The organism is Alkalinema pantanalense CENA528 (assembly GCF_050753345.1).
GTDB lineage: Bacteria > Cyanobacteriota > Cyanobacteriia > Leptolyngbyales > Leptolyngbyaceae > Alkalinema > Alkalinema pantanalense.
Genome location: NZ_JBLZFX010000011.1, coordinates 1 through 57,335 on the forward strand (window position 1 = coordinate 1; position 57,335 = coordinate 57,335).

The following is a 57,335-nucleotide window of genomic DNA, read 5'->3' on the forward strand; positions in this document are numbered from 1 at the left end:
TTTTCGGGGCGCTATCGCAATCGCAGGAAGCGGTTTGGACTCCGGCTCAATTTGATTGCGGGTCTACTCAATTTTGAACTGGCACAAGCCACTTGATTCATGCAGGAGGTCTATTCTGCATTGCCTAAACCATGGGACGCAAATGGGATGGTTAATTGACCCCGAAGAGCAAACCATTTTTGTCTATCTACCGCAACAACAACTCACCGTCTTTGATGAACCCACACAAATTTTGCCCTGTCCTGGTTTTGCGAAGGATCTCAGCTTAACGGTGGAAACCCTTTGGGGTTGGTTATCTGAGTGAATCCCTCCCAGGTTATCGATCTCGGGAATCCTGGAATCTAGGATGGGAGTCCAGTGGCATCATTCTGGAAAGTTCCGCGATCGCACATCTTCTGAAAAAGCTTGCACCGCTTGGCCGATCGTTTCCCGCAAATTGACATAGGACTTGGCAAAGGGTGGCTTCCAATCTCCCATACCCAACACATCCGTCGTCACCAACACTTGCCCATCACAGCGATTTCCAGCACCAATGCCGATCGTTGGAATGGATAATTTTTCGGTAATCGTTTGAGCCAGATCAGCAGGAATATGTTCCAAGATGATCGAAAACGCTCCCGCCTGCTCTAGGGCGATCGCCTCCTCCAGAATTCTTGCCCCTTCTGCATCGGTCTTGCCCTGCTGCTTAAAGCCCAACTGCCGCACCGATTGCGGTGTGAGGCCCACATGACCCATCACCGGAATCCCCGCCCGCACCAAGCGAGCCACCGTATCCGCCATTTCCGGGTAGCCGCCTTCCAGCTTGACGGCATGAACGCCCGTTTCCTTGAGCGCCCGCCCCGCCGATCGCATCGCCTGCTGCCAGCCTTCCTGGTAGCTCATGAATGGCAAATCCATGACCAAAAACGAATGCTTCACCCCCCGTCGCACCGCTTTGGCATGGTGCAGCATTTCCTCCAACGTCACAGGCAGCGTTGTTTCATACCCCAAAGCCACCATCGCCAAGGAATCACCAATGAGAATTAAATCCACTTCAGCTTGATCTAAAATCTGTGCGATCGCGTAATCCCAAGCAGTTAACGCCGTAATCGGTCGTCCTTGCTGTTTCCATTGGGCCAAGTGCTGAAGCGTAACGGGCATGGGACAAGTTCCAAAGTGGAGTGCAAAAAGTCTTTGACCAAGATAGCAAAGGTTCACGATCATCTGTTGCGTAGCAGTTATCCAGAGCACTCTTTAGCGCGCCCGTCACTCATCCGTCACACTCCAACCCTCCAGAAGCAGAGATCAGCAAGTCTAGTCTGACAAAACTGGAAAACCACCTTAGAAAAACGAAGGGAACCTCCGAAGAGATTCCCTCAGCTAGGAATGACCGATATGCCGTGATGACAAGACTACGGACTCCGAGACAACCAGAACCCTCTTCCTAGCTAGCTCTTAAGGGCCGTACCCAACCTCTCAGGAAGTAGTACAGCGACGTGAGGGACTCGCCAACCACCTTAGTACTGATATTGAGCGCATCCATACTCGGCAAAAAGTCCGACACCATTAGATTTCGCTCAATCAGGTCGCGACCTTTCGCTCGTTGTGCCAGGGAGCCTTTGGGCGGAATGGTGTAGAAATCCGTAGGACGAGCAATGACTGCAACATTCTGCCCCGTCTGATTGAGTTCATTGGAGAACGTCAAAGCAGTACGACTCATTTCGATCGCGGACGTGACCACCATGACTTGATTGCCGTAGTTAATCCGCCGACTTTCCAGAAGCTTACGGGTATTTTGCGCACTTTCAATCACGGAAGTACTGTCATTATCCTGAATAATCGCGCTACCAGGAATGCCAAACTGACTTTGCAGCAATCGGCTAATATCACTGGCTTCCGAGATGTTGTCAGCGTTGTCGCCTTCTTTCTTCGATCGACCCGGACGTGGCCCTGCACTGACAATGATTAAGGGCGAGTTGAACCGCTCCGCTTGATAGAGTTGCGCAGCGTAAAGAATACGATCGCCTTGCTCCGTCAATTGAACTGGCTGATTGGTCAACAGGCTAAATCGACCTTCTGAAATTTGTTCAGGAGGGCCGAAAATTGCATTTTTCTCCGGAGTCACCGATCCAGCCGGAGGGGCTTCTGTGCGGGGACGCAACTTCAACCGAGTCGTATTTTGTCCCATCAACACAATCACTCGCTGGGCTCCAGCGGGTAATGCTGACGGATCGGGCTGCGAAATTTGAATGGCTTCTAACTCTGTACGTTGAGCAACAAAGTTAGCAAATACGGGCAAGCTAAACAAAATTAATGCTGCCACTGCAATCCGCAGTAACCACTTAGAAGTTGCATTAACGCCTTTATTTTCTGCGTCTCGCCAAACGATCGCCAGAAAAATCAAGATTAATCCCAATGGGTTAAACAGCAGGGAAATAATCTGCCAGATATCGCCTAACAGCCCCTGCTCCGGCGCACCTTTAAAAAAAGTGAGCGCCGCAACCACCACCAGTAGCACCAGCACCAATCCACCCAAAAAAGCTTTGGGTAGCGCTTTGAGGAGAACAAAGCGAGCTGCGAGCGCCACCAAAATCCACAGAAGAACTTGAGTTAAGAGTAGAAATACATCAGTCACCAATAGAAGCATTGAGTCATTCCCTTAGTTGCTGTGATAATCCTCGCGCTGTGTGGGTCTTGCCAAATTGTGCATAAACTACGCCCTAGCAAAGCCGACTATCGCAACTGGTAGAGCCTCTCAAGCAGAAGCAGACCTGACCCCCAACATTGGACGATCGTCCCCCCTAATCCTGGAAGCACCGCAGCGTAGCAGTCCATATCAGTAGCAGTTCATGTCATGAAGCTTGATAGCCCTAAAGCATTAGAGCTAGGCATGGGCTTCTGTGACGAATCAGAAAAGTTGGATTGTGTGAGAATTCACATCTCAAAAAATATGAGAGTTCGCACTTCAAAACAGTCTGAGTTAGCGAGTATGCTACAGCAAGAATTACGAAACGCACGTTTTTTTTAGGGTTCGCCCATCCATCTTTCGCAATAACACCCCAATTTTTTGGTGCCAAAATTCATCTTTTGAGCTAGCCTACTTAGGTTCTATGCAATTCGAACGAGGGTAAAAGCCAGGGGAAAAACCGGACAGCGCTGAACATACGCTTAACGTTTGTTTAAAAAGTTTTGTGCGATGAGGGATTGTGGGTGAGGAGTGCAAAAGTGGTATGCACCCCGTGCGAGGCAAGGTCTGTTCAAAAAGTTCACAGTTCAATCAACAGTTCAATCACTAGTCAATTTGCAGTCAATTCATCAGGAGACGTGCCAGATGGAGTCGGTGGTAGCGATCGCGTTTTTTGCGGTTTTATTGTTCTGGATTTTTCAAGATTTGAAGAAGTAAGTCAGAGATTCTTAAGTCAGAGATTCTACAGATTCGTTGAGCATCCATCCAAATTTAGAGTGAATCCAGATTTAACCGTCCTAGGCTAGAAGATCAATCTAGTTGGTTTTTCTTGCGGAAAGCCCAAAGATGTTATCTGTTTTGTGGGGAGTAACGTAGCGTGGATATCGTGAAACAACCAGCAAAAATTTTAGTCACTGGTGGGGCAGGATACATTGGATCCCATGCAGTGTTAGCCCTACAGCAATCGGGCTATGAGGTCGTGGTTTTAGATAACTTAGTGTACGGCCACGCTGATCTCGTCAAAGACGTTCTCAAAGTAGAACTCGTAATGGGCGATACCAACGATCGGGCCTTGCTGGATCAATTGTTTCAGACCCATACCTTTGCTGCCGTCATGCACTTTGCCGCCTATGCCTATGTAGGCGAGTCCGTTAGCCAGCCCGATAAGTACTATCGCAACAATGTCTTAGGCACGCTGACCTTACTGGAGGCAATGATCGCCGCGAACGTTAAAAAATTTGTTTTTTCCTCCACCTGCGCCACCTATGGTGTGCCTAGCGAGGTTCCCATTCCTGAGGATCATCCCCAATCTCCCATCAACCCCTACGGAGCTACCAAGCTGATGGTGGAAAGGATGCTAACGGATTTCGATCGCGCCTATGATTTACGATCGGTCGCCTTCCGGTATTTCAACGCAGCTGGAGCCGATCCCCAAGGCCGCCTGGGAGAAGATCACCAACCAGAAACCCACCTGATCCCGCTTGTTCTCATGACGGCTTTAGGTCGCCAACCCTCCGTTTCGATCTTTGGCACGGACTATCCCACCCCTGACGGTACCTGCATTCGGGACTATATTCACGTCACGGATCTTGCCCAAGCCCATGTCTTGGGATTGGAATATCTCCTCAAAGGCGGGGCCAGCGATCGGTTTAACCTAGGGAACGGCAATGGGTTTTCTGTGCGGGAAGTCATTGAAACGGCTCGGGCTGTGACTGGACAACCGATTCCTGCCGAAGAACACGATCGTCGTCCTGGAGATCCCCCAGCCCTTGTCGGCAGTAGCGATCGGGCCAGGGAGACTCTAGGCTGGGCACCCCAATATGCAGACTTGCAACAAATCTTGACCCATGCCTGGACTTGGCACCAGACTCGCCATGGGGCAGCCAACCTAACCCCAGAAAAAACTACACTCTAAAAAAACTACACTCTAAAAAAAATCTACACTCTAAGCTGATGGGGAACCGATGAGGGACGATTTAGGGAACCGATAAGGGGCGAATAGGGACTGACTGTACAAGCCCTGTAGAAAACGTGAGAATAAAACCTCAGAATGCAAGTCCTACGCTTCAATGAATACGTGTCCAAAAAGACGCGATCGCAAAGACGTGCCCGTCAAGACAGCCCCTAACTGCCCAATTAACAACCCAATATTCAGTTCAGCGGAACAATGGAAGTAGCAAAAGAATTGGATCCCATGACCTCCGATCGTCCTCATACTCAAGCCCATTCCCCATCACTAGCTCGCTTAGAAGCAATCGTATTGGAAATTGGCGAGGCCGTTTTAGCGACAACGGAAACAGTAGACTGTCTGGCGACCCGTTTAGATGAAATTGCCCAGCAAGTTCAGCAACAGGGATATCAAATCTTTGCCCTCAGTGAAGAAGTTGAAAACCTGACGACGACCCACCAAACCACATTGGAACGCTTGGGCAATCTGACGGAAACCCTTGAACAAATCACCACGTCCTTCCAGAAAGATTAATGGGTAGGACTTGAATGGAGCTTGATTCGTAGGGACAACCTTGGATAGCTAATTTCTCAGCATCCTCAAGATCCGGCAAGACTCGAAGTCCGCGTCAGCCTCGCGATCGAGCAACTGGAATGCGTCATACCGCGAATCCATCCCCTCGATCGAAGGGAATACGTTGCTTGGATCAATTGCCCCATTGGATGAGATCACTGACTGACTGCAGGGAACCATCCTATGATCACTGCACTCAGCATCAGTAAATCCACCGATCTTTTGACACTTCGCCATTGGTTGCTTGGAACCTCACCTGCATCCCTGCATTTGCATAACTGCATCGTGAACCACCATATATCAACCTAACTGGGATTACCAAAAAATCGGAAAAAAGAGATTACCCGAAGGGGTAAGTGTGTGAAATTCACGAAGTGCGGCACACTCTAAAGTTAAGCGGGAAAGTTAGGCGGGAATGTAAGGACAGTGAACCATGACTCTAGCAGACAAGTTAGCTCAGGAATGGCGATCGCAGTTACAGGCAGACCTACCGGGCCACGCAAGTGCCCATGAAGCCATTGTGGCTTGGCTGCTGGGAGAAAACCAAGATCAGTTCGATACCTTTACACATGTCCAATTAGACATTGCTCGCCAAGCAATGGACTATCGGTATCGGATTCTGCGGGATCGCTATCTCAATGCCAGCCCAGAGCGGGCCTATCGCAACTTGATCCAACGCCTTAGTGGTTTATTTTTATTGCGAAATAAAATAAAAACCTGGATTTCTCTATCTCGAGATCGGCAGCGAACAGTAGTGGATGTGTTGCAGGAAGTGATCCAAGAGCTCATGCAACAGGACTCCTATCTGCAACAGCAAACTGCGTGGATCAGCCAGTGCACCACCGATCCCCGGCTACGCAATGCCTTGGTTTTAGCTGCAACTGAGGAATATTGCCTACGCCCCATTCGTAACCAGCCCTTGTTGATGTATCGCTTCGTTAACTACCTGCGCCGATCGCAGCGGGGAGGCATGACCCAGGTGCCTACGGCTGATTTTATCCGCCTGGTATCAGAAGAAGTGAACCCAGATGACGCTGATGGATCCGTTAGCCTGCTAGATGGTCAAGCCATCTCAGACTATCAAGATGCCCAAGCCCAAGCTGAACAGCGGGAAGTTCGGGACGCAGTGGTGGGCAATCTGGCGGCCTATTTAGATGAAAAAGTGGGCCCGGAAGCCTCTGCATGGCTGAAGTTGTACTTACAGGGAAAAACCCAGGAAACGATCGCAGAAGCCTTGAATATGCCCATCAAGCAGGTCTACCGTCTGCGGGAAAAAGTCAGCTACCATGCGACTAAAGTTTTTGCAGCGAAAAAGAAGCCAGAATTGGTTGCAGAATGGCTGGGCAGCTAGATTGTCGGTGATCGGCTCCAAAAATCTTCCTGCGAGATCTCCAGGGAGAGTGTTCTCATCCGGGGCTTGACCCTGTAAACTGTCCCATAGATTCGTGGGCAATCTTAGAATTTCTTGCCATTTCCCAGAGATTTTCTAGCCTGCGCAATCGCACCCTTAGTTTCAGCCAATAGTTTCAGCAGCATCCCTGAAGTTCAGGCGACCTTAATGAAACAGGCAAGCAATCTAAGAGGTTGGTGTATCGGCTTAGGGAGAGAAAGCAGTGGACAAGTTTGCAGCAGAAACACTCAAAGCGATCGCAGAAAAGCTCATCCAAGCCCGAGAAACTCAGGGAATTTCTTTGAATGAGGTGTCTGCTAAAACCTACATTCCGCTGCGGATTTTAAAGGCATTGGAGGCCGCAGAAACCTACAAGCTACCGGAACCCATTTTTGTTCAAGGCTTTATTAAGCGGTATGCCGACTTAGTGGGACTGGATGGCACCGCCATTTCCCACGAATTCCCGCTGGCTCAGACGACGAGTAGCATTCCCAACCCGGTGATCACCCAGGCTCAATCTGTCCCAGTCCGACCATCTGAGCCCTTGATGAAGCCTCCCATTCAGGCTCCTGTCCCGAGCACTTCTCGTAGGGAATCGGGTAGACCCAGCACTTCAAGTTTTGTCACCCCAAATTCTTCAACACCAGCCACCGATCGAGCCAATGTTGCTGCCCCGATCACTGAACCGATCGCCAGCCGAAGCACCGCTCTTCAGGATCTTCCCAGTTCTTGGACGCGATCGCCCGATCGCCCAACGGAACAGACCCATTGGCGACTCCCGATATTGGGCGGCATTCTAGGGGTGGTTCTGCTAGGGAGCATTGTGGTCCTTCTCAGTCACAATCTCACACCTAAGGCCACCACCGAACCCAGCACACCCACGAATGCAACGACGAATTCACCGTCCCCAGCCTCTGAGTCTCAACCGATCACAGCAAAATCCACGTCATCAGCTCCCCCAGCAGCCCCTAGCTCTTCCCCACCAGCACCTCAACCGGGGGCTATCACCGTGAGTCTAAATGTGACCGATGAGAGTTGGGTAGAAGTGGAAGTCGATGGCAAAGTCGAAACTTCCGCCACATTGCCCAAGGGAACCCAAAAAACTTGGTCAGGACAGAAGCAAATTATTGTTTACTCAGGCAATGCCAAGGGCGTTTCCGTTTCCCGAAATCAAGGTGCAGCCAAAGCCTTGGGAACTACAGCTGATCCGAAGGGAATAAAATTCACAGCAGCCGGTGAAAGCCCCCTCTAGCGCAAGCCGAACTCTCGCTTGGCACTCCCCATCACATAGACATTGTTTTTGGCAATCAAGATAAATTGCAATCAAGATAAATTCAGTGTCCATGGAGTTCTCCAGTGGGGAAGTTCTCCGTTACAGGTTCTCGATTAGGCAAGCTATCCCAGTAGGTACAATCCTTAGGGTCAATTCCGTTCAGTACTATCAGCGAGTTCTGACATCGGAAATTTCCTAGGCAGACTGACCTGTACAGGCCACTATTCGGCATGGGGAACTCGGCTTGTATTTCCTTTAGAATTTCTCCAGAACTCTTCCTTGGGTCGGCTCTTTTAGACAGCCCCTCATCCCTTACAATAGTTTGGATTTCTGCACCTCAAGATTAATTGCCATGCCGCGTCGTAATGACCTCAAGAAGATCCTGTTGATTGGCTCGGGCCCGATCGTGATTGGACAGGCTTGCGAGTTTGACTATTCGGGGACGCAGGCATGTAAAGCGCTGCGTGATGAAGGATATGAGGTCATTCTCATCAACTCCAATCCGGCCACAATTATGACGGATCCGGATACCGCTGATCGTACCTACATTGAACCCTTGACGCCCGAACTAGTCGAGCAAGTGATTGCCAAGGAGCGTCCCGAGGCTCTTCTGCCCACCATGGGGGGACAGACTGCCTTAAACCTTGCAGTCACCTTGGCCAAAACGGGTGTTCTGGATCGCTACAACGTTGAACTCATTGGCGCAAAGCTACCCGCGATCGAAATGGCAGAGGATCGCAAACTCTTCAAAGAGGCCATGGAGCGGATCGGCGTTGGCGTCTGCCCCTCTGGCTTGGCAGAAACGATGGAAGAAGCCAAGCGCATCGCCCAGGAAATTGGTAGCTACCCATTGATTATTCGTCCGGCCTTTACTATGGGAGGCACCGGCGGCGGCATCGCCTACAACCAAGAGGAATATGAAGCGATCGCCCAATCCGGGTTAGACGCTAGCCCCGTTTCACAGATTCTGGTTGAAAAATCACTACTGGGCTGGAAGGAATACGAACTGGAAGTCATGCGGGATCTCGCAGATAACGTGGTAATTATCTGTTCGATCGAAAACTTTGACCCCATGGGCGTCCACACTGGCGACTCCATCACCGTTGCTCCGGCGCAAACGCTAACGGATAAGGAATACCAACGGTTACGGGATGCCTCGATTAAAATCATTCGCGAAATTGGCGTTGAAACCGGCGGCTCCAACATTCAATTCTCCGTCAATCCCGACACGGGCGAAGTGATTGTGATTGAGATGAATCCGCGCGTGTCGCGATCGTCGGCCTTGGCCTCGAAGGCGACGGGCTTCCCGATCGCAAAAATGGCGGCGAAGTTAGCCGTGGGCTACACCTTAGATGAAATTCCCAACGACATCACGAAAAAGACGCCCGCCAGCTTTGAACCGACGATCGACTACGTCGTCACCAAAATTCCCCGCTTTGCCTTTGAAAAATTCCCCGGTTCCCAACCCACGCTGACCACGCAGATGAAGTCCGTGGGAGAAGCAATGGCGATCGGGCGGACGTTCCAGGAGTCGTTCCAAAAGGCCCTGCGATCGCTGGAAACGGGTCGAGCGGGCTGGGGCTGCGATCGGGAAGAAACGTTACCCGCGATCGAACAGATCCGAGGCAGCCTACGGACACCCAACCCAGAGCGTGTCTTCAGCCTGCGCCACGCAATGCTGATTGGGATGACCGTTGAGGAAATCCATGAACTGACGGCGATCGATCTCTGGTTCCTGGATAAGTTGCAGGATTTGCTAGAAACGGAGAAATTCCTCAAATCGACTGCTTTAAGCAGCCTCGATAAGGATACCCTGTATGCCATCAAGCGGAAGGGTTTTAGCGATCGGCAAATTGCCTTTGCCACCGGAACCCACGAAGATGAAGTCCGCAGTTATCGCAAATCCCTCGGGGTGATTCCGGTCTACAAAACTGTTGACACCTGCGCGGCGGAATTTGAAGCCCTGACCCCCTACTACTACTCCGCCTACGAAACGGAAACGGAGGTGCGGCCTTCGGATAAGCCCAAAATTATGATTCTGGGTGGGGGACCAAACCGCATTGGGCAGGGGATTGAGTTTGACTATTGCTGTTGCCATGCCTCCTTTGCCTTGCAGGATGACGGCTATGAAACGATTATGGTCAACTCCAACCCGGAAACGGTTTCCACGGACTACGACACCAGCGATCGCCTGTATTTTGAGCCGTTGACCAAGGAAGATGTGCTCAATATTTTGGAGGCAGAAAATCCCAAGGGTGTGATTATCCAATTTGGCGGACAAACGCCGCTGAAGTTGGCAGTCCCGTTGCAACAGTATTTAGCCAGCGATTCTGCAACCGTTGAAACCAAGATTCTAGGCACGTCACCGGATTCGATCGACACTGCCGAAGATCGGGAGCGGTTTGAAAGAATTCTGCGGGAGTTGGACATTAAGCAACCCGCCAACGGCCTCGCCCGCAGTTACGAAGAGGCGAGGGAAGTGGCCAATCGGATTAGCTATCCGGTGGTGGTGCGGCCTAGTTACGTGCTGGGCGGTCGAGCCATGGAGATTGTCTATTCCGATGCGGAGTTGGAACGCTACATGGTCTACGCCGTGCAGGTGGAGCCGGATCACCCGATTTTGATCGATAAGTTTTTGGAAAATGCGATCGAGGTGGATGTGGACGCGATCGCCGACGCCACGGGGCAGGTAGTCATTGGCGGCGTCATGGAGCACATTGAACAGGCGGGGATTCACTCGGGAGATTCCGCCTGTTCCATTCCCACGGTTTCCTTACCCGATAACGTGCTGACGCAAATTCGCACTTGGACAATCCAACTGGCTAAGGCCCTCAAAGTGGTGGGCTTAATGAATATTCAGTTTGCGGTGCAAGGCGACCAGGTTTATATCCTAGAAGCCAACCCCCGCGCCTCGCGGACAGTTCCGTTTGTGTCTAAAGCGATCGGCAAACCGTTAGCTAAGTTAGCAGCACGGATCATGTCTGGGAAAACGCTAGCAGAATTGGATCTTACATCGGAAATTATTCCAACCCATATTTCGGTGAAGGAAGCAGTCTTGCCCTTTGAAAAATTTGCGGGAACGGATACGATCCTAGGCCCGGAAATGCGATCGACGGGCGAGGTCATGGGCATTGATAGCAACTTTGGAACAGCCTATGCCAAGGCGGAATTGGGCGCGAGTCAACGGCTACCCCGCGAAGGCATGGTCTTTGTTTCGACCAATAATCGGGACAAAGGGCTGGTGGTGTCAGTGGTGCAGGAGTTTATTGATCTGGGCTTCAAGATCGTGGCTACCAGCGGCACACGCCAAGTGCTGAAGGAGCACGGGTTAGAGGTGGAGTTGGTTTATAAACTCCATGAGGGACGGCCCCATGTACTGGATTGGATTAAGAATGGTCAAATTCAATTGATTATCAACACGCCCTCGGGAGAAGAGGCGCAATCCGATGGACGCACGATTCGGCGGGCGGCGCTGATGTATAAAATCCCGATCGTGACGACGATCGCCGGAGCTAAGGCCACGGCAGCAGCCATTCGATCGATGCAATCCCAGAGCTTGGCCGTCAAAGCGTTGCAGGATTATTTTTAAGGGCTAGAGCGGTTTAATCTTGAACCGGGCAAGTTACAAGTCAATTACAAGTTAGCAAAGAGGCTGGGGCCAGCATCACACGATCGCGCCCCAGTCTTTTTGCTTGATAGAGGGCTTGGTCAGCCCGGTCAAACAATTGCACCAAGGTTTCCTGGCGTTGCAGCACTGCCACCCCAAAGGAGGCGGTAACGTGACCTACCTCCGGGATGGGGTGATTAGCGATGACGGTTCTCAGCCGGTCTGCGAGATGCATCAACTCCGTTTCAGTTTCTCCAGGCACGATGACTAAAAATTCTTCGCCGCCCCAACGACTGAGGATATCCTGTTTGCGCAAATGGCTTTGGCAAGATTGGGCGATCGCTTGCAGCACCTGATCGCCGACTAAATGACCATAGCGATCGTTGACTTGTTTAAAGTGATCGACATCGCAGAGAATGATACCGATCGAGGACTCCGGCTGTTCAAATAAGTTTTGAAGGAATTTTTCACCCGCCCTACGGTTAAAGATTCCAGTAAGTCCATCCTTTTCAGCAACCTCCTTAAAATGCAACCGTTCAAGATAAAGTTTAAAAACAGCATCCTGAAGCTGAGAGTAAAAAAGGAGCAACATAAAGTTAATTGCCATGGAAGGCAATAGCGTAATTGCTAGATCAATGCCACGGGGAGTCAATAACTCTGACAGATGGAACCCAAAATAAATTCCTATCGGTGCAGCGATCGCGATCCAAAGAACAATGGCTAACTGTATGGCTCGCTGAGGCCGAAGAAAGATGACAATCCCCGCAATCAGCAGAAACAGTCCCGACGAAATGGGCGGAAAGGTATCCACCAAGCGTCGATCGGGATGTATCCAGGCATCCATGAGAAAGAAGTATTCCGGTAGCAGAAAAATTAAGCAACTCCAGCCCAACGTGAGTTTGATGACGAGGGGGAGTTGCTGAGGCACTTTCAGCAGGTACAGCAAAAGGCTGATGCAAAAGACAACGGTGGCGGGTGGAATGACCCTCGACAGGAAGTGTGGCTGGGGTTCAAAGGCGTGGAGAACTGTTGCCAGCAGTCCTGCAAGGGCCATAACCATTAGGATGAAAATGGAGGCTTTGCGCTTGAGGGCATCTGTGGAATCGTCTGCTTGAAAGATCATAAGAGTCATCCTAAAACTGAATTCAAGATAGACAAATTATCCAGTTTTTGACCCCAAATGATTCAGACAATCTCAAATCAAATGATTAAACGAGGAGTACACTTTAATGAAAAGAGAATTAAAAGTGCAAAGTTCTCTGTGATTCAATTCAGTGAGGTTTTTTCTCATTTAGTCTTTTTTCAATTACCATAACTTGTTTATTGCTTAGTCTTTATTGATCTTCAAAGTGACTTCATAGTCATTGGGTGAAATGACTTTCCCACTGTGTCGATCGGGGCTGAGTTTGGACAACCGAATGGTATAGCCACGGTATTTCACAACTTGTTCTCTTTCTACCGTATTCAAAATTGCAGTTGTTATCTTGCGTTTGCGCTGGAGTTTTAACTTCACTTCTGCATTGCCTGCCCAATAACAATTAACTTCGATCGGACAGCGACTATCTGTTAACACTGAGTCAAACGTTAGCTTAATTGGACTCTGCGAAAGCACGACTTCCTGCCCTGGCTTGAGGAGCAATTCTGAATCGATCGGAACTGCATTGACCCGCAAGGCCACAAACATCCAACTCAAGCAAAAAATTATCACGAGTGCAATCGTCTTTTTCATAGAGGCTTTTTTGTACGTAGGCAACCTTAGCTTATGCATAACTGTAAGAGCTTATGCACACCTAATAAGTTAGAACCTGCAAGTTAGAACCTGAATACACGTTAAAACTCCAGAACCGCATTAGGTAATGAGAGCGATCGTAATTTTCTACATCATCTTAATATAATTTTTTATTATAATATAGTTATTAAATATAATCAAAATTAATGTTTAAATGTATTATTCTGTACTTTTCGCTACAGTTTTTTAGCTGCTATAGTAGGTTTAGAAGAAAACAGTTAGGAGAAAATAAGATGTCTACCCAAGAACGTGCTCGGGCTTTGATGGTTAACCAACGGCAAAATCTGCGTAACCGGAAACAGTGCATGACTAGCCGCTATGCCTCCGGTCTAGGGCTGTCTACGGATACCGTAGGTTCCTTGAATCAAGTAGAAGGCGATATCTATCGCGCAGTTTACAATCGAGGCCAAGTGGGGTTGAACTAAGCAACTTTGGCAATATGCCTAACTTTAGAAATTAGCAAACGATGAGTTAGAGTTGGGGCGAATTTAGAGTTGATCACAAATACAGTCCTTTGCTTGGCCGATCGATACAGCAGCCCATAGCAGAACAGGTTTCAGGTGTTGTATCTGTTCCTTGTCGTTAGGCAATCCACTGTAATGCGTGACTAAATTCGGCTTTAGCCATTCAAGTTTCGTCGCTCAAATAATTTGACGATCGTGTTTTTCCACAGTAGGAAAGACACGATCGTCTTTTCTTGAGATTAAGTTGGTGAACTACTAAGACAGTGTGTTTTCCAACACACTGATACTAACCAAGACACTTAATCAACACACCGCATATCAGCCAACACACTGCATATCAGCCAACACACTGTCCACCGAATCATCACTTGGCAGCAGAAAAAATTGTAATGCCATTACGATCGGGATCCACAAAGCTGGCTACAACACCACCCCAATTTTTGGTTTCGGGAATACGGACAAATTCCACTCCTTTACGCACTAGCGATTCATAAAGGGCATACACATCATCCACTTCAAAGGAAACTCCCGTGAAACGTCCGGCTAACTTCCAATCTTGCTGAGCATCCACATCTACAATTTCCACCACCAATTGCACGGCTCCCGCCTCAAACAAAAGAAAGCCCTTGTCCCGGCCATCTTCCTTAGGCACCCAACCCAGCAGATCACAATAAAAAATCTTGGCATTCTCAATGTCCGACACGAAGACGCGCACGGCATTTAGTGACCAGTTTTGTGCCATGATTCTTCCACCCCAGCACTAGCAATGTGCTTTCACTCTAGCTTGGCTGTTCAGAAAATTTGTGACGCCCTTAACTAATTGTCAATATTGTTTAATTTTGCGTTGTTAATGGTGCTCGATCGCGTTACACCCCGACTAATACATTCCTGCACTCGTCGCCACACCTGTTCAACCAGATCCGGCGCATCCGCATCAAACCATTCCACCTCAGGACAAGCACGAAACCAGGTGCGCTGGCGTTTAGCAAACTGACGGGTATGCAAAACCGTAAGCTCCTCTGCTTCGGACAGGGAAATGCTGCCCTGAAGATATTGCCGCACCTCTTGGTAGCCCAGCGTATTCAACAACGGCAACCTATCTCCATACTTCTCTACTAACTGTTTCACCTCTTCCACAAATCCCTGGGCAACCATCTGTTGGGTACGATAGCGGATCCGATCGTCAATCTGAGCGGATTCCAAGCCAATCTGCAAAATAGGATAGGCCGGGGGATGCTCGCCCTGTTGTGCCGTAATCGGTCGGCCTGTGGCGTAATACACTTCCAAGGCTCGCAGGGTGCGCACTGTATCATTGGCGTGGATTTTTGTTGCCGCGATCGGATCCACCTGCTGCAAGAGCGTATAGCACCAGGACTGGCCCAAGTTAACCAACTGAGCTCGCAGGTCGGGCTGGGGTGCCACACGGGGAATCTGCATCCCGCGCGTAATCGACTTAATGTATAACCCAGTGCCTCCGACCAGCAGCGGCCAGGTCGTTGGGTGAGATCGGCCCCAATCGATCAAGACCTGATTCACTTGAGCTTGAAAATCTGCCACGGTCAACGTTTCCGTGGGATCGCAAACATCGATCAAAGCATGGGGCACCTGTTTTCGATCTTCGATGTTCGGTTTAGCAGTTCCAATGCTAAACTCTCGATACACTTGCCGCGAATCCGCACTAATAATTAGGGAATTCAGCCTTTGCGCGATCGCGATCGCCAGTCCTGACTTACCAGAGGCCGTTGCGCCGCAGATAACGAGCAGGCCGGGTACTATCAGGTTCGACATCTTTAAATCTGGTACAATTGAATTACTAATGGTGCCCTGAAGTAGATGCTGCGATCGGAATTGCCCAACTTGAGGTTCAGGGGCATCTATGGATGGTAATTGAGCTGAATCGATCCCTGTCATAAACCTGTCGTGAAATGGCTCTAAAATCGCCTGGAAGCCTTTTGTGTTAAAATTTAGGTGATATTTGCTATATTGAATCGGCTGCAACTGATTGTTCTGGATCGCGGATATGCCGTAGCTAGAATCCCAGAAGGCACTGCTGTTTATCCCGGTGAATTCTAGTCAGCAGCATCCAGTTCAAACCAGTTAACCCACGTTAAACCTGCCCAGACGGAGAACGTCACCCATGACTAACAACTATGGCGCTCAACAGATCCAAGTCCTAGAGGGGCTGGAGCCTGTGCGGAAACGCCCAGGGATGTATATCGGGAGTACCGGCCCTCGGGGGTTGCATCACCTAGTTTACGAGGTTGTGGACAACTCCGTAGACGAAGCTTTGGCAGGGTATTGCAAAAATATTGATGTGGTTATCCATGCCGATGGCTCGGTGGAGGTCACGGATGATGGCCGGGGGATTCCCACAGATCTGCACCCTAAAACAGGAAAATCAGCCCTGGAAACCGTTCTGACCATCCTGCACGCAGGCGGCAAGTTTGGCGATGGTGGCTACAAGGTGTCTGGCGGTTTGCACGGGGTGGGGATTTCCGTGGTCAATGCACTGTCGGAATGGGTAGAAGTGACCGTTTGGCGCAATCAGAAAGTCCATACCCAACGCTACGAACGGGGAATCCCAACAACAGAATTGATCGCCAAGGACGGTGCAGGCAATAAAACGGGGACATCTGTGCGCTTCATGCCTGATGTGTCAATTTTCACTGAAACGATCGACTTCGACTACAACACGCTGTCCGGTCGGTTGCGAGAGTTGGCCTATCTGAACGGTGGAGTCAAAATTGTCTTTACCGATGAACGGGAAAAGGCACTCAAGCATGGACAGCCCCACAGCGAAACCTATTTCTATGAAGGAGGGATTCGCGAGTATGTCAACTACATGAACCGCGAAAAGCAATCCCTCCACGAAGAAATTATCTACATCAACGCTGAGCGCAACAATGTGCAGGTGGAAGTGGCGATGCAGTGGTGCGTCGATGCTTATAGCGACAATATTTTGGGGTTTGCCAATAACATCCGCACGATCGATGGCGGCACCCACTTGGAAGGCTTAAAGGCGGTGCTGACCCGGACGCTAAACAATGTGGCTCGTAAGCGGGGCAAGCTCAAGGAAAATAATCCGAACTTGGCTGGGGAAAATATTCGGGAAGGGCTGACAGCGGTCATTTCCGTCAAGGTGCCGGATCCGGAATTTGAAGGCCAAACCAAGACGAAATTGGGCAACACGGAAGTGCGGGGAATTGTGGACTCCCTAGTCAATGAGGTGCTGACGGAGTATCTGGAATTTCGGCCCCAGGTGGCGGATTCGATTCTGGAAAAGGCGATCCAAGCCTTTAACGCAGCGGAAGCCGCACGGCGGGCAAGGGAATTGGTGCGGCGCAAGTCGGTGCTGGAGTCTTCTACTTTGCCGGGTAAGTTAGCGGATTGTGCTTCGCGGGACCCTTCGGAATCGGAAATCTACATTGTGGAAGGCGATTCAGCAGGCGGATCGGCGAAGCAAGGTCGCGATCGACGGTTCCAGGCAATTCTGCCCCTGCGGGGTAAAATTCTCAATATTGAGAAGACCGATGATGCCAAGATTTACAAGAATACGGAAATCCAAGCCTTAATTACGGCCTTAGGGTTGGGGATTAAAGGTGAGGAGTTTGATGCAGGGCAACTGCGCTACCACCGAATCATCATCATGACCGATGCGGACGTGGATGGGGCGCACATTCGAACCTTGTTGCTGACGTTCTTCTATCGCTATCAGCGGGAAATGGTTGATCGCGGGTTTGTCTATATTGCCTGCCCTCCGTTGTACAAGCTGGAGCGCGGTCGTCAGCATCACTATTGCTATAGCGATCGGGATTTGCATCAACGAATTGCCGAGTTTCCGGCCAATGCGAACTACAACATTCAACGTTTTAAAGGGTTGGGTGAAATGATGCCGCAGCAATTGTGGGAAACGACCATGAATCCGGAAACGCGGACGTTGAAGAAGGTGGAAATTGAAGATGCGGCAGAGGCCGATCGGGTGTTTACGGTACTGATGGGCGATCGCGTAGCTCCCCGCCGGGAGTTTATCGAAACCTATGGGCCAAAGTTGAACCTCGCGGATTTGGATATCTAGATTGTTGGTTTAGCAATCTAGGTTTAAGTTAGAGTCGCAGATCGAGCTTCGATCGGCGACTCTAATAAATGGGCATAGTCTGAATGGTCATAGTCTGTCAATTACTGCAGATACAGTGATCAAACCTTAAATTCCTAGAATTGGGAATCCCCTGGGATTTGCATTCTCAACCTTTTTTAAACTAGAGCACTTTTCAAAATAACAATGAATACTCCTATTGAAATGCTCAGTTTGAAATGCTCAGTTTGAAATGCTCAGTTTGAAATGCTTAGCAGACTCACTCACGCCCAAGGGTGGGAGAAATAGAATCCATTGGGAATCTTTGCTGTCATCCTTTCTGGAAGAGCCTTTCAAGACAAATTCTCGAACTATGGTGAAAGCTTTGTGAAATCAAAGCTCTCGCCATAGATTTCAAATAGGCTCTATAAACCACCCAATACACAAAAACCAGTAAGCCCAAACCAAACTTAAAATGCTAAAGGCATTGGCAGGCTAATTGAGTAATGCGATCGAAATTTTATCGGCGGTATTCACCAACGTATCTTGATCACGAATAATGGTTTGGGATAAAAGTTGTTCAAAATAGGCGCGCTGTCACCTTCATGAATCAACTGCGTAACCGGATGCACTTCTCCACCAATCCATAATTTTGATTCCAGACCCGATGCTATGAAGCAATCCCAGTGAAATCACACTGTTGCCAATAACTCAATCTCTAGGGGTGAGACCTTGTTTTTGCAAGCGAACAATTCCATTACCGGAAAGCCCTGCGACTATCACTATATAGACTTTTTTCTATACCTTAAAAAGTCCCGAGGCGATGAAACCAATTACCAGGAACCGCTAGACTGGAAAGAGTGAAATGTGCAGTCTAGACTCAAGGAGCAGCGATCGTGAATCCGGATCAGGTTGAAGCAATGATCACGGCTGAAATTCCGGATGCCAAAGTTCAGGTTTTTACCAATGATGGCTCCCACTTTGAAGTTGCCGTTGTCTCCAACGCCTTCGCAGGCAAGCGCCGCGTGCAGCAACACCAAATGGTCTATGCAGCCGTCAAGCAAGCCATGGCAACCGAGGCTATCCACGCCCTCGCACTCAACACCTTCACCCCAGAAGAGTGGGCGGCCAAGGTGTAAACGTCTAATTCAAATCACTCACTTGCCACCAAAACTATGACACCAGAAGTAAAACAGCGGATCGACGACCTGGTTAGCAACAACAAAATCATGGTCTTTATGAAGGGCAACAAACTGATGCCCCAGTGCGGATTCTCCAATAACGTCGTACAAATTCTCAATGTCCTCGGCGTTCCCTTCGAAACCTTCGATATTCTCGCAGACTACGAAATTCGCCAAGGCATCAAAGACTACTCCAACTGGCCCACCATTCCCCAGGTCTACATCAACGGTGAGTTCATCGGTGGTTCCGACATCATGATCGAGTTGTACCAGAATGGCGAACTCCAGCAAATGGTCGAAGTCGCTCTCGCATCCTAGGTACTTCCAGTCCTCGCACTTTAATCTCCTTGGACTTTAATCTCCTTCCAGAAATCACGAACCCCTCTTCCACAGGTTGGTTGAGGGGTTCATTCCTGCCTAGGATTAGTAATAGCCCAAGTCCCAATCTGGCTGAGGCTCTGGCATCTCAAAATTCGAAGCATCGTATAAGTAGCGAGTTATCTCCTCTTCTAAACGATTAATTTGGATCGGCTCGAGGCTATCGCTATGACGCAATGCGGCAATGTAGCCATCCAAGTAGAGACGAAGGTCATCAAAACGATACCCACGATTCCAAAGCTCTACAAGGGCGTCTGAGAGCCGTTGGTAAAAGCGGATGGTGCGTGCATCTTGAAGCATAGGCTCCTAAAGGAAAGCTATCGTAACTCTTATCTTAAGATCAATTTTCCTCGATCCTCCATGGTTTGATGTAGAGATTACACGGTAATTTAATCTCTGTTAAGTAACATTGCGTGAGTTGGAATACGGAGACGATTACCCTAAAAACCGCCAGGGATCTCTCTCCACGTCCAGATGAATCCCCCAAGAGCAATCAAATAACTGAAAATTTGTCAACTCTCTTCCCTAGGGCGTAACCTGCTTTACAAATCCAAACCAAAAGGCTTTGCTAGGCTGTTGACGTAAGTTTCAGGCATTCACCCCCGTGGGATCCGTTTGTATACAAATTATCGAGGGAAATCCGCACCTGCGATCGCTGCTCGGGTGGCACCTCCAGCAGGCGGGTTACCAAGTATTTCAGTCCGCCGATTGCATGCAGGCTCGTGAAGCCTTCCAAGCACGGCAACCCAATCTCGTAATCGTTAGTAACGATTTGACTGGGGGCGAAGGTCTTGAGTTTTGTCGCTGGCTCCGTCAGCAGCCCCAGGTGATGATCCTCATGTTGTCTGCCCAGGCAACTGAGGCGGACATCGTACAAGGGTTACGTGCCGGTGCTGACGACTATTTGACCAAACCCTTTGGGATGCAGGAGTTTTTGGCGCGGGTCGATGCCCTCACCCGACGGGCACGGATGGCTGCGCCCCCTGCATTCCTAGACTATGGCACCCTGAAAATTGATCTGGTGCATCGGCGCGTTCGCTTCGCTGGGGAACGCATTGAACTGACGCCCCAGGAGTTTAGTCTGTTGTATGTTCTGGCCCAAGCTGGGGGATCTCCCCTCAGCCGATCGGAGCTTCTACAACGGGCCTGGCCAGATGAAATTGATAATCCGCGTACTGTGGATACTCATATCCTTTCGTTACGCAAAAAAGTTGAAATCGATCCCCATCAGCCCAGCTTGATTCAGACTGTACGGAATGTGGGCTATCGCTTGAATTTAGAAAGCTTGAATTCCACTGTGGGCCGTCCTCCTGCAAACTATCCTCCGCCGAATATCGCGATCGCCCGATCAGTTCCCTAGCGTTTTTGAGTGAGCATAAATTCGATCGCTGCCCTTACCCTTTCCTAGAGAGGTTCATTCCACTCTGTCGCCAGTTGCTGACGGGCCTGGGTCAGTTGAACTTGCAAATTGGCCCAGTCAGGTTGATCGGTAAACCATTGCCCCCGTCGATCGGCTACATACAACGCTGAAGAACAAAAAGATTGGATCCATGGTACGTCATGGGTTGCAGTAATGACTGCTGAGAGATTTTGTTGCTCTAGCAGACATTCCGTTAGTTGTTGCATAAAACCCATGTCCAAATAGGCTGTTGGTTCGTCTAGCAGCAAAACCGCTGGCTGAGCAATCATCCCTCGCGCGATCGCGATCCATTGACGTTGGCCAGCGGAGAGTTGCGGTTCTGTTTTCGTGAGCCACGCGCTTGGGATCGCCATCTGAGCCAAACAAGCCTTAACATGATTTTCGATCTCGTTAGGGGCTAAGTTCCTCAACCGCAGCGGATATTCCAACGCCTGCTGAACTGTCATGCCCAACAACTTCGGTTCTTGGGCCACCCATACTATCTGCTGCCGTAGTGTCGCAATAGGGATGCGATCGTAGGGTTGCCCCTGCCAGAACAAACGCCCCTGTGTCGGTTCAATTAACCGATTCAGCAACCGCAAAAAAGATGTTTTCCCACTGCCCACCGTCCCCAGCACAGCCCAGCGATCGCCGGGATAAATTTTCCCAGAAAGGTCTTGAAAAACTTGATAACCGGGTAATGCAACGGTTGCGCCTCTTCCAAACCACCCTTTGGGACGGGTTTTTGCCTGTTGCCCTAAAATCAGCCCGACTGCCTCCATCTGGATCAGCGGGTTCCCGCGTCCGGCAGGATGTCCATTCTGTTCAATCCCAGTCAGCATTCCGATGACTCCGCGCTCCCCGTTCTTTGATCGCCATTCCACCGATCTCAGTACTGCCCACCCATCGCTATCCCGATTGTCCAGACGTCAATCAGCAACAGAAACAGCGTAAACACTAAAAGAATCACATACATCCAGGGTTGGGATAGGGGCTTTACATCCCTCGTGTCGATTCCCGTTTCTGCCTGTACCCGGCGCACAAATCGCGCAAAGCCTACAATCCGCATCGGCAGGAGAAATCCCTCCCCCGATCGCGTCACGAAATAGTAGACCAAGCCACCTTGCCCTGTACTTCTGGGCTTCAATGCAGCAATTTCGCCCCAGGCTAACTGCCAGCCTTTCCGAAACACTGGGGGCACCCAAGCGGGATAGGTCACTTGCACCCCCTGGGCATCCACCACGACCCGCTCACTCAAGGCACCATAGAGCGCGATCGCGCCGAGGCCCAACCCAACCCACAACCAGGTGGCCGGAACCGGCGCTTGGGTCAACTCCGCTAAAAAGGGCAAAGGAATCGTCAACGCAGCATACAAGCTCAGTAATGTCCCACGAATCAGCGGCGAAATCCGAAAGGTATCCACTGCCTTCTGAGAGGGATCGATCGACTGATCGGCCAGGTTAGGCTGAACTATTGCATTGCTAGGGTGAGTCACCCCATCAGAACCAGAAGGATGGGAAGAAGGTGGCAAGTCTTGCGTCACAGGAAGTTTGACCAATAACCGTACTTCTACGATGGTCGCATAGGTTGAGGGAGTGCGACAAAGCTGATTTTACGGATGATGGCAGCGGCTGGGATTGCTTACATAGGAACATGCAAGATCGAGTATCTATCTATGCTAGATGCAACTCAAGAACTCACTATCATTCGGATGCCCAGGCATCTTGATGCCGCAGGGGCAGAACAATTGGCGGATCAATTCAACCAAAAAATTCAACCCTACAGTGGTGTCATTTTGGATCTGAGCCAAACCCATATTGTGGAACTAGACGCGGCCCAGGTACTGATCCAAGGACTCACAATCGCCAAGCAGCGATCGGCCAAGTTATCGCTCATGGGGGTGCAATCCCATATTGCGGCCATCTTATCCGCCACGGGTGTCCTTCAGCATTTCCGGAAATTGGAAGCCGCCTAGCCATTTCAGTTGAACTTCGGTGAATTATTGGCGATCGAGGACGGTTTCCCACGATCGAGCATTCCTGGGGATCATTGCCCTACCGTGAAGCAATCGATAACACCAATCGAGAACAGTCCCAATAGAACGCTTTACGCAGAACTCCAAGACTGAAGCCAATCAACCAGAATAGGATTGAACACATCAGGACATTCGTCGTGGGGGCAATGGCCTGCCTGGGGAATTTCTACGAGCTTGACCGCTGGATTGAATTCGACAAACTTGCGGGCAAGGCTAGGTGGAACCATGGTGTCTTGGAGTCCCCAAACCAACAAAATTGGAATCGAAATTTGAGGCAAAGCGTAACGGGCAGTGTACTCCGGTGGGAGTTGACGCTGCCCTTTCACCATGCCTGCCAGGGTGCGAGCGGCACCAACTTCATGGGCCGGATGGGTGAGAATTTCGACCAATTCATCATCAATATTGCTGCCATTGGGATAGGCCCCCTTCACCCACGATCGAATCCGATGAGGTTGGCGAATCCAGCGGAAAAAAGGGACGAAAATGGGTGACAGTGTAACCAATCCTTTCATCCAGTTGCCCAATGGTTGGACAATTTTTCGGATCCAACCTGACATTTCTACTGCGGAAAAGTCCGGCAAGTTGATCAGGGCTAATCCCGCAACCATCTCCGGATGTTTGGCAGCCAATCCCACGCAGACAACTGATCCCAGGGAATTACCAACCAAGACAACAGGGCGGCGAATAAACTGCTGCCAAAAGTCGTAGACCTGTTCCACCCAAAGGGCAGTGCCGTAGGCGGCGATCGCCTTTTCGGATGAACCAAAACCGAGTAAATCTAAGGCGTAGACCGGATGGTGCTGACTCAAGACAGGAACATTATGTCGCCAATGCCCAACCGAAGCTCCAAATCCATGGATCAGGAGTAGCGGAATCTCCGAAGAAGCTGGTACGGGGCTGCTGTAGCTGTAGCGAATTTTCCAGCCCCGCCAAAACCAATCCCGCTGAAACCCAATTCGATCGTGCCAAGACTGCTTAATTGTCACGGATGCCTCAATCAAAGCGTTAGATTCGTCTTCTATTCTAACGATCTGCCCCCTGGCCGTTCTTGCTCTAATCCCTCATTAAGAAATAAGGGATATTAAGTTAATTAAATTAAGGAAGTGGAAGAATCGACAGTGAAGTGAGTAGAATGGCGGTTACAAACCTTAGGGTTTTTCCAAGCCTCATGTTTGGCAAGACAATGCTAAGTTTTTGAAGTTGCTTCAATCAACGCTTAATTTTTTTCAGCTTGAGTGGGGCTAGTTCAAAATTAGGTAGATCCAAATAGATAAATCCAAAGTAGACCTAAGGAGAGCTATTTGGGGCATACTTTTAGCATGCCGAAAGGCTAAGTTGTTTTGTAAACTGAGTTGTTCAATTATTTAATCCACGTTAACCAACGGTGCCTGTGACGGAAAGAGAAAGAGAAAGACGATTTAACCGCGATCTGCCGATGATTAATGAGCGCATTCGCTTCCCCAAGGTGCGGGTAGTGGATAGCGACGGTGGTCAATTGGGGATTATGACCTCTAGGGAAGCCCAGCAACTCGCTGATGAAAAAGAGCTTGACCTAGTGCTGGTGAGTGATAAAGCTGATCCACCCGTCTGCAAAATCATTGACTACGGTAAGCATAAGTTCGAGCAGGAGAAAAAGGCCAAAGAGGCCAAGAAGAAGCAGCATACCGTTGACGTTAAAGAAGTCAAGATGCGCTACAAGATTGAGGATCACGATTACAACGTGCGCATCAGTCAGGCAGAACGGTTTCTGAAAGCGGGAGACAAGGTCAAGGCCACCATCATGTTCCGGGGTCGAGAAATCCAACATAGCGATTTAGCTGAGAGTCTCCTCAAACGAATGGCAATGGATCTTCAAGAGATTGCGGAAGTTCAACAAGCACCTAAAAAAGAAGGTCGCAACATGATGATGCTTCTTGCACCCAGAAAATAAACGCTGATTGATCAAGCATCGATTCAGTCAGTTTTAGAAGGTATCTGAACGAGGTGCCTTCTTTTTTATGGTTGATGGACTTTTCCAGGTGATTACGGAGTCGATCGAGACTAAGAATAAATTTTCCTCCAGGGTGGACTGACAGTATTTAGAATAAAGGCCATCGGGGAATACTGAAAACAGCCTTTTCAGCATGCGCACACCCATGTTTCGCGAGAGCGCATAGATGACTACAGGAATCCAGGAATCAACCAGAGATAATTTCGGTAATAAATTTCTCCGATGGATTAATCTACGTCCGGGAGAAGGGGAACGTACTTTCCTGATGTTTGCGTCTTATGCGGCAACGTCAGTGGGCGTGCTCTGGCTTGAAGCTACAGCGTCAGCTATGTTTCTGGAGCACTTCAGTGCCGATCGCTTGCCTGTTATTTACTTGGCAAGCACTCTGATCAGCATTTTCCTAGGATCCATTTATGGCTGGTTGCAATCCTTTGTGGCCATGCGATGGTTGATTGTCATAGTCGCGCTGCTTATGGCTACGCCTTTGCCGCTCTTTGTCATGGGGTTTGATGCCCCGGAGGGCTTGGCAATCGCAGGGTTGACACTATTTCGAGTCTCCGTGCTGCTAATGCGACTATGGCAGCAAGTGTTATATGTACTCAGCGATCTCAATACCACGATCACCGTTAACCAGCTTTTTAATATTCGGGAAATTAAACGCGCCTATCCTCTCATCAGTAGTGGTGTGCTGGTAGCTGATGTATTGAGTGGGTTTGCGCTACCTTTGGTTCTTAGTCGCTTAGGACTTTCAGGAGCCATCTGGGTCGCCTTTGCCATGATGCTGACGGGAGCAGGACTGCTTTTTTCAATCAGTCAGCGCCAGCAGCGATATTTCCGCAGTTCTGTCCGCAGAGAATCTAGTAATACGGAAGCGACGAAGCAACTGCGGGGCCAGTCTATGAACTACCGCTGGTTGTTGTTAGTCTTTTTTGTGCTGGCTGAATCAATGTTCCTGTTAGTGGACTTTCAGTTCTCTAAACAACTGGAATCTCTGACCGCAAACCCGCTGCAATTATTTGGGGATGTTGGAGCAAATGTAACCCGCAGTGAAAAGATTGCAGGCTTTTTGGGGTTGTTCCAAGGGGTACTTGGGATTTTGGAACTGATTATGCAATGGGGGCTCTCCCCTCGCATTTTAGAGACCCTCGGTATTTTCACAACATCAGGATTATTACCCATTCTGGTGTTGGCCTTTGGGAGTGCGATTGCCTTACTCCCCTATCTTCCTCAGATGGGTGAACTGACGGTTGTCGTCTTTTGGATGATTGTTGTCCTCAAGTTTTTCTATGAACTGATTCATTTCACCCTATTAGCCAGTGTGAGTCCAGTGTTATTCCAGCCCATTCCGGCCCGCTGGAGTAATGCAATCCAAGCCAGTGTTCGGGGATCAGCAGAACCGATCGCCACAGGATTAACGGGGGGACTGCTGTTAGCTTCAGTGGTGCTTGGATGGCAGCAAGCTCTAGGCAGTAACAATTGGCGCAGCACGCTATTCGGCGGCATGATTTTGCTGGCCGCAGCTTGGCTGATAACGATTTGGCTGATTCAACGGGATTACGTCAAAATCTTGGTGCTGAGTGCCCGTCAGGATCAATTGGGCATGAGTTCTAATCCTGCCACGATTAAAGAACTTAAGCGAGCCGCGATCGATGCACTCAGCAAACCGGGCCTAGAGGATTCTCGACTGGCTTGTATTGAGTTGCTGTTGCAAATTGATCCCCGTAACGCGACGGAAATCCTAGCACCGTTACTGCTAGCCTTTCCGCCCCAAGCCCAATGTCGGGTGTTGGAATTTATGGTGGAGCACCCGAATCCTGAACATATTGTGTCAGCACGTCGGTTGATTAATTTCTCGGCTCCACCGGAGGTGGTAGCCGCTGCCCTAAGATATGTATTTTTAACGGATCCGTATGCTGATCTAAAGGAACTGAGTATTTTTATTCGACCGCAGTCTCCACCCGCAATTCGAGGTACTGCGGCGGCTCTCATGGTGGAGCTTGGCAATCCGCAACAAAAAGCTGAAGCAACCAATGTTTTACGGCTGATGTTGACCCACGCCCAGGAACAAGAACGATCAGAAGGGTGCCGTGCAATTCGTCACCTCAAGTATTTGCAAGCTTTACAGATTTATGTAAGTGAAATCGTCAAAAAAGAACGATCTATCACGGTACGGCGATCGGTTCTGGAAGCAATTTCGATGACCCATTACGAAAAAGGCTACCCGGCTTTGGTGGATGGGTTATACGACTCTGAAACTCGTCATGTGGCAATGCAATCCCTAATTCGCCTGGAAAATGAATCCCTACCTAGGTTACAGACCCTAGTAACAGATTGGCGACAACCCGAGTCGGTACGCAGTTCCGCTTGGATGGTAATTGGGCAAATCAGCACAACGGAAGCCCTCGATTTTATGGTGGAGCGGTTGACCACGAGCTGGGGAGAAGATCGGGCCCATATCCTGCGATCGTTGATCAAGGTTCCTAAAGATGAAGGGATTGAAGTAACAGCTGAAAAACTGGGCCGATCAGGGATTGAAATGTTAATCGAGCAGGAGATGATGCTGATTGGTCAAACCAGCGCCGCAATTTTAGATCTTTCCGGGCAAATTACCCACCGTTCCTGTGAAGAAATGCTACGCCGAGCCCTGCGGACGATTCAGTTAGACTGCGTCGATCGACTGTTTATGCTCATGCAATTTCTCTACGAACCCGACACAATCCAAGCAGCAGCCTTTAACCTCAAATCTGGTGCATCAGATAATATTGCCCAGGGACTAGAAATTCTGGATAACAAACTAGATATTCCGCAAAAACGGGCGTTCTTAATGATTTTGGAGCGGATTCCCCGGACGCAGTCCGGGCGAAATACGCCTGGTATGAAATTGCGACGCACGAGTCATCGGCTCAGTCGGCAGGAACAGTTAGAGCTACAAGAACAACTACAAAGCTTAAATAGCTTAATTACTTACCAGCCTATGGAGCCGAGCGATCGACTAATTCATCTCATGGATCTACGGCACTTTTTGTCCGATTGGGTGTTGGCCTGTGGATTTCATTTAGCCCGAGCTGAACAGTGGTCCCTAGAACGTCACCATGTTTTGGGAGGGCTCCGCAGTTCGAGTGGCTTTTTGAGAGAAGCGGTGTTGGCCTATTTACAGTCGATGTACCCAGCGGCTTACATGAATGTCTTACCTCGCATGAAAAATGATCCTGAGCCTATTTTGCGGGTTCATATTCGAGAACAACTGGATCAGCTAGGGGCAGAGTTATCTAGGCCACTTACATCTGGATCCGATGATGACGATATGCCAAACACAGCTATTCTAGGCCCGATGTAAGTTCGAACATTGAGGGTAAGAGCAAAATTCGGAGAATTCACGAACCATTTAGGACACCTATTTTTATAGTCTGTAAAACAAGCTTGTAACCATCTTGTTTAAAGTTTCCTGAGGGTGGAGTGGTTTGTTTGTTATCATTGCAGCCACTATCCGTAGAATATTCTTAATGACGCCTTGATGGTTTTTTTAGGGCATACTCAGTAACAAGGCTTTTAACCTCCAAGCTCTTAATCTTCCAGCAACATGCTGAATCTGTTTGACCGATTATTACTGGTGCGAGGAGTTCCTATTTTTGAGGAACTTCGGGAGGATTTTTTGATCCGCCTAGTTCCAGTTATGGAAGAAGAGATTTTTGAAGCCAAGCAACCCATTATTCGTCAAGGCGAAGAAGGGAGCTCGATGTTTATCATTGCTTCTGGTCAAGTCAAGGTTCACATCGGGGATCAAGAATTAAAGCGTCTGGGGCGGGAAGAATTTTTTGGTGAAATGGCACTCTTTGATTCAGAGTCGCGATCGGCCTCGGTTACTGCTTTAGAAAGATGTGTCTGTCTGGAATTGACCCAGCAGCAACTCTATTCCGCGATCGATGAAACGCCCGGAATTGCTCTGAACCTAATTCGTATTCTTTCGGGGCGGATCCGCAAGCTCAATCAAGAAATTAATGAATTACGGGGCTCAAGTAACGGGGCTAATCCAAAAGCAATGCCCCGCGAAGTGGCAACCCGTGTTAAGCGTCCCTAGCAGAATCTATTGCAAATCCATAGCCGTTTCATCACACAGATGACTCACGGGGTTAAGTCCGGTTGGGCTGTCCGCTCGAGATACTCTTTGACGGTATATAGGATTTCACTCCGCACTTGGTCGTAGTCGCTGGATTGACACCAGGGCTTCAGGCTCAGAACTGTAGAATGGGCTCCGATCGCAATCACCTGACCCACGGCTTTCGGGTGGGTAAGAACTTTGGGGTGATGTTCGGCAATCGCTAACAGATCTTGAAATGTGGGTTGGAGAGGCCGATCTCCAATATTGATGCGAATATCCACTCGTCGAGTCCCAAGAACCGTCTGATTCTTTAACGTACCGCTAAAAAGTTGACTATTGGGAATTGTAATCCGGACATTATCTCCAGTAACAATGGTGGTAGAAAACAGGCCAATACTATCCACGGTGCCAGAGACGCCACCGCCTTCGATCGTATCCCCTACTTCAAAGTGCCGAAAACTAATCAACATGATGCCTGCCGCCAAGTGGGAAAGACTATTCTGAAGGGCGAGACCGACAGCTAATCCTGCTGCCCCAACAATGGCAACTAACGTTGTTGTTTCAATCCCGATTGTGTTGAGCGCCGCAATGATGCCCACCACCCAAATCACAATTTTCAGAACTTGCAACAGAAACCGCTGCAAAGTAGGTTCAATGCGTTTGAGAAGTCGTTTGCTGATGGAAACGCTGAAGTTTCCCACCCAGTTTGTGCAGAGCAAAATGACGATCGCCCCAAGGAATTTGGGCAGAACTTGCCAACTCCAATGAGCTAGGTCATCATTGCTCAAAAAATCGGTAACTGTCATACACCTTGCAGACTCACTGACTTGACACCTGACAGCTAACTTGCCCGTTGATAAAGGCGTGCTGCTCAACAATCAATTTCACCATGAACGGTGAATATTTCGGCAAGTTTCACCCCAAGTTTCATCCCAATTTGCCCCTTGGGATCGAAGCAGCAAGTTCATAGAAGATGGCTTTAACAATGTCTGAAGAGCAAACTTACTAACGCAGCCTCTCTAAAAATTTCCTAACTAAATTTACGATCGCAGGTAAACTGGCACTGGGTGTCTTGGGGCGTGATGATTATTCCTACCAATGCACAACTGAAGACTTGCTTTGATTTGTGTCAGCGGTTAACGTTGATGTATCGTTCGATCGGGCTAGTCTGCTTTGACGAAACGTCCGGCAACATTTTCATCTTGGCGGGTGATGAAACCGAAATTCTAATCTATCCAGATGGTCGATGGAGATTTCAAAAATGAAGCCTAATTTCACCACAATGAGTCGTGCTGCCTTGAAATCCTACCTACTCTCCCATCGCAATGATGCGGATGCGATGAGCGCTTATATTCAGAAAATTAGTGCCGAGCCAGGATGGGTGGAATGTTCAGCCTTAAATTCCCCAGATGACTTAGATAACTATCCAGAATTTTTGGAGAAAGTTCGTCGCGCGGGGCAATAAAACCACCATCCTGAGCCCGAGTCACCATCAACCCGAGTCACCATCAAACTGTGTTCTCTCTTGAGTAATACCACCCTAGATATTGGGTGAGGACTATACCAAGCTTTGGGATAGAGAGAGGTTCTAAAAAAATTCTCCTACAATTGAGGAATCGTTCCCCCAGGTAGGTTTATTTATGCTTTTCTCCCTAGAGCAGATTTCTAGGCGGTTAGAAAGTCCTAGTGTGAAAGATCGGAAGTTAGCACTAGCTGCTCTAAGAGAGGTACCTCCTGAGGACGCAGTACCTCTGATTAAAAAAGTGATCCACGACGAAAATCAGCAGGTTCGATCGATGGCCGTATTTTCCCTCGGGCTCAAGCCAACGGAGGAATGCTTATCGCTTTTGATTGAAGTTTTACAGACAGAACCGGATTATGGTGTGCGGGCCGATGCGGCGGGTGCATTAGGCTACCTCGAAGATGTTCGAGCCTTCGAACCCCTAGTGCGGGCGTTCTATGAAGATACGGAATGGCTTGTGAGATTTAGTGCAGCAGTTGCCCTAGGCAATCTCAAGGATCCGCGAGCCCGCGATGTGTTGGTACAAGCACTGAGTAGTCCGGAAGTCATCTTACACCAAGCTGCGATCGCGGCCTTAGGCGAAATTCAGGCGATCGATGCTGTAGATGAAATTCTGCGGTTTGCCCAGGCGAAGGACTGGCTGGTGCGGCAACGGTTGGCAGAAGCCTTAGGCAACTTACCTACCGAAAAAAGTTTATCGGCGTTGAAATATTTAGCAAAAGATAGTAGTCCACATGTTGCTGAGGCGGCTCGACTGGCTCAACAACGATTAGAAAAATCTCCTTAAATATATTTGTTGGCATAACACAGCTGGCGACCTTAAGCCAAGCACAGGAATCAGCACGATCGTCAAGGTTCTTTTGCAAGTAGTCTCCAAAAGCACCCTCACGATCGTGCCTTGCTGGCTCTTTAAGCAACACAGGATGTTGCAGCGCAGAATTATGCGTCAGCGTTGCGGAATTCTAAGAGCATGCCTCCAGTCGTAATGCCCTCTTGCTGACCATAGCTACTGAGGGTTAGGGACTGGAGATTTCCCAAGAGAGGCTGTGCACTCAATTCCAGGAGCTTAAATCCAGGCAAGTCTTTCTCGAACTGGGCTTTTAGGGACGGCCAGCTAACTTGTAAATAGCCGTTGTTGGGAGTATTGAGCCCTTTGAAACGACCGACAGCACTGGAAGAGGCTGAACCGTCTTTGAGAATGGTGTCTAACACCTCGATCGAGGGTGCAAAGAGTTCATAGTGATCGATAGAAGTGTGCACGCCTGCCACCTGGACTTGTAAAGTTCGATCGGGCACAGTGCGATCGAACAGCTTACGATTGTTCACGCTACCAGGACGGTCTAGGGCAACCGTAGGGGGGGATGCTAATCGAGTCCAGGCATCCACACTCCGTTGTCCAAGTTGAATTTTGCCCGGAGTTAGACCTTGCTTTTGCGCTAGATCGTTCAAGTGTTGAATCCCTTGCTGGAAGGCAGTTTCATCACTGCGATCGACCACCAGAACCCAATCCTGGGGCGCTTTGGCCGTCTTAGCGGGGAGTAGAGCTAGGGCATATTCTCCCTTCACCCAATTGAGTACATCATCCGTGAGTGTAAGATGCCAGCGAGATTCTAATGATTGAATAGGTTTTTGGATCCAGTCTGACAGTTTAGAATAGCCCTTGGTGCCTTCGAGGATACCTTGCCAAGTGGATTGAAGTTGGGTACCAGCGGCAATGAACTGGCTATTAGCGGGCAAATATTGCAGGGCTGCGATCGGTTGAGATAAAGTTGCAACCTCTGTACGATCGCTAAGCTCGGTAGGCACCAAAGCAACGTCGGCCACTAAGCCTTGGCGATTCGCAGAGAATCCGATCGCCAGTCCTTGGTACGTGACAGACTCCTTACCCGTTAAGGTATCCAATTGATTTAGAATGCTGCGATCTCCCAGGGCTGCGGAGAACTGAGGCAAGTTGAGATAAGCCAGTCCAATCCGTTTACTGGGCAAATGGGCGATCGCGCGTTGATAGTTCAGCGAGTTGGCTAAGTTCAGATCAGGAGCCTGCACGTTACTAATCGCATTGCGCAAGACCTTAGGACTATTGGCAAACAAAACAAACCGATCGCCTACGACAGCACTGGCTAGGGTCAAGGGGATGTCTAGGTTCGATTGTTTGACCTTGCCGTAAATAATTTGAGTCCCTTGGTATTGCTCAAATACTAAATCCTGGGGAGCAATGGCTCGCTTCTGCCAAAATAGTTGCAGAAACTCCCGCGATCGCTGGGTATTTCTGGTGGTCAGGGCGAGAAGATAGCCCACCTGATTACCCGTTTCTGCATCCCGATCGACATCTAGATTCGTAATGGCTGCCGTGATTTCATTGCCTAGCCAGGGTTTAATGGCTTGCTCGTAGCCCACATCACTGGAACCGAGTAGGCTATCGCGAAAGGCTTCAAATTCTTGCTGCGTTTGTTTTTTCAAGGTAGCAGGAACGAGAGCTTGACGCACTGCGGCCAATCGATCGGAATTGACCAAAAGAGAAACCATCGCCGGAGCATTTTTGGGAATAAAAATCATGGCGGTCGGTTCAGACGTGACGCCACTACCAAACACCCCCCAGGAGCCTTGGGTGAACATCCAACCGAATCCCAGCAAGATAATCAGGATGGGAATTGCGACAACAGCAGTCAGGGCAGAAGAGAGTGATTGACGTTTCATGGGCAATCTGGCTTAACCAATCCAGGGTTATTATTCCACATGGTCTCAGGTCAACAGAATAACGCTTCGTGTTCCGTAATGGTGTTCCGTAATGCTACAACATCAGCAACGAGAGAATTAGAGTCTGGAAATCTGGAAATTTAGGCTCAGAAACGGTAGATGCTTCCAGCACCCCTAGCTATCGCAATCGGCCCTAGGATTTGCAGCAAAGGATCACGATCGAACACTCACGATCACCAGAGCTTTAGATCCGCAATCCCTCGGTCGATGCTCAAGGATAGCTATGCTGAGAATAGTTAAAATTGCGACATCGCATCTTCCCTTGGATGGACGCTAGGTAGCATGCTCGAAAATGATACGGTTCCTCAATCCGACAATACGGTACCCGAGATGTCCGATCCACCTTCTGAATCACCTGAGGATGCTACTTCAGATTCAGCAACAAACCACATGACGATCGAACAGTGGTTAGAGCGCCTACGCAGTAGTGATCGAGCCTTTTATAACATGATGGCGATGGAAGTTTGGTCGATCGCGAAGAGCATGGATACCCTAATTCCGGGGTTTTGGCATCGCTTCATGGTCAATCGTCGGGAGGCGATGCAGAAGTTTTTAGCTGAGAAACGCACCCATGGAACGGAGTCACTCCACTCACAGGATGATTCGACAAGGGAACCCGCAGAGCCGATAGTAGGTGCAGATTCGGTCATCAATCGAGAACCAGAGTTTGACTCAGAGTTTGACTGGGATACGGACTAAAATTTCTGGATCTGATTCTCAAGACGGGAGAAGTATGCCACTTGACCTTTCTGGATCTTGGCAGCTTGACCTTGGCAGCTTGCATTAATGATTACCTGACCAGAGAGCTTAGGGATTTGCAAAGAAATAATATCCCCTCTTCATTCCCCTACCCTCCTACCCTTTTACGCTCCTACCCCTACCCAATTGGGATTTTATTTATGCGCTGTTCCCTTCGTCTCGACGGAAGACCCAAACGGGTTCGTGCACAAGGAAATTCTTTACCGAAAGTAATGTGATTTTCTAAACTTGTAGTTTACGGACTTAAGTAGTTTGATCAAGTAACTAGTAATAGGTTCTACCCGTTCTCTAGCGTCAATGGTTTTTGGATGCGGTTGGAGAGTCCGCTGCATTTAACCGACTCAACGCCCATAAAGGAATTACATAGATTTGGAATTTCTTCTGTGCATAACCATTGATGTCTTTGAGAGAGATTGCATGGAGCCACTGATTCTCCTTCACCCCAGCCTTAGCCCTATGAAAGCAACTAGCCTCTCTGTTTGGAAGCGGCTCAAAAAACGTGAAATCACCGTGGATGAGGCGCTTGAGCTACTAATCGATCGCGACGGAAATGTCATTTTTGAACTGCTCGATGGGGAAGTGAGCGATCGCTTCATGCGACAGTTCACCGATCGTCGATCTCTCCCGACAGCAATTCCGCTGTTGCTGTGGCGTAATTGTTACTATCTTGGGTGTCCCAAGGCACTATCCCCAGAAGAGTTAAAGGCGATAGGGGAACGAACGCTGACGGAAATTAAAATCGTTCCCATTTCCGAAAAAAGCTATCGCACTTGGTACCATCTCGCCAATTTGTCCCGTAGTACAATTAGTGCGGATCCGTTGGTTAATCCTTTGACAGGGGAACGGGAACAGGAAGACATTGGCCAAATCACCGAGCTACACCTTTCCCGTGCCGAAGACCAAATTGGCCGGATTAAAACCATTATTTCCGGTGCTTTGCGCAACCGAGCCAGTGATATTCACCTAGAACCGACCGCAGAAGGGCTGCGGGTACGCTACCGGATTGACGGGATTCTGCGGGACATCACAACCCTCCCCCCGGAAATTAGTCGGCGGGCGATCGTGGCCTTGAAAGTTATGTCCAGTATGGATATTGCCGAAAGTCGGCGGCCCCAGGATGCCCGGATTGGGGAAAGCTATGCCTCCGGTGAGCAAAATGAAATGGGCTTGGATATGCGGGTTAGTACCTTGCCCTGTGTAGGCGGAGAAAAAGCGGTCATTCGTTTGTTGCCCCGCGAAAACCCCTTTTCCGGTATGGATGAACTAGGGTTTACGCCCCATACCTTGGAAATCTACCAATCTTGGCTCAAACAACCCCAAGGCATGGTTATCTTCACAGGGCCAACAGGATCCGGTAAAACTAGTACTCTCTACACCAGCTTGCAGACGATCGCGACAGAATATGTCAACGTCGTCACCGTTGAGGATCCAGTTGAATACGTCCTGCCCCGGATTACGCAAACCCAAGTCCATGAAGCAGCAGGCATGACCTTTGCAGCGGGGTTACGATCGATTCTGCGGCAGGATCCAGACATCATCATGGTGGGAGAAATTCGCGATCATGAAACCGCAGAAACGGCTGTCCGAGCAGCTTTGACCGGACACCTTGTACTGACAACTCTGCACACCAACGATGCCATTAGTGCCATTCCCCGGTTGAAAGATATCGGCCCAGATCCCGGATTACTCAGCGATGCGCTCTTAGGTGTTGTCGCCCAACGTCTAGTGCGCAAGGTCTGTCCCCACTGCGCCGAGCCCTACAGTCCCACTGAGAAGGAACTCACGATTCTGGGGATGACCCGTGAAGAAGCCCAAGCCCATACTTGGATGAAGGGCAAAGGCTGTGCCCGCTGTTTCAACTCTGGCCATTTAGGGCGAGAAGCCATTATCGAATTGCTAAATATTGATGATGCAATCCGACAAATCATCTATGAAGGCACCATGACCCAACTCCATGGATATTTAGCCGAGAGTAACTTTGAGTCGTTTCGGATGGCAGCGATCGCCAAGGTTAACGCAGGGGTAACGACGGTGGATGAGATCCTACGGGTGTTGCCCCACAGTGCCTTAGCCCGTCGCAAAACCGCCCGCCCCCATACCCATATGAAAGTAATTAACCCACAGGCAATCTAAACAAGCTTGATCAACAGTCACTCTAGGCGGGCCATCATTCTAGGCAGGCCAGAGCCATCAGGTCTATAGAGGTAGGGACGCTATATAGGAAATCTGATTCAGATGAACAAACTAGTGGTCTGTCAATTTTGATTTTGTGCGTTAGTGATCTCCAGAATCCTTATGGAATAGTCGATTTGGAATAATGTCACTCACAATTTTAAGCTTGACGCTCCACTAGATTGATGCTGGAGGGGGAAATCGGGGTTAAGCAGCATGGTAGGCTAGCGGAAACTTTTTGCAAAGCTTGAGCTAATCAGCATGTTTCAACCCACCCTACCCAGCATCAGCGTTGTAGACTTGGCCCAAAAATTAACAGATGCGCCGCAGACCTTTCAATTGGTCGATGTCCGTGAACCAGAAGAATTGGCGATCGCACAACTACCCGGTAGCATTAGCTTGCCTCTCAGCCAGTATGAACTGTGGTCGCAGGATATTCACACCCGTCTAAATGCAGATCAGGAAATTGTAGTGTTGTGCCACCATGGGATGCGATCGGCCCAAATGTGCCAATGGCTCCTAGGGCAAGGCTTTACCCAGGTCAAAAATATTACCGGAGGGATTGATGCCTATTCTACCTACGTTGATACGGGGGTACCTCGTTATTAGGTGGGTAAGGCTTGGGTCAAGACTGCTCGCCACAAGCCACGACAGAAAAATAGATCTGCTATCTTAAGGTCACAGAGTGCAACCATTGCCGACACTTAGCAGCTTCTTCCAGAAGCCTGTTGAGTGGGTCGGGCGATCGTCTTCGATCGTGACACCAAGGCCCCCAAAGCTTGCATCCCATCCAATTTTGTTCAAAATCTGCTAAAACCCCAAAATCTGCTTAAAAATAGTATTTTCTCAGACCACTTCTTCTGGATCAAACTTTTTGGTCAAATCATTTTTACACAGTTCTTTTCGTTAGGCTGTTTCGTTGGACTTCGTTTAGCGAACTTGTGAAGTCTCTATTGCAAAGTCTCTACTAGGCAACTATCAACCCCGTCCCATTGCCTGATTTCTACTTACCCTGATTTCTATTTCCCCTGATTGCTACGCCCTTAGTTCCCTTTCCCAGTTCCTTCAAAATGTCTATTCAAATCACCCTTAACAATCGCCAACAGCAAGTGCTTTGGGCGACCGTCCGCCACTATGTCGCTACCGCAGAACCTGTGGGCTCGGAAGTGCTGGTTAAGGAATATAACATGAGTGTCAGTTCGGCGACGATTCGTAACGCCATGGGCTTTTTAGAAAAAGCGGGACTGTTGTATCAACCCCATCCTTCGGCAGGACGCATTCCCTCGGATTCGGGCTACCGTCTTTATGTGGATCAGCTCATGCAGCCGATGCCACAGATGTCCCCTCAAGTGGAACGGTTGTTAGCCGATCGCTTGCAATCCAGTAGCTGGAGTGCAGAGGCAGTCCTGAAAGGTGCAGCGCAAATTCTGGCGACCCTGAGTGGTTACATCACGTTGATCACCACCCCTCTGACCCACAGTTTGGAACTGCGCCATCTACAACTCGTGCAGATAGATCCTACGCGGGTAATGCTCATTATTGTGACGGATACCTATGAAACTCAGTCCGTCCTCATGCCGTTACCGGCGTTAGATGAGCTTGAAGATGCCGCACTACTCGAGCAGGAATTGCAGATTCTGTCCAACTTTTTAAACGATCGCCTACGGGGCAAAACCTTGGTGGATGTACAAGCAGTGGATTGGCGGGAATTGGGGCAAGAATTTGAGCGGTATGGCAGTTTGCTGACGGCGATCGCGCAAGAAGTTGATCAACGGCTGGCTCAGGTTTCTGCACCCACCCAAATCTTGATTAGTGGCTTAGCGGATGTTTTACGGCAACCCGAGTTTTCGGAATTGCAACAACTACAAACCATTCTGCAATTGCTGGAAGAAGGCCAGCAGCAGCTTGTCCCCCTAATTTTCGATCGACCCCAAAGCGGAGATTTACAAACCCAACGAGATCGTCGCGTTACCGTGCGCATTGGAGCCGAAAATCCCCTGGAACCCATCCGTTCCTGCACACTAATTTCCTCGACCTATCATCGAGGCAATGTTCCCGTTGGCAGCATTGGGGTGCTAGGGCCAACCCGCATGGACTACGACAGCGCGATCGCCCTCGTAGAAGCAACCGCAGATTATTTGTCAGAACGGCTCAGTTAGGATGCTTGCAGGTTAGACGGCGATCGCTTTAATAGTTTGCGCACGAGATCAGGAATCTGCGAGGGCCGTTCGGCGACAGGCACCCCTGCCCGCTTAAAAGCAGCCACCTTGCTTTCGGCTGTACCAATATCTGGGCCAAAGTCCAACGTTTTTGATTCAATAATGGCCCCTGCATGGCCGATACGACGATTGCGGGGGGCAGTGTGGCCTGCAATGTAGGCAATCACTGGCTTATCGATCGCCTCAGAAATGTAGTGGGCCGCCCGTTCTTCACTATCGCCGCCAATTTCTCCCACTAACACAATGACTTCTGTTTGATCATCCTCTTCCAAAATTTGTAGCCATTGGGGAAAGGTTGAGCCCACGATCGCATCACAGCCAATACTGACACCGATCGATTGACCAATACCTGCCCGCGTCAACGTTCGGGCAATTTCATAGGTCAAGGGGCCATTGCGAGTAATCAAACCCACATTTCCCGGCATGTAGAAATCAGGGGGATGGATCCCTAGCAAAATTTGTCCCGGCACAATGACACCAGGGCCATTCGGCCCCACAACCAATGTTTCCGTCGCCTCTGCCTGCCGAACTAAATGCACCATATCGAGGGGCGGAATCCCTTGGCTAATCAAAATAATTTGCCGGATTCCAGCCCGAATAGCCTCTAATGCTGCATCTAGAGCAGCATAGGGATGGGTGCAAATTACCGTAGTGGAAATCCCCCGCGAAATCGCCGGAATCTGCTCCACCATGTCATAGATGGGAATGCCTGCAACTGTATCTCCCCCATCGCCCGGACTCACTCCCGCCACAATATGGGTGCCGTAAGCTTTCATTAAAGGCGCATAGGTCATCCCTAAGGGCTCGGCAATTCCCTGAATAATGACTTGACTAGTTGGAGCAAAAATCATAAGGTGTCGAACTAACTGAATGGCTCACGACGGAGCTGAGTGTCACAGAACCCAAAGACTTACAGAACTCAAAGACTTGCTATCAATAAACAATCAACTAATCATTAAATTTGTTAATGATTAAACTTTTGATGGCTGAACCATGTAAACAAACTCATCAGGAAACCTTCGTTTCAAGATTTTTCAAGGAAAGATTAAGAGCTAACTAAGGAACAACTGAGTAAAAACTGAGTTAACAGGATGACTCAGCAACAAGCTTGCAAATAGCCTCATTGGATGAACACACAAACTAGGAACAGACTCATAACCAACCGGGAAAAGTTCAGGAATAGGTTCGCAATTAGCTCATAACAATTTTCAAACAGAGAGTTTTTGCAAAACCGGGGTTTCAGAGGAAATAACTTTGCTTAACTAGTAGAGGTTAGAAGTCTGTGCTATGGACTATAAAACGGTTCTCTCTAAACTCGCAAGATGTCCATCATTTAAGACTTTTTATGACATACAGGAAGAATACTAATACTTCTGTCCTACATGTCAAAACCTGTTTAGCCTCATAGTTGCGCTATTTCCTATAGGATAACGATTTCATCCGAGGGCTGTTGATAGATGGATGACATTAATTAAGTTGCCCTTATGTTTGGAGCTAGGCCACGAAAGAGAAAGAATTTCCGTGAAATTACGGAAGTGACGAAGATTAAGTAACGGTTAAAACTAGCTTTTGTTTCGTTTAACTCGACTCATCAGTTCTTTAATGGATTCATCCAAATCTTCTAGGAGGACGATCGAAGTTCCGTCCAGGGTTTGCTGAGCCGCTTCGTAGTCGTTGCCGACAATCCGCACAATAATTTGGGGGGTAAAGACTACACGACTGACGATCGATTCTTCCTGTCCACGGGCGTAGGTACGCATGTTACGGGTGTGAGTCTGCAAAAACTTCACTAAGGTCTGGGCAATGTCCTGACAAGACACAATTCCACCCACCAAGTTGATCAGAATAACTTTGAGTTGGGATTGTTGTCCCATACGTTCCAAACCTTGCTCCAACCGCTGGCAGAGCGTGTTTGGCACCCATTGGTGGTGGGTTTCGCTACCAATATTGAGAAAACATAGCGGTTTACCACCCATTTGGTAAACCAAATCTAAGGTTGCCATCGTGAGGCCCGCACCGTTGCAAATGAGACCGATCGCGCCATCGGTTTCCATGGTCATTTGCAATTCCGGCTGCCGATCGAGGGGATTGACGATCGGAGATTCGCTGAGATTTGCCAGATCAGGATGGCGTCCCAAGGATCCATCGTTGACTGTAATCTTGCCATCTAGCGCCATGATTTGACCTTTGCTATCAACGGCTAGGGGATTAATTTCAATCAGATCTAAATCTTTGTCGTCGAGCAGCCAATACATTTTTTCAATAACTTGGCTGACGGCGTTCATCAAATCACCCTGCAAGCCCATCTTGAGTGCCAACTGGCGGGCATAGAAGGGGGAAAAATCACCATCTACTACAACCTGTTGCATTTGATCGATCGCGGATTGGACTTCCATGCCCCCTTTGCAAGAACCGAGGAGAACGGGGCGACGAATCGATCGATTTAATGTAACTGCTAAATAAAACTCCTGAACCGCATCAAATTTAGCTTCTGCTAACAACGCTTTGGGATATTCCCCCATAATGGGCAAATTAAAAATGGTTTGAGCGGCTGCAACGGCGTCAATCGTGTTTTCAACGAAGCGGACTCCCCCCATGCGCCCCCGGCCTCCAATGTAAACCTGGGACTTTAAAACCACGGGATAGGGAATGGTGAGATTTCTCAGATCCTTGGGCCGATCGATCCGTTGGGAAGGCAAGACCGGAATACCCACTGTCCGGAATAGTTCTTTGGCTTGATATTCGAGCAGATCCATAGTTCGCTTGCGTCTCTTGGGTGGCATATCCTGGCTTCCAACTCCTTAAAAATATACTTTTGCGGCAATCTTTTGCGGCAATTAGATCTATTAATCCATGGCTAGCAAGAGAACCCTAGGAGTTTATTGCTGCAATTCTGTCTACGCACGCTTATCCTAGCGAGGCTACCCCCATCATCTCTATATGCTGCTTGACATCGTTATTGTTCCAATGACGGTAGTTCAATGTTGGTTCGAGCAAGTTGTGTTGAATGGAACGTGCGATCGTCTGACTTGAGATTAATTGTTTTTAATTACTTTTATAGGAGTTACTTATGATGTACGTCTATCTTCATGGCTTTGCTTCTACTCCACGATCGTGGAAAGCTCAATTGGCCAAATCTCGATGGCAAAAACATCACCAGAGATTAATTACACCGGATCTGAATCAAGGCGATTTTTCCCACTTAACCCTCAGTCGCCAAATTCAACAGGTTCAAACGTTGATTACCAATGCATCGGAGGTTACGCTGATTGGCTCTAGCTTTGGAGGATTGACAGCAGCCTGGCTAGGGGAACGGTTCCCGAATGTGCAAAAGCTGGTCTTACTGGCTCCCGCATTTTACTTTTTAGACAATTGGTTGCCAACGATCGACCCATCAGCCCTACAAACTTGGCAAGCGGGAGAGCCGATGATGGTTTATCACTATGGCGAAGGCAAAAAAATGCCCCTTCACTACCCATTCATCCAGGATTTAGAACAGTACTCTGAATCACATTTGCAAAGATCCCTACCGACTCTGATTATTCATGGTCAAGGGGATCAAATCATTCCGATTCAATCTAGTTATCAATATTCCCAAAATCGTCCCTGGGTCACTGTAGAAACCGTAGATGACGACCATGCTCTTACGCAGATTCCAGAAGCTATCTGGCGAAAGATTGAGCAATTTTGCGGTTTACAACCCTAACATTCAAAAAATGACTAACTCCATTGGTTTTGAGGACGATTGGGGACGAAAGTTGAGTTTGATTTGATTTCCCTATCTCCTGGTGAAAACGGATGGCAAGAAATCCAGGAGAGGCAGTATCATGAACGAGTCGTGGTTGAGAGGACAAAATGTTAAGTATGGAAACAGAATTGCAACAAGGCGAGTCTACGGCACAATCGGAAGCGACCATCAGCCTGGAAGAAGCTGGAACCCTAGCTCAACTATCTAGTACGAACGAGACTAGCGAACAGGTAAAAGAAGTACTGAACGCTGCCTACGAGATTCTGTCTAATCTGCCGGAGCGTTTGGGTGAGTTCTTCACTGAGTACAAACAGTTGATGGTCACCCTGGGATTGATTTTTGGGTCGATCGTAGCCGTCAAACTAACCCTCGCTTTGTTGGCTGCATTGAATGAAATTCCGTTGGTAGAACCTGTGTTGGAGTTGATTGGTTTGGGCTACTCAACTTGGTTCGTTATTCGCTTTATGTTGAAGGCTGAGAAGCGCCAAGAGTTCTACGCAAAGTTTAACGATACGAAGGATCAAGTATTGGGTTCTAAGTAATTGTCCTGTGATTGAACGTCGAACGATCGACAAGTAGGGCAAAGAGGGTTGAAGCTGTTTTATAGAGCCAGTCTTATAGAGCCAGTGAATGCCTAAAAGTTGATGCAACTTTGAAATCAGCACGATCGTCATCGATTGTCTAAGTAGCTTCGGGGTCACAAACTCCGAAGCTGCTTTTTTTAGCAATCAAGCTATTAGAAATCAAGCTCATAGTCGTAGCCAGTTTATTCTGACTGACTAGTACAATCGCATTGTTACCTTCAGATAGATTTTATTGAAAGTAGAATTTTATTGATCTTATCGATCGAAAAACTGACAAGGTTCTTCCAATAGCGTAGAATTGAAAGGTTGTCTAAAACAGCAAGACTCGTAGCCCTATGGCATGTCCTAAGAAGAAAACCTCCAATGGCAAACGCGATCAGCGTCGTGCAACTTGGAATCGGAAGGCTGAACTGCAAGCGCAGCGAGCCCTATCTCTCGGTAAGTCTGTCCTCACCGGTCGGGCTAAGGGATTTGTTTATCCCACTGAAACAGAAGACGAAGAGTAAGGTTAGAGCAAGATGCTGGGCAAGTTTTTTCACAAGCCGAGCGATGAATTGCGCGATCGTGTACCTCCGGGGCAGCACCTGGCGACGGGTTTCCCAGTGTTGACCTACGGAGATACACCATCTGTTTCTGCTGAAAATTGGCAGCTTAAAGTGTGGGGCCTCGCGCAGGAGAGAACGATCTCCTGGCACGACTTGCTAGCCATGCCCCAGAGCGAATTTACCGCTGATTTCCACTGTGTGACAACTTGGTCCAAATTGGACGTGCAGTGGCGCGGCGTCAAAGTGACAGATTTTATGCAGGCGATCGAGGTTGATCCAAAGGCTGTGCACGTGATGCAGCACGCCTATGGTGGGTATACAACCAATCTCGCTTTGGAAGATTTTATCAGAGAAGAAAATTTCTTTGCCCACACCCTCTATGGTGAACCGTTACCTTCGCCCCATGGTGGCCCGGTGCGACTCGTGGTGCCCCATCTCTATGCTTGGAAGGGTGCTAAGTGGATTAACGGGCTGGAATTTCTCGATCGACAGGAATTAGGCTTTTGGGAACGAAACGGCTATCACCACCGGGGTGAACCATTTGCAGAAGAGCGGTATAGCGATCGCTAGGCAATCCTGGCAATGCTAATCTGCAACCTATTTAGAATTCGCCTGAGATTCTAAATAGGACAGCGAGTATAACGATTTTTCGGGCGATCGGTGTGGCATGATGGCAGGAACGATCGCGTAATGACGATCGCTTGAGTTCGCTATTTGAGGGCTTGCTGTGAGTTCGGTTGAGTCGTCCAATCGCTTCACCCACATCCGCAAAATGGGGGTTCTTTCTCTGCTGGGTTTTGCTGGTGGGTTGCCTTTTTTGTTAACGGGCACCGGGCGGGCCTTGCAGGCATGGCTCACTACCAATGGGGTTTCAGCAACCGTCATTGGCCTCTTTGGATTGGCAGCGCTCCCCTATTCCCTCAAAGTCTTCTGGGCACCCCTGCTCGATCGCTACATTCCTCCGTTACTGGGACGGCGGCGGGGCTGGCTGCTCTTGTCTCAAATTGCCTTAGTGGTCGGGATTGTCATCCTTGGTAGTCAAAATCCCAGTCAATTGGCACAATTCTCGGTCAATTCTAGCAACACCTGCGCAGAAACTTCGTTCCCAGGACTATGTGAGTTTTGGCAGGCTTTGATGACCATTCTGCCGAGTCCTTTTTTCCAACTGGCCTTGCTAGTAGCCTTTCTGAGTGCAACCCAGGATATCAGCGCCGATGCCTATCGAACGGATGTGCTGAAGGTGTCGGAAATGGGCAGTGGGGCTGCTTTTTTCGTGACAGGCTATCGGATTGCGCTGGTGATTGCGGGCGGGGTGGCCCTGGCGATCGCCGACCCCAAAAATCCCCAGCATTGGTCATGGCAGCAGGTCTACTGGTTAGTAGCGGGATTGATGAGTCTCGGAATTGTTGCCACGCTGCTGGCTCCGGAACCGAAGCAGTTTGCCAAGCCCACCAGTATGCAGGCCGCGATCGTTCAGCCCTTTCAGGAATTTTTTCGCCGCATGGGATGGCAGAGCGCAGTGGCGGCGCTTGGGTTTGTCGTGCTTTACCGCTACGGAGATGCCCTGCTGAACGTGATGGCCGTTCCCTTTTTGCTCAATGCAGGCTATCAACAGGGCGAAATTGGCGTGATCCAAGGAATTCTGGGCATCCTTGCCACGATCGCGGGGACGATCTGTGGGGGAGCCGTCTTCAGCAAGATTGGGGTCAATAAATCCCTTTGGGTCTTTGGAATATTGCAGGCGGCCAGTAACCTCGCCTATTGGCTTCTAGCAACCTTTGGGAAAAGCGGGGTATTAGTTTCGATCCCCACATTGACCAATGGGGTACAAGTAGGGGTGGGCCAAACGGATGCCGGATTGTTAGTTGCGATCGTGGTGGAGAACTTCTGTGGCGGGTTAGGAACGGCAGGTTTTTTGGGCTTCATGATGACGCTGTGCAATCCCCAATTCTCTGCAACTCAATTCGCCCTACTCTCTAGCTTAATGGCCGTTAGTCGCGACATTTTGGCTTCTCCGGCGGGTGCTTGGGCGAAAGATTTAGGCTGGAGCAACTTTTTTTTGATGACAATGGTGGCGGCGTTACCGGGCCTTTTGCTCCTACCCATCTTTGCCCCTTGGCGGGGGACTGTGCCGGAACCCCGTGACGAATCCTAGAACTTCAGGACAACTGGCGCATAGGGTAGAGAATAGAATAAAGTTTAGAAAAGTTAACACACTAACCTGACATCTATGGCTTTCTTCCGTCAATACATCGCGCCGCTCATCGTAGTCCTGGTCTTTGGCCTCGCCCTAGTAGCTGTGAGTGCGCGAATTTTTCTCCCCGCAGACATGATGGCTCCCGCACCAATTTCCGCAATTCCTGCAACCCAGTCAGCGTTCAATCTCGCGATCTCACCCCTTTTCTAGCCACTCCGCGACCCCTACCTCCAACTCAATCCCAAACGTCGCCAGGGATGAGGCTCCGATCGCGGTTAGCGTTACTTGACGACCCTCATCTTCAATTCCTTGGGTTGCTTCTGGATAAGTCAGCTGAATCAATAAGTAGCGATCGGGCTTGTAGGGCAGGCGATCGCACCATTCGATCGCCATAATGCCCGGTTCTGCTTCGCTGCCATCCCAATAGGTCTCAAGGTACAAGTCAGCGGTTTCTTCGGGTGCAAGGCGGTAGAGATCCAAGTGGTAAAGGGGTAACCGACCGCTAAAATATTCATTTATCAGAGTAAAAGTTGGGCTCTCGATCGTCTCTTCAATGCCCAAGCCTTGACCAAGCCCTTGCACAAGGCTAGTTTTACCCGCTCCTAAGTCACCTTCCAACAGAATCACCGTCCCAGCCGGGAGTTGCTGCCCTAGAGATCGGCCTAGGGCATGGGTTGCTGAAGCATTCACTAAGGGGAGAGTGAGGCTGGAAGCCATGGTTAGATCGGCCAGCGAAGGAACCGTCATCGCTACATTCATGACAGCCGGGTCAGGGCTCGGGGGTACGGATTGCCGATCGACTCGATTTTCTGAATTCATCCTACTGCTGTCCTATGCCTATTCCCTCACCGCCCGACGCCGATGGCCTCTGATGGTCTCCTCGTAGCCTTCTTGGGCATAAAGGGCACGGTTTTGTCGTTCGTACCACCGGAGCAATACCCCCGCTAACTGCTGGGGATTGTGACGAACCCATCCCGTTTCTGGATCTTCGTCAATGACATCTGCCCGAATGATACGCCGACCTAGTTGTCCCACCGCATCGCTATCCAACACGACAGGATAGGAGTTCTCCTTAGCATAGTGGGCGATCGCCTTGGCGGACGGCGGACGACGCTGGACTAGAACCGCATCAAACAGAGGCTGCCCACAGACCCGATCGATTGATCGAATATGATCGGCCACAGTGTAGTCATCGGTTTCCCCCGGTTGGGTCATGACGTTGCAGATGTAAACACAAGGAACCTGACGCTGGGCGATCGCCTGGGCAATTTCTGGAACCAGAAGGTTGGGGATGATGCTGGTGTAGAGACTCCCAGGACCAATGATGATGTAATCAGCTTCATGAATGGCCGCGATCGCCTTGGGCAGCGCCGGAGGGTTAGCCGGAGTACAACCGATGTTGACGATTTTCCCTCCGGCTTCGGGAATGTTAGATTCTCCCTCAATGCGTCGCCCGTCTTCCATTTCCGCCCAGAGGCACACATCACTTAAGGTGGCAGGCAAGACTTCCCCTTTAATCGCCAATACCTTGGAACTCGCCGCAACCGCCCGCTCCAAGTCCCCCGTCACTTCACTCATGGCCGTCAGAAAGAGATTGCCGAAGCTGTGCCCCGTTAAGCCATCTCCTGCCTTAAACCGGTATTGAAATAATTCCGTCATCAGTTTTTCTTCATCCGCCAATGCTGCGAGGCAATTACGAATATCCCCCGGTGGCAGGACGCCGATTTCCCGCCGCAAGCGCCCAGAGGATCCACCATCATCTGCCACGGTGACGATCGCGGTCACATTAGTACTTGACAACTTCAGACCCCGCAATAGGGTAGATAATCCCGTACCACCCCCGATCGCCACAATTCGAGGCCCCCGATTCAAGCGACGATGGGTCCACAGCACATCCACTAACCCTTGATCGTCATCCGGCATCAGGACTTCTGTAATGGAATCAAAGGTGCGCGTTTGCCCCCACCAAATCAGCAAAAATCCCACTGCTGCTACCAACGGCCCGCTCATATAGTTCGGTATCATGCGGGTCACTGTTTCGAGAAAGTCGCTTGCAAATTGGGTTAAGTAGTAAATCGGAGTGAGCTTGACCCAAATGGCAAATCCGAGGGAAACCAGCAGGACTCCACCGGCACTGATGAGCATCCACCGCTTGAGCAACAACCCAGGGGCGAGCCATCGAAACCATCGGCTGACACTGGGAAAGACATGGCGCGACTCCTGGCGTAGGGTGCGCATGGTTCGTCGGATGAATCGATTAGTTGTCATTGGCAAATGCTCAACAAAATGCTCAAGAAAGAATAGACGAGAACAGGAACAAAGGGGGGAAGGGATCGGGGGAGAAGAAGAGGTTTATGCCAGTCAGGATAGCCTAGGTTTGTAATTCTGCTGGTCTCTTATGATCGAAATCAAGGTCAGTTCTAGAAAGTTCGATCGCCCTTAGCAAGCTGCAAGTTGCAGCCAGTCACCCTTACGACCGCCCAAGATGATTCACGATTACATGAGTTGAGTTGAAGATCGTAAATTTGCCTGGAAGGTGCCCCAAAGTTTCCCCAAGAAATAGTCGCACAACACAGTAGAACTTGAAGAGCCTGCACCCACGAGAGTCGAAACACGAGAGTCGAGACACAACAGTCAAAAACGATCGAAGGAAACTGGCCTGTGGTTTTCTCTGCGCTAGTTTTCCTCAACAACTTTTCTCAAATAGATCTTCCAAAATAGCTTTTCCAAAACTAGTGGAGAGTCAAGCTTAAAATTGTGAGTGACATTATTCCAAATCGACTATTCCATAAGGATTCTGGAGATCACTAACGCACAAAATCAAAATTGACAGACCACTAGGTTTGTCCCTAAATGAAAGTGCCCCTTGCATCATCGAACCATCTTGCGATGATCTAAAACTTTCCTTCTTTTAAGGAAGGTGACAAAAATCTGAAAGATCTCTGGAATACAAACTGGCCATGGCAACCTGCCTAAAGGGCTCGATCGGGCTTCGGGGGTGAGGGGAATGGGACTGAGGGGCAAGCTCCACTAGAATTGCAAGCTCCAACTGGGATTAGTTTCTTGCATAGGGGCGTTAGAGTAGGGGCGTTAGAAATGTATGGGTGAGGTCTACCACTGTCTTATCAATCTTTTCAAAGAGATGCATCAGAAATACGGATGAATTAGAGTCGGAGGTGTAAAAAGAGCCATATAGCCTTGAAAAAGACTCAGAGGCATCGACTTAGGAGCTTCATTGGGACTGCTTGGAGGCTAATTGACATTTCGTGAGAACACTCAGCGAAAACGCTCAATGGCTTGAGGGATGGCCTAAATCAAGTTTGGAGGGATTTTCTGGGATTTTGAGAGATTGAGTTTAAAGTTCAGGATTGAGGGTTAAGCTAACTGGGTATCTACTACGGCAACACTGTTACGGCAATCCTGTTACAGCAATACTGTGCCTTTAAGCATGACAAATTTTGGCAAATGGCTGAACCGTTAATTGAACTAAAAGGCATTACCAAAACCTTTGGGCAACATCGCGTCTTAGATGGGGTAGATCTCACGATTTATCCTGGTGAAGCGCTTGGCATCATTGGGCCTTCAGGAACGGGTAAGTCAACCATTTTAAGAGTAATTGCAGGGCTGACCGCTCCAGACTCCGGAGAAGTTTGGGTGCGCGGGCAACCGCGTCAGGGGATGATCGAAGATAATCTGCGATCGGGCGGTATTGGCATGGTCTTCCAGCAGGCAGCTCTGTTTGACTCACTAACGGTAGAAGAAAATGTGGGATTTGTGCTGTACCAGCATTCTCGGCTCCCGCGCCAAAAAATTCGGGAGATGGTAGAAGCAAAACTGGCCATGGTAGGGTTACCAGGGATCAGTCAGCGATATCCAGCAGAATTGTCAGGGGGGATGCGTAAGCGAGTCAGCTTTGCGCGGGCCATCATGTCTAACCCTGATAACCCAGCGGATTCGCCTGCGCTACTGCTCTATGATGAGCCAACGGCGGGACTGGATCCAATTGCGTCTACTGTCATTGAGGACTTGGTGCGATCGTTGCAACATACTGATGGAGTCTGCGAGAGTTACGTGATGGTAACTCACCAAGACAGCACGATTCGGCGAACCACCGATCGTATTGTGTTTCTCTATCAAGGCAAAGTGCAATGGCAAGGAAAATGTCACGAGATTGATACCATAGACCATCCAATGGTGAGACAGTTTTTTGGTGGACAGGTCGAAGGGCCAATTCAGGTGCTGGAGTGAAGACCATGCGATCGCGAATGATTCGAGAGGGTTCAGTCGGTTTACTCATTTTGACGGGCATTGGACTCTTTGTTTTTTTAGCGGCTTGGATCAAGGGATTTAATCCGGCCAATCGCAGTTTTGAAGTTACGGTTGATTTCAACAGTATTTCGGGTGTTCAGGTTGGATCCCCTGTGCGCTATCGGGGTGTGGTGGTGGGCCGCATTGCCAGTATTCAGCCAGGGCCAAATGGTGTTGAAGTCAAAATCAATATCGCCCCTGCTAATTTAGTCATTCCCAGCAATGTTGAGGTCAGTGTTAACCAATCCAGCTTGCTCGGGGAGAGTATGGTGGATCTCACCCCCAAACCGGGCACCCCAACTCTGCAAGCGACAGCGAAGCCCCTCGATCGGGATTGCGATCGCAGCCAAATTCTCTGTGATGGTTCACGGTTGGCGGGACAGCCAGGGATTAGCACTGAAGAACTGATCCGTAGCACGATCGAATTTACCAACGCCTACAGCAATCCGGAATTCGTCAAAAATTTAGCAAAACTCACCCAAAACTCCAGCGATGCGGCGGCAGAAATTGCCAAGGTAAGCCGCGAGTTTGGTAGCCTTGCCCGCACTGCTCGCAAGGAACTTTCGGTGGTTTCGGGAACGGCCCAAACCTTTGCCACAACGGCTCAATCCTTGGGGGGCGTAGCAAATCGCGCCAATCTAACCCTAGTTCAGGTTAATGAACTCCTAGCCAGTAATCGCACGACTCTGGTGACGACCCTGGATAATTTAAGCCAAACTAGCAGCGCACTACGATCGTCGGTGACGAAGTTGGAACCTGCGATCGATCGCATCGCCAGTGGCCAACTCCTACAAAACCTCGAGCAATTATCAGCCAATGCGGCTCAAGCCTCGGCCAATCTGAAAGACGCTTCCACCGCCCTCAACAATCCTGCTAACTTGGCGCTGCTACAGCAAACGTTGGATTCCGCCCGCGCCACCTTCCAAAATGCGCAGAAAATTACAGCGGATCTTGATGAGCTAGTCGGAGATCCCAAACTACGGACAAATTTGCGGAACTTGATTAATGGACTGAGTGGTCTAGTCTCTTCCAGCCAGCAATTGCAACAGCAGGCGCAGATGGCACAGGTATTGGAACCAATGTCCCAAACAGCCAAAGCACAAGCCTTAAATGCCCAAGATGCAGTTCCCCCAGCAGATGAGCAGAAACCGGGGTTCTCTCGCTTGGATCGGTAACTAACTCCAGTCTTCTTCTTGCCGTCGCCCTCGGACGTTGTAGAGCCGAGTACTACCATGAAGTTCGCGAGTTTTTTCAAATAGAACCGCTTCCGTTAACTGCCACTGACTCAGCACCTTATCTAAATCTGTTTGGATATCCCGTGCGCCGGGAAATCCTTGATAGCGGATCCGCAACCGAGCGAGTTCTGCCAAGTTGTAATCCGTCGGTTCGCCGCTCAGGAGAGAATTGACAATCTGCCGATCGTTAGCATAGAGCGGGTGTTGTTGGTCACGCTTTTCAGAGGCCATGGAAAACTCCGCTTCTTCAACATCAAGAAAGGGCATACAGCAGTCTATCGCACTTCCTTGAAAACCCCCTATGCTGGAAGCAAACTCCTTGCTTACTGCCTGCAACGACAAACCATATGCCGCGCCGCGATCGCTTCATTCTCCTAAGCTTTGATGTTGAAGAATTTGATATTCCCTTGGAATATGGCCAAACGGTCGATCCAGAAACCCAGTTCCAAGTGTCCTTACAGGGCTTACAAGCAGTTTTAGGCGTTCTCGATCGGCTGAATCTTCGGGCGACCTTTTTTACCACAGCTAACTTTGCCCTGCGTTTTCCAGAGCTGATGCAGGCGATCGCCCAACACCACGAAATCGCATCCCACGGGTTTTATCATTCCTCCTTTGACGTGCAGGATTTAGCCAAATCGCGGCAAGTGTTAACGGATATCACAGGGCAAGCGATCGTGGGTTATCGCATGGCGCGGTTGCAACCGGTGGCCGATCGGGAAATTGCAGCAGCAGGCTATCGCTACAACTCCTCGATGAATCCCACCTGGATTCCCGGACGCTACAACAACCTGAACCAGCCCCGCCAACCCTATACCGTGGATCACCTGTTGAATATTCCAATCTCCGTCACACCGGGGATTCGGTTTCCCTTGTTCTGGCTCAGTTTTAAAAACTTGCCACTCTGGTGCTATAAGCTCCTATCAATGTGGACTCTGGTGTGCGATCGTCAGCTCAACCTCTATTTCCATCCCTGGGAGTTTGGGCCTCTTCAGGGCTACGGACTCCCTAGTTACATCGCTCGCCATGGGGGAGCTGGGATGGTGGCTCGATTGGAGCGCTATTTGCGCTGGGTCGGTCGGTATGGACAGTTTGTCACCTTTAGCGAATTTTGCGATCGCAAGCTGTAATCGCACAAGAGTATCGGCCCAAATCCCAACCCAGTTCCACCCCAGCACACCTCACATCCGGTTAAGCCGAATTAGGTTGATAGAAGATTAGCCGATTGCCATCAGGATCGTAGGCATAGACTTCTCGTCCGTGGGAGGCGATCGCCATGACATCGTGGGGAATCTCTAAGCCCCCTAGCTGAGCGATCGTGGCATCCAGATCTTGCACCTGAAAACATAAGCTCATGGATGCTTCAGAAGATATCGCGATCGCGGGCATTTCTGAAGGGTGGGGAGAATTTTTTGTGGGGCGATAAATTCCTACACGGAGGTCCGACAATTGGAACTCCACATAGCGATCGGCTAAAACTCGACTAGGCTCACAGGCAAACAGAGCTTGGTAGAACTGCTGAGATCTCTCTAAATCCAGAGCCGCGATCGTCACCCAAGCAGATGTATACGAAATTCCTATGGATCCCACGTTCTCAATAGAACGGTTTCGAGAATGATCAGCAAGCATGGTAGAAAACGAAACCTAGCAGATATTGAGGAGAAACTTTTGGGGCAATGGGGATCAATGAAAGAACCCGTGGAATACAAGACACAGGGTTGACCGGATATCCCTCAACCTTCATCCATTTGAAGCATTGACTTTAAAGCATTGACTTTAAAACATTGATTTCAAAGCATTGACTTTAAAGCAGTGTCCAGAGATTTTCCCAAAATGACTCGGCAACTGCCTCGGCAAATGTGATTACCTCATTACATCCTTTCCTGATTTCTCATGGTTGTGAAGGCTACAATCACCCCATAATAGGTAGAGAATAAGTAAAGCAAGTCATCCATTTCCCGGCAGCGCAACCGCCCTCTTGCAAATGCTTCCTTGGAACTATAAATGGATCTTGTGGGTTGGGGCGCGTTCTGGATGGTTTGAAAGTATTTGTCTGAAATTATGAAGCTGGCAGCACGGATTGGGCAAGTAACACCTTCGTTGACTTTGGCGATCGATACAAAGGCCAAAGCCATGAAACGGGACGGTATTGACATTTGCAGCTTCAGTGCTGGGGAGCCAGATTTTAATACCCCAGAACACATTAAGAATGCTGCGATCGAGGCTCTCAAATCTGGAAAAACACGCTATGGCCCCGCCGCTGGGGAACCGCAGTTACGATCGGCGATCGCCCATAAGCTACAAACCGATAATCAACTCCCCCTCCAGGCCGAAAATGTGGTGGTGACGAACGGGGGTAAACATTCCCTGTTCAACATTTTTCTGGCCTTGGTCGATCCGGGGGACGAAGTGATCATTCCGGCTCCCTTCTGGGTCAGCTACCCCGAAATGGTCAAATTAGCGGGGGGCAAGCCAGTGATTTTGCCAACCACCGCTGAGTCAGGCTACAAAATTACGCCAGACCAACTACGTGCTGCGATCACGCCTCAAACCAAAATCCTAGTGATGAATTCACCCTCGAATCCCACAGGAATGGTTTACAGCCCTGCGGAAATTCGGGCGATCGCGGATGTCGTTGTTGAAAAAGATATTCTGGTCGTCTCCGATGAGATCTATGAAAAACTGCTCTACGATGGCGCAGAACATCTCAGCATCGGAGCCGTGAGTCCCGAAGTCTTTGCCCGCACGATTATCAGCAACGGTTTTGCCAAGGCCTATGCCATGACGGGCTGGCGGCTAGGGTATGCTGCATCCGGTTCACCGGAGTTGATTCAAGCCATCACCACCCTGCAAAGTCAGAGCACTTCTAACGTTTGTACCTTTGCGCAATATGGCGCGATCGCGGCAATGGAAGGCTCCCAGGATTGTGTCGCAACCATGCTATCGGCCTTCACTGAACGGCGTCAGGCCATCTACAGCATGATTAACGCGATTCCCGGCCTCTCCTGCGTGAAACCCAATGGCGCATTTTATATGTTTATGAATATTGGGCAGTTGGGGATGTCGTCCTTGGAATTTTGTGATGCGTTACTGAGTGAACAACAGGTAGCCCTGATTCCGGGAATTGCCTTTGGAGCTGATGACCATGTACGAGCTTCCTATGCCACAGACATGACCACGATCGAACGAGGCATGGAGCGCATTGCCACGTTTGTCAAATCGCGTCTATAAGGGAGTAGCGTACAAATAAAGTCCCAAGTGAGTAGATGGGTAGGGGGGTAGACGGGTAGGGGGGTGAATGCGACCCTTTTCCCTCCTACCCTAAAGGTTCATATCCCGGAAAGACGGCATGGATAAATTCACTGCCCGATTCGGGAAACCCCCGACGATAGGTCGCCTCTTCTGGCTTGCCCCAACCCAGTTGCAGAATGATTTCCAAGCGCTCATCCCGGCCATGGTGGGTCAAAACAGCCCATTCAGTACGATCGACGATATGCTCCACGTCGGTTACACTCGCGGGCTTGAAACATTTCCCACTTTGCAGGCTGTGGAACAATTGCATCTCCTGGGTCACCTGTTCCCAGAACCGAATGACTTTGTTTTTGTGGGCTTTGAGGGTACGGCGATCGCTGCCCAGGCTGATCAGTTGTTCATGAATCATGGGTAGCGATAACTCATAGCCTCGCATCTGTACCGTTTGCCAGATCAGGCCAGAAACTTGGTGTTCCCGTTGATAGTCATGAATCGTGCGACGAAAATTATCGTAGGCGGTGAACTTCTGCAAGCCAACGGGTTCGACAAATTGATCCAACAGCGGACTCAAACCTGCTGATAACGCCGCTAAATGTAGCCGCTCCCCGTTCATACAAGCTCGCTGTTCCGCCGCCAAGACCTCGATCAATTCCTGCGTACTGTAGATCTTGGACATCTCAGACCCCTCACGAAAATAACAGAGCCAGGTACCTCGACAAAGGGGAGCCTAGGAGTACAATCAGACTTCCTGAGGTTCCTGCTTTCCTTTTAGCAAATTGTGCTGGAAATTTCTTCGGTACCTAATCCTTGATCTCTGTTCGTGTAAAGATCCCCATATATTTAGCTCTGCATAGTTGGGCCTGAGAGCTTGGGAGGGGAGAGCGAGAACCCCTAAGAGTGGCGTGTTAAAGAATACAGCGTTGTCAGTAAAGATTCTGAAATACTAGAAGGGCTAGAAATACAACTAGAAACATAAAGGATCCCTCACTCTCTATAAATTTGGGGCAAGAGGGATCCTTTTTTTCAAACATTGTCTTTTCAGACGTTTTTAGGTCTTTTCAGACTAAGTCTTTTCAGATTAAATCTTTTCAGACTGTGTTTTTCAGATAGTGCTAGATGGTAACCAACTGGCAAGAGCACAGAACCAACTAATCGATCATCGACTATATGGCCTCGATGGCCTCGATTTTACCCTACCCTGACTTTTCTACTGTGGGTTTGATAGCTTTCTTAACTCCACCCGCGTTGCCCAGCACTGACTGTTAGGCAATTGTGCACTTTGCCACCGGATTTGCACTGGTCTGATTTTTGCACCCCAGACGCTTGGCACAGTCCGAACTTGATTCTTTTACGAACTCGATTCTTTTACGAACTTTATTGAGGAACCAGTTCAGTACTGAGTTCATTAACGGGGCGACGCTTTAAGGTAACTGACTCCGATCGAGGCAAGAGATCAAAAATTTCCCGCAAAACATCATCGGATTTTTCATAGGGAACCTTGCCCACTTCATCCAGGCGAACTTGTCCCTTCTGGTCAAAAATTACCGTTTGAGGAATATAACCTTGGTAATAATAGGCAGGTTCCGTGGGTTCGTAGTCTTCTTTGACAGGTAAGGAATCCACCCGGATAGCAATAAAGCTAGCAGCACGACCATAGAAGGCTTGCAATTGGGAGACTGTCAAAGAATATTCCTTGCAATCGCTGCTATCGTCGGCATAGAACACCACGATCGCGGGTTTCTCTTTTTTGATCGAATCCGCCAAGGTGATTCGAGGGGGAATTAACGATCCGTTCCCGGCATACAGCGCAAAGATATCCCCGTCAAAGTGATCATCGTTCAGCGCAGCCCAAGCAGACGACGGGAAACAGAGCAAGAGAACCAGAACACAGAGACTAATGACAGCAGCAATTTTTCGTAGAAAGCCACTGAGGGATCTCAGAGTTTGGCAGGGCTTGAGGGTACTAGAAACTTTTGCGAAGGCAGCGGACATAAAACGGGTTCCCAAGAAGGTTTTGAAAGGTTTGCGCCTTCACGATTTTACCTGACGGGCTTACCTTTCCCGCACAGGCTTCTTGCCTGAATTGCGTTCAGGGAACCGTCCCAACTTCAAGATTCAGAGTCCTTGGGTTGGGTAGAGTCCGCCGATCGCGGTTGTCGCAAAATCTGCAACCAATCCATCGGCAACTTGTCGTAATTGGAAATAACGGCCAACACAATCCCACCCAGAATAAAAATTGGAAAGGGGATCGTGAGGTGTTTCAACCACTGAAACCCTTCCACCATGCCGAATACGACTAAAAAACAGGCAATGGCAAACCGTAAGTTCATAGCGATGTTTACACCCGTGAATAGATGGATCACTTGATTGTGGGGGCGTTTTCCTGCTGACTAACTGACTCCTAGCCGTCCCTGCCAGTCATCCTACCCCAGGACTGCTAACCGATCGCAGTCAAAGCTGGAATTCAGGCTTTTCTAAATGGTTCTTTTGTACTATACTACTTTCAGTTCTGTCATTGGACTGTCCCTTACATCTTTAGCAGCTTGGATCCAGGGCTTTTAGTCTCCTTGCCATGGTTTTCTGGATCCAAGCTGTTTTTTAATATTTAGATACAATTTTGTTAGAGTCCCCATGGTGTTTCCCCGCATCCCCTCCTGTCATAGCGACGAATCACGTCTTTGCAAGGTTTGTGATGCCTGACGATTCGGATTGGGGCAAAATTCGCTACACTGACCACTGTGTTTATTGACGTTGTTTATTGACGTTTATTGACCACTCCACTGTTCTAGGACTCAAGCGATCGATATGGCTTCTCAAGCAGATCAACAGCGTGTTCATGAGCTTCGCAAACTATTGCAACGGGCGAGCTATGAGTACTATGTTTTGGATGCACCGACGATGGAAGATGCGGTGTACGATCGGTTATATCGGGAACTGGTTGAACTGGAACAAAGCCATCCGGAACTAGTGACGCCGGATAGCCCGACACAGCGGGTTGGGGAAAAGCCAGCTAGTCAATTTCAGTCAGTCAAGCATTATGTTGAACTTTACAGTTTAGATAATGCTTTTAGCGATGCAGATTTAGACGAATGGGAACAGCGCTGGCAACGGGTTGAAGAACCACAAAAGTATTCCTATGTCTGTGAGTTAAAAATTGATGGGAATGCCATGGCCCTA

General features: G+C 49.3%; 54 protein-coding genes (1 of these 54 running past the window's edge). 33 read left to right on the forward strand and 21 right to left on the reverse strand.

Going from position 1 to position 57,335, the window contains the following annotated elements; all coding sequences use genetic code 11:
- Positions 1 to 73: 73 nt before the first annotated feature.
- Positions 74 to 304 carry a Uma2 family endonuclease gene (locus ACN4EG_RS05615; protein ID WP_431628288.1) on the forward strand — a complete coding sequence of 77 codons (231 nt, stop codon included), beginning with the start codon at positions 74 to 76 and terminating at the stop codon, positions 302 to 304.
- A 59-nt stretch (positions 305 to 363) separates the two neighbouring features.
- Here ACN4EG_RS05615 and panB read toward each other — a convergent pair whose 3' ends face one another.
- Together panB and ACN4EG_RS05625 are read right to left on the reverse strand one after the other, a co-directional pair.
- Positions 364 to 1,140 (reverse strand): 3-methyl-2-oxobutanoate hydroxymethyltransferase, encoded by a 777-nt coding sequence (gene panB, locus ACN4EG_RS05620; RefSeq protein WP_431628289.1) that lies wholly within the window; start codon positions 1,138 to 1,140, stop codon positions 364 to 366.
- A gap of 283 nt (positions 1,141 to 1,423) precedes the next feature.
- A complete protein-coding gene (locus ACN4EG_RS05625; protein ID WP_431628290.1) occupies positions 1,424 to 2,626 on the reverse strand; it encodes a YdcF family protein in 1,203 nt (400 codons plus the stop codon).
- Positions 2,627 to 3,542: 916 nt separating this feature from the next.
- Between ACN4EG_RS05625 and galE the strand changes: the two genes are divergently transcribed.
- The 5 genes from galE to carB all read left to right on the forward strand — a co-directional run bounded on the left by galE (position 3,543) and on the right by carB (position 11,438).
- The gene (gene galE / locus ACN4EG_RS05630) at positions 3,543 to 4,580 is read left to right on the forward strand and encodes a UDP-glucose 4-epimerase GalE (RefSeq protein ID WP_431628291.1); all 1,038 of its coding nucleotides are present in this window, start codon (positions 3,543 to 3,545) and stop codon (positions 4,578 to 4,580) included.
- 252 nt (positions 4,581 to 4,832) lie between these two features.
- Complete coding sequence (locus ACN4EG_RS05635; RefSeq protein WP_431628292.1) at positions 4,833 to 5,147, forward strand: hypothetical protein; 315 nt, start codon at positions 4,833 to 4,835, stop codon at positions 5,145 to 5,147.
- A 472-nt stretch (positions 5,148 to 5,619) separates the two neighbouring features.
- Positions 5,620 to 6,537, forward strand: a complete 918-nt coding sequence (locus ACN4EG_RS05640) for a HetZ-related protein 2 (protein ID WP_431628293.1) — start codon at positions 5,620 to 5,622, stop codon at positions 6,535 to 6,537.
- A 262-nt stretch (positions 6,538 to 6,799) separates the two neighbouring features.
- A complete protein-coding gene (locus ACN4EG_RS05645; protein WP_431628294.1) occupies positions 6,800 to 7,828 on the forward strand; it encodes a helix-turn-helix domain-containing protein in 1,029 nt (342 codons plus the stop codon).
- Positions 7,829 to 8,201: 373 nt separating this feature from the next.
- Positions 8,202 to 11,438 (forward strand): carbamoyl-phosphate synthase large subunit, encoded by a 3,237-nt coding sequence (gene carB, locus ACN4EG_RS05650; RefSeq protein WP_431628295.1) that lies wholly within the window; start codon positions 8,202 to 8,204, stop codon positions 11,436 to 11,438.
- Positions 11,439 to 11,478: 40 nt separating this feature from the next.
- On the opposite strand, the gene ACN4EG_RS05655 is transcribed toward carB, so the two are convergent.
- Together ACN4EG_RS05655 and ACN4EG_RS05660 are read right to left on the reverse strand one after the other, a co-directional pair.
- Positions 11,479 to 12,579, reverse strand: coding sequence for a GGDEF domain-containing protein (locus ACN4EG_RS05655; RefSeq protein WP_431628297.1), 1,101 nt, complete (start codon positions 12,577 to 12,579; stop codon positions 11,479 to 11,481).
- A 204-nt stretch (positions 12,580 to 12,783) separates the two neighbouring features.
- On the reverse strand, positions 12,784 to 13,185 hold the full coding sequence (locus ACN4EG_RS05660; RefSeq protein ID WP_431628298.1) for a hypothetical protein: 402 nt from the start codon (positions 13,183 to 13,185) through the stop codon (positions 12,784 to 12,786).
- 293 nt (positions 13,186 to 13,478) lie between these two features.
- Here ACN4EG_RS05660 and ACN4EG_RS05665 point away from each other — a divergent pair, with 293 nt between their 5' ends.
- A complete protein-coding gene (locus tag ACN4EG_RS05665) occupies positions 13,479 to 13,670 on the forward strand; it encodes a hypothetical protein (RefSeq protein ID WP_431628299.1) in 192 nt (63 codons plus the stop codon).
- A gap of 403 nt (positions 13,671 to 14,073) precedes the next feature.
- Here the strand turns inward: ACN4EG_RS05665 and ACN4EG_RS05670 are convergent, their stop codons facing one another.
- Both ACN4EG_RS05670 and miaA read right to left on the reverse strand, forming a co-directional pair.
- A complete protein-coding gene (locus ACN4EG_RS05670; protein WP_431628300.1) occupies positions 14,074 to 14,451 on the reverse strand; it encodes a VOC family protein in 378 nt (125 codons plus the stop codon).
- Positions 14,452 to 14,525: 74 nt separating this feature from the next.
- Complete coding sequence (gene miaA, locus ACN4EG_RS05675) at positions 14,526 to 15,497, reverse strand: tRNA (adenosine(37)-N6)-dimethylallyltransferase MiaA (RefSeq protein ID WP_431628301.1); 972 nt, start codon at positions 15,495 to 15,497, stop codon at positions 14,526 to 14,528.
- A 349-nt stretch (positions 15,498 to 15,846) separates the two neighbouring features.
- On the opposite strand from miaA, the gene gyrB reads away from it, so the two are divergent.
- The 3 genes from gyrB to grxD all read left to right on the forward strand — a co-directional run bounded on the left by gyrB (position 15,847) and on the right by grxD (position 19,280).
- Positions 15,847 to 17,784, forward strand: a complete 1,938-nt coding sequence (gene gyrB / locus ACN4EG_RS05680) for a DNA topoisomerase (ATP-hydrolyzing) subunit B (protein WP_431628302.1) — start codon at positions 15,847 to 15,849, stop codon at positions 17,782 to 17,784.
- 893 nt (positions 17,785 to 18,677) lie between these two features.
- A complete protein-coding gene (locus ACN4EG_RS05685; RefSeq protein WP_431628303.1) occupies positions 18,678 to 18,920 on the forward strand; it encodes a BolA family protein in 243 nt (80 codons plus the stop codon).
- Positions 18,921 to 18,956: 36 nt separating this feature from the next.
- Positions 18,957 to 19,280, forward strand: a complete 324-nt coding sequence (gene grxD, locus ACN4EG_RS05690) for a Grx4 family monothiol glutaredoxin (protein WP_431628305.1) — start codon at positions 18,957 to 18,959, stop codon at positions 19,278 to 19,280.
- 105 nt (positions 19,281 to 19,385) lie between these two features.
- Here the strand turns inward: grxD and ACN4EG_RS05695 are convergent, their stop codons facing one another.
- Positions 19,386 to 19,640, reverse strand: coding sequence for a DUF6761 family protein (locus ACN4EG_RS05695; RefSeq protein WP_431628306.1), 255 nt, complete (start codon positions 19,638 to 19,640; stop codon positions 19,386 to 19,388).
- A 304-nt stretch (positions 19,641 to 19,944) separates the two neighbouring features.
- Between ACN4EG_RS05695 and ACN4EG_RS05700 the strand changes: the two genes are divergently transcribed.
- Positions 19,945 to 20,700: a response regulator transcription factor gene (locus ACN4EG_RS05700; RefSeq protein ID WP_431628307.1), complete on the forward strand. Its 756-nt coding sequence runs from the start codon at positions 19,945 to 19,947 to the stop codon at positions 20,698 to 20,700.
- 44 nt (positions 20,701 to 20,744) lie between these two features.
- Here the strand turns inward: ACN4EG_RS05700 and ACN4EG_RS05705 are convergent, their stop codons facing one another.
- Both ACN4EG_RS05705 and ACN4EG_RS05710 read right to left on the reverse strand, forming a co-directional pair.
- Positions 20,745 to 21,581, reverse strand: a complete 837-nt coding sequence (locus ACN4EG_RS05705) for an ABC transporter ATP-binding protein (protein WP_431628308.1) — start codon at positions 21,579 to 21,581, stop codon at positions 20,745 to 20,747.
- Positions 21,582 to 21,628: 47 nt separating this feature from the next.
- A complete protein-coding gene (locus ACN4EG_RS05710; protein WP_431628309.1) occupies positions 21,629 to 22,282 on the reverse strand; it encodes a hypothetical protein in 654 nt (217 codons plus the stop codon).
- A gap of 132 nt (positions 22,283 to 22,414) precedes the next feature.
- Here ACN4EG_RS05710 and ACN4EG_RS05715 point away from each other — a divergent pair, with 132 nt between their 5' ends.
- Positions 22,415 to 22,714, forward strand: a complete 300-nt coding sequence (locus ACN4EG_RS05715) for an STAS domain-containing protein (protein WP_431628310.1) — start codon at positions 22,415 to 22,417, stop codon at positions 22,712 to 22,714.
- A 131-nt stretch (positions 22,715 to 22,845) separates the two neighbouring features.
- Here ACN4EG_RS05715 and ACN4EG_RS05720 read toward each other — a convergent pair whose 3' ends face one another.
- A complete protein-coding gene (locus tag ACN4EG_RS05720) occupies positions 22,846 to 23,760 on the reverse strand; it encodes an alpha/beta fold hydrolase (RefSeq protein WP_431628311.1) in 915 nt (304 codons plus the stop codon).
- A 404-nt stretch (positions 23,761 to 24,164) separates the two neighbouring features.
- On the opposite strand from ACN4EG_RS05720, the gene infC reads away from it, so the two are divergent.
- From infC to ACN4EG_RS05735, 3 genes are all read left to right on the forward strand, one after another.
- On the forward strand, positions 24,165 to 24,704 hold the full coding sequence (gene infC / locus ACN4EG_RS05725) for a translation initiation factor IF-3 (protein WP_431628312.1): 540 nt from the start codon (positions 24,165 to 24,167) through the stop codon (positions 24,702 to 24,704).
- 325 nt (positions 24,705 to 25,029) lie between these two features.
- Positions 25,030 to 28,101: an MFS transporter gene (locus ACN4EG_RS05730; protein WP_431628314.1), complete on the forward strand. Its 3,072-nt coding sequence runs from the start codon at positions 25,030 to 25,032 to the stop codon at positions 28,099 to 28,101.
- A 243-nt stretch (positions 28,102 to 28,344) separates the two neighbouring features.
- Positions 28,345 to 28,842, forward strand: a complete 498-nt coding sequence (locus ACN4EG_RS05735; RefSeq protein WP_431628315.1) for a cyclic nucleotide-binding domain-containing protein — start codon at positions 28,345 to 28,347, stop codon at positions 28,840 to 28,842.
- A 44-nt stretch (positions 28,843 to 28,886) separates the two neighbouring features.
- Here ACN4EG_RS05735 and ACN4EG_RS05740 read toward each other — a convergent pair whose 3' ends face one another.
- Positions 28,887 to 29,669: a mechanosensitive ion channel family protein gene (locus ACN4EG_RS05740; RefSeq protein ID WP_431628316.1), complete on the reverse strand. Its 783-nt coding sequence runs from the start codon at positions 29,667 to 29,669 to the stop codon at positions 28,887 to 28,889.
- A 276-nt stretch (positions 29,670 to 29,945) separates the two neighbouring features.
- Between ACN4EG_RS05740 and ACN4EG_RS05745 the strand changes: the two genes are divergently transcribed.
- From ACN4EG_RS05745 to ACN4EG_RS05755, 3 genes are all read left to right on the forward strand, one after another.
- Complete coding sequence (locus tag ACN4EG_RS05745) at positions 29,946 to 30,128, forward strand: DUF6888 family protein (RefSeq protein WP_431628388.1); 183 nt, start codon at positions 29,946 to 29,948, stop codon at positions 30,126 to 30,128.
- Positions 30,125 to 30,328 (forward strand): DUF6887 family protein, encoded by a 204-nt coding sequence (locus ACN4EG_RS05750; RefSeq protein ID WP_431628317.1) that lies wholly within the window; start codon positions 30,125 to 30,127, stop codon positions 30,326 to 30,328. Before ACN4EG_RS05745 ends, ACN4EG_RS05750 begins: the two co-directional genes overlap by 4 nt.
- Before the next feature lie 175 nt (positions 30,329 to 30,503).
- Complete coding sequence (locus ACN4EG_RS05755) at positions 30,504 to 31,172, forward strand: HEAT repeat domain-containing protein (protein ID WP_431628318.1); 669 nt, start codon at positions 30,504 to 30,506, stop codon at positions 31,170 to 31,172.
- Between the two features lie 152 nt (positions 31,173 to 31,324).
- On the opposite strand, the gene ACN4EG_RS05760 is transcribed toward ACN4EG_RS05755, so the two are convergent.
- Complete coding sequence (locus ACN4EG_RS05760) at positions 31,325 to 33,082, reverse strand: DUF3352 domain-containing protein (RefSeq protein ID WP_431628319.1); 1,758 nt, start codon at positions 33,080 to 33,082, stop codon at positions 31,325 to 31,327.
- 342 nt (positions 33,083 to 33,424) lie between these two features.
- Between ACN4EG_RS05760 and ACN4EG_RS05765 the strand changes: the two genes are divergently transcribed.
- The 4 genes from ACN4EG_RS05765 to hrcA all read left to right on the forward strand — a co-directional run bounded on the left by ACN4EG_RS05765 (position 33,425) and on the right by hrcA (position 38,232).
- Complete coding sequence (locus ACN4EG_RS05765; protein WP_431628320.1) at positions 33,425 to 33,841, forward strand: hypothetical protein; 417 nt, start codon at positions 33,425 to 33,427, stop codon at positions 33,839 to 33,841.
- A gap of 516 nt (positions 33,842 to 34,357) precedes the next feature.
- Entirely contained in the window at positions 34,358 to 36,034 is a 1,677-nt protein-coding gene (locus ACN4EG_RS05770; RefSeq protein WP_431628321.1) for a GspE/PulE family protein, read from the forward strand.
- Positions 36,035 to 36,334: 300 nt separating this feature from the next.
- Complete coding sequence (locus ACN4EG_RS05775; protein ID WP_431628322.1) at positions 36,335 to 36,682, forward strand: rhodanese-like domain-containing protein; 348 nt, start codon at positions 36,335 to 36,337, stop codon at positions 36,680 to 36,682.
- 461 nt (positions 36,683 to 37,143) lie between these two features.
- Positions 37,144 to 38,232, forward strand: coding sequence for a heat-inducible transcriptional repressor HrcA (gene hrcA / locus ACN4EG_RS05780; protein WP_431628323.1), 1,089 nt, complete (start codon positions 37,144 to 37,146; stop codon positions 38,230 to 38,232).
- Here the strand turns inward: hrcA and ACN4EG_RS05785 are convergent.
- Complete coding sequence (locus ACN4EG_RS05785; RefSeq protein WP_431628324.1) at positions 38,229 to 39,143, reverse strand: succinate--CoA ligase subunit alpha; 915 nt, start codon at positions 39,141 to 39,143, stop codon at positions 38,229 to 38,231. The two genes, hrcA and ACN4EG_RS05785, sit on opposite strands and share 4 nt — an antisense overlap.
- 711 nt (positions 39,144 to 39,854) lie before the next feature.
- A complete protein-coding gene (locus ACN4EG_RS05790; protein ID WP_431628325.1) occupies positions 39,855 to 41,048 on the reverse strand; it encodes an ATP-grasp domain-containing protein in 1,194 nt (397 codons plus the stop codon).
- A 314-nt stretch (positions 41,049 to 41,362) separates the two neighbouring features.
- Between ACN4EG_RS05790 and ACN4EG_RS05795 the strand changes: the two genes are divergently transcribed.
- The 6 genes from ACN4EG_RS05795 to ACN4EG_RS05820 all read left to right on the forward strand — a co-directional run bounded on the left by ACN4EG_RS05795 (position 41,363) and on the right by ACN4EG_RS05820 (position 45,576).
- Positions 41,363 to 41,998: a YqiA/YcfP family alpha/beta fold hydrolase gene (locus ACN4EG_RS05795; protein WP_431628326.1), complete on the forward strand. Its 636-nt coding sequence runs from the start codon at positions 41,363 to 41,365 to the stop codon at positions 41,996 to 41,998.
- 149 nt (positions 41,999 to 42,147) lie between these two features.
- Positions 42,148 to 42,582: a CAAD domain-containing protein gene (locus tag ACN4EG_RS05800; RefSeq protein ID WP_431628327.1), complete on the forward strand. Its 435-nt coding sequence runs from the start codon at positions 42,148 to 42,150 to the stop codon at positions 42,580 to 42,582.
- A gap of 377 nt (positions 42,583 to 42,959) precedes the next feature.
- A complete protein-coding gene (locus ACN4EG_RS05805; RefSeq protein ID WP_190574985.1) occupies positions 42,960 to 43,130 on the forward strand; it encodes a 50S ribosomal protein L32 in 171 nt (56 codons plus the stop codon).
- Between the two features lie 12 nt (positions 43,131 to 43,142).
- Entirely contained in the window at positions 43,143 to 43,739 is a 597-nt protein-coding gene (locus tag ACN4EG_RS05810) for a sulfite oxidase-like oxidoreductase (protein WP_431628328.1), read from the forward strand.
- 157 nt (positions 43,740 to 43,896) lie between these two features.
- Positions 43,897 to 45,324, forward strand: a complete 1,428-nt coding sequence (locus ACN4EG_RS05815) for an AmpG family muropeptide MFS transporter (protein ID WP_431628329.1) — start codon at positions 43,897 to 43,899, stop codon at positions 45,322 to 45,324.
- Between the two features lie 75 nt (positions 45,325 to 45,399).
- Positions 45,400 to 45,576 carry a hypothetical protein gene (locus ACN4EG_RS05820; RefSeq protein ID WP_431628330.1) on the forward strand — a complete coding sequence of 59 codons (177 nt, stop codon included), beginning with the start codon at positions 45,400 to 45,402 and terminating at the stop codon, positions 45,574 to 45,576.
- On the opposite strand, the gene tsaE is transcribed toward ACN4EG_RS05820, so the two are convergent.
- Positions 45,562 to 46,185, reverse strand: coding sequence for a tRNA (adenosine(37)-N6)-threonylcarbamoyltransferase complex ATPase subunit type 1 TsaE (gene tsaE, locus ACN4EG_RS05825; protein WP_431628331.1), 624 nt, complete (start codon positions 46,183 to 46,185; stop codon positions 45,562 to 45,564). The two genes, ACN4EG_RS05820 and tsaE, sit on opposite strands and share 15 nt — an antisense overlap.
- Before the next feature lie 18 nt (positions 46,186 to 46,203).
- Complete coding sequence (locus tag ACN4EG_RS05830) at positions 46,204 to 47,634, reverse strand: gluconeogenesis factor YvcK family protein (RefSeq protein ID WP_431628332.1); 1,431 nt, start codon at positions 47,632 to 47,634, stop codon at positions 46,204 to 46,206.
- A gap of 1,197 nt (positions 47,635 to 48,831) precedes the next feature.
- On the opposite strand from ACN4EG_RS05830, the gene ACN4EG_RS05835 reads away from it, so the two are divergent.
- The gene (locus tag ACN4EG_RS05835; RefSeq protein ID WP_431628333.1) at positions 48,832 to 49,614 is read left to right on the forward strand and encodes an ABC transporter ATP-binding protein; all 783 of its coding nucleotides are present in this window, start codon (positions 48,832 to 48,834) and stop codon (positions 49,612 to 49,614) included.
- A gap of 5 nt (positions 49,615 to 49,619) precedes the next feature.
- Complete coding sequence (locus ACN4EG_RS05840; protein ID WP_431628334.1) at positions 49,620 to 50,849, forward strand: MlaD family protein; 1,230 nt, start codon at positions 49,620 to 49,622, stop codon at positions 50,847 to 50,849.
- On the opposite strand, the gene ACN4EG_RS05845 is transcribed toward ACN4EG_RS05840, so the two are convergent.
- Positions 50,850 to 51,176, reverse strand: a complete 327-nt coding sequence (locus ACN4EG_RS05845) for a DUF3288 family protein (RefSeq protein ID WP_431628335.1) — start codon at positions 51,174 to 51,176, stop codon at positions 50,850 to 50,852.
- Positions 51,177 to 51,256: 80 nt separating this feature from the next.
- Between ACN4EG_RS05845 and ACN4EG_RS05850 the strand changes: the two genes are divergently transcribed.
- On the forward strand, positions 51,257 to 52,036 hold the full coding sequence (locus tag ACN4EG_RS05850; protein ID WP_431628336.1) for a polysaccharide deacetylase family protein: 780 nt from the start codon (positions 51,257 to 51,259) through the stop codon (positions 52,034 to 52,036).
- Positions 52,037 to 52,097: 61 nt separating this feature from the next.
- Here the strand turns inward: ACN4EG_RS05850 and ACN4EG_RS05855 are convergent, their stop codons facing one another.
- A complete protein-coding gene (locus tag ACN4EG_RS05855) occupies positions 52,098 to 52,535 on the reverse strand; it encodes a VOC family protein (RefSeq protein WP_431628337.1) in 438 nt (145 codons plus the stop codon).
- Between the two features lie 432 nt (positions 52,536 to 52,967).
- On the opposite strand from ACN4EG_RS05855, the gene ACN4EG_RS05860 reads away from it, so the two are divergent.
- Positions 52,968 to 54,137, forward strand: coding sequence for a pyridoxal phosphate-dependent aminotransferase (locus ACN4EG_RS05860; RefSeq protein ID WP_431628339.1), 1,170 nt, complete (start codon positions 52,968 to 52,970; stop codon positions 54,135 to 54,137).
- Positions 54,138 to 54,222: 85 nt separating this feature from the next.
- On the opposite strand, the gene ACN4EG_RS05865 is transcribed toward ACN4EG_RS05860, so the two are convergent.
- From ACN4EG_RS05865 to ACN4EG_RS05875, 3 genes are all read right to left on the reverse strand, one after another.
- The gene (locus ACN4EG_RS05865; protein ID WP_431628340.1) at positions 54,223 to 54,834 is read right to left on the reverse strand and encodes a hypothetical protein; all 612 of its coding nucleotides are present in this window, start codon (positions 54,832 to 54,834) and stop codon (positions 54,223 to 54,225) included.
- Between the two features lie 698 nt (positions 54,835 to 55,532).
- Positions 55,533 to 56,150: a thylakoid membrane photosystem I accumulation factor gene (locus tag ACN4EG_RS05870; protein ID WP_431628341.1), complete on the reverse strand. Its 618-nt coding sequence runs from the start codon at positions 56,148 to 56,150 to the stop codon at positions 55,533 to 55,535.
- Between the two features lie 116 nt (positions 56,151 to 56,266).
- A complete protein-coding gene (locus ACN4EG_RS05875) occupies positions 56,267 to 56,488 on the reverse strand; it encodes a hypothetical protein (RefSeq protein WP_431628342.1) in 222 nt (73 codons plus the stop codon).
- A gap of 475 nt (positions 56,489 to 56,963) precedes the next feature.
- On the opposite strand from ACN4EG_RS05875, the gene ligA reads away from it, so the two are divergent.
- Positions 56,964 to 57,335, forward strand: partial view of an NAD-dependent DNA ligase LigA gene (ligA, locus tag ACN4EG_RS05880; RefSeq protein ID WP_431628343.1) — the 5' end (the start) only. 1,839 nt of this gene lie beyond the right edge of the window; only the first 372 of its 2,211 coding nucleotides appear in the window; its start codon is at positions 56,964 to 56,966; its stop codon lies off the right edge, out of view.

Excerpts from the sequence above, each read along its gene's own strand:
- panB (WP_431628289.1), bottom strand. The coding sequence starts at position 1,140 with ATGCCCGTTACGCTTCAGCACTTGGCCCAATGGAAACAGCAAGGACGA.
- ACN4EG_RS05625 (WP_431628290.1), bottom strand. The coding sequence starts at position 2,626 with ATGCTTCTATTGGTGACTGATGTATTTCTACTCTTAACTCAAGTTCTT.
- ACN4EG_RS05635 (WP_431628292.1), top strand. The coding sequence starts at position 4,833 with ATGGAAGTAGCAAAAGAATTGGATCCCATGACCTCCGATCGTCCTCAT.
- ACN4EG_RS05640 (WP_431628293.1), top strand. The coding sequence starts at position 5,620 with ATGACTCTAGCAGACAAGTTAGCTCAGGAATGGCGATCGCAGTTACAG.
- carB (WP_431628295.1), top strand. The coding sequence starts at position 8,202 with ATGCCGCGTCGTAATGACCTCAAGAAGATCCTGTTGATTGGCTCGGGC.
- ACN4EG_RS05655 (WP_431628297.1), bottom strand. The coding sequence starts at position 12,579 with ATGATCTTTCAAGCAGACGATTCCACAGATGCCCTCAAGCGCAAAGCC.
- ACN4EG_RS05660 (WP_431628298.1), bottom strand. The coding sequence starts at position 13,185 with ATGAAAAAGACGATTGCACTCGTGATAATTTTTTGCTTGAGTTGGATG.
- ACN4EG_RS05665 (WP_431628299.1), top strand. The coding sequence starts at position 13,479 with ATGTCTACCCAAGAACGTGCTCGGGCTTTGATGGTTAACCAACGGCAA.
- ACN4EG_RS05670 (WP_431628300.1), bottom strand. The coding sequence starts at position 14,451 with ATGGCACAAAACTGGTCACTAAATGCCGTGCGCGTCTTCGTGTCGGAC.
- miaA (WP_431628301.1), bottom strand. The coding sequence starts at position 15,497 with ATGTCGAACCTGATAGTACCCGGCCTGCTCGTTATCTGCGGCGCAACG.
- gyrB (WP_431628302.1), top strand. The coding sequence starts at position 15,847 with ATGACTAACAACTATGGCGCTCAACAGATCCAAGTCCTAGAGGGGCTG.
- grxD (WP_431628305.1), top strand. The coding sequence starts at position 18,957 with ATGACACCAGAAGTAAAACAGCGGATCGACGACCTGGTTAGCAACAAC.
- ACN4EG_RS05695 (WP_431628306.1), bottom strand. The coding sequence starts at position 19,640 with ATGCTTCAAGATGCACGCACCATCCGCTTTTACCAACGGCTCTCAGAC.
- ACN4EG_RS05705 (WP_431628308.1), bottom strand. The coding sequence starts at position 21,581 with ATGCTGACTGGGATTGAACAGAATGGACATCCTGCCGGACGCGGGAAC.
- ACN4EG_RS05715 (WP_431628310.1), top strand. The coding sequence starts at position 22,415 with ATGCTAGATGCAACTCAAGAACTCACTATCATTCGGATGCCCAGGCAT.
- ACN4EG_RS05730 (WP_431628314.1), top strand. The coding sequence starts at position 25,030 with ATGTTTGCGTCTTATGCGGCAACGTCAGTGGGCGTGCTCTGGCTTGAA.
- ACN4EG_RS05735 (WP_431628315.1), top strand. The coding sequence starts at position 28,345 with ATGCTGAATCTGTTTGACCGATTATTACTGGTGCGAGGAGTTCCTATT.
- ACN4EG_RS05740 (WP_431628316.1), bottom strand. The coding sequence starts at position 29,669 with ATGACAGTTACCGATTTTTTGAGCAATGATGACCTAGCTCATTGGAGT.
- ACN4EG_RS05745 (WP_431628388.1), top strand. The coding sequence starts at position 29,946 with ATGATTATTCCTACCAATGCACAACTGAAGACTTGCTTTGATTTGTGT.
- ACN4EG_RS05750 (WP_431628317.1), top strand. The coding sequence starts at position 30,125 with ATGAAGCCTAATTTCACCACAATGAGTCGTGCTGCCTTGAAATCCTAC.
- ACN4EG_RS05755 (WP_431628318.1), top strand. The coding sequence starts at position 30,504 with ATGCTTTTCTCCCTAGAGCAGATTTCTAGGCGGTTAGAAAGTCCTAGT.
- ACN4EG_RS05760 (WP_431628319.1), bottom strand. The coding sequence starts at position 33,082 with ATGAAACGTCAATCACTCTCTTCTGCCCTGACTGCTGTTGTCGCAATT.
- ACN4EG_RS05765 (WP_431628320.1), top strand. The coding sequence starts at position 33,425 with ATGCTCGAAAATGATACGGTTCCTCAATCCGACAATACGGTACCCGAG.
- ACN4EG_RS05770 (WP_431628321.1), top strand. The coding sequence starts at position 34,358 with ATGAAAGCAACTAGCCTCTCTGTTTGGAAGCGGCTCAAAAAACGTGAA.
- ACN4EG_RS05775 (WP_431628322.1), top strand. The coding sequence starts at position 36,335 with ATGTTTCAACCCACCCTACCCAGCATCAGCGTTGTAGACTTGGCCCAA.
- hrcA (WP_431628323.1), top strand. The coding sequence starts at position 37,144 with ATGTCTATTCAAATCACCCTTAACAATCGCCAACAGCAAGTGCTTTGG.
- ACN4EG_RS05785 (WP_431628324.1), bottom strand. The coding sequence starts at position 39,143 with ATGATTTTTGCTCCAACTAGTCAAGTCATTATTCAGGGAATTGCCGAG.
- ACN4EG_RS05790 (WP_431628325.1), bottom strand. The coding sequence starts at position 41,048 with ATGGATCTGCTCGAATATCAAGCCAAAGAACTATTCCGGACAGTGGGT.
- ACN4EG_RS05795 (WP_431628326.1), top strand. The coding sequence starts at position 41,363 with ATGATGTACGTCTATCTTCATGGCTTTGCTTCTACTCCACGATCGTGG.
- ACN4EG_RS05800 (WP_431628327.1), top strand. The coding sequence starts at position 42,148 with ATGTTAAGTATGGAAACAGAATTGCAACAAGGCGAGTCTACGGCACAA.
- ACN4EG_RS05805 (WP_190574985.1), top strand. The coding sequence starts at position 42,960 with ATGGCATGTCCTAAGAAGAAAACCTCCAATGGCAAACGCGATCAGCGT.
- ACN4EG_RS05810 (WP_431628328.1), top strand. The coding sequence starts at position 43,143 with ATGCTGGGCAAGTTTTTTCACAAGCCGAGCGATGAATTGCGCGATCGT.
- ACN4EG_RS05820 (WP_431628330.1), top strand. The coding sequence starts at position 45,400 with ATGGCTTTCTTCCGTCAATACATCGCGCCGCTCATCGTAGTCCTGGTC.
- tsaE (WP_431628331.1), bottom strand. The coding sequence starts at position 46,185 with ATGAATTCAGAAAATCGAGTCGATCGGCAATCCGTACCCCCGAGCCCT.
- ACN4EG_RS05830 (WP_431628332.1), bottom strand. The coding sequence starts at position 47,634 with ATGACAACTAATCGATTCATCCGACGAACCATGCGCACCCTACGCCAG.
- ACN4EG_RS05835 (WP_431628333.1), top strand. The coding sequence starts at position 48,832 with ATGGCTGAACCGTTAATTGAACTAAAAGGCATTACCAAAACCTTTGGG.
- ACN4EG_RS05840 (WP_431628334.1), top strand. The coding sequence starts at position 49,620 with ATGCGATCGCGAATGATTCGAGAGGGTTCAGTCGGTTTACTCATTTTG.
- ACN4EG_RS05845 (WP_431628335.1), bottom strand. The coding sequence starts at position 51,176 with ATGCCCTTTCTTGATGTTGAAGAAGCGGAGTTTTCCATGGCCTCTGAA.
- ACN4EG_RS05850 (WP_431628336.1), top strand. The coding sequence starts at position 51,257 with ATGCCGCGCCGCGATCGCTTCATTCTCCTAAGCTTTGATGTTGAAGAA.
- ACN4EG_RS05855 (WP_431628337.1), bottom strand. The coding sequence starts at position 52,535 with ATGCTTGCTGATCATTCTCGAAACCGTTCTATTGAGAACGTGGGATCC.
- ACN4EG_RS05860 (WP_431628339.1), top strand. The coding sequence starts at position 52,968 with ATGAAGCTGGCAGCACGGATTGGGCAAGTAACACCTTCGTTGACTTTG.
- ACN4EG_RS05865 (WP_431628340.1), bottom strand. The coding sequence starts at position 54,834 with ATGTCCAAGATCTACAGTACGCAGGAATTGATCGAGGTCTTGGCGGCG.
- ACN4EG_RS05870 (WP_431628341.1), bottom strand. The coding sequence starts at position 56,150 with ATGTCCGCTGCCTTCGCAAAAGTTTCTAGTACCCTCAAGCCCTGCCAA.
- ACN4EG_RS05875 (WP_431628342.1), bottom strand. The coding sequence starts at position 56,488 with ATGAACTTACGGTTTGCCATTGCCTGTTTTTTAGTCGTATTCGGCATG.